Raw genomic sequence first — 44,166 nt, 5'->3', positions numbered from 1 at the left:
CTTCCCACTTCGTTTTCCACTTAGCACGTCATTTGGGACCTTAGCTGTCGGTCTGGGTTGTTTCCCTCTTGACCACGGACGTTAGCACCCATGGTCTGTCTCCCGTAATTGCATTTCTCAGTATTCGGAGTTTGCAATGAGTTGGTAAGTTCTTATGAACCCTAGTCATAACAGTGCTCTACCCCGAGAATGATACGAGGCACTACCTAAATAGTTTTCGGAGAGAACCAGCTATTTCCAAGTTTGTTTAGCCTTTCACCCCTATCCACAGCTCATCCCCAAATTTTTCAACATTTGTGGGTTCGGACCTCCAGTACCTGTTACGGCACCTTCATCCTGGCCATGGATAGATCACTTGGTTTCGGGTCTACACCCAGCAACTAGACGCCCTATTCGGACTCGCTTTCGCTACGCCTCCCCTATCGGTTAAGCTTGCTACTGAATGTAAGTCGCTGACCCATTATACAAAAGGTACGCAGTCACGGAACAAGTCCGCTCCCACTGTTTGTATGCATACGGTTTCAGGATCTATTTCACTCCCCTCCCGGGTTCTTTTCGCCTTTCCCTCACGGTACTGGTTCACTATCGGTCGATTACGAGTATTTAGCCTTGGAGGATGGTCCCCCCATGTTCAGACAAGGTTTCTCGTGCCCGCCCTACTTGTCGTTACCCTAGTTCCACACACGGGATTTCGTATAAGGGGCTATCACCCTCTATGGCCGGACTTCCATTCCGTTCTACTATCGCATATGCTAAAAATAACAGGCTGTTCCATGTTCGCTCGCCACTACTTACGGAATCTCGGTTGATTTCTTTTCCTCGAGCTACTTAGATGTTTCAGTTCACTCGGTTCGCCACCATCTCCCTATATATTCAGGAGCGGTTACCCTTGCGGGTGGGTTTCCCCATTCGGACATTTCCGGATCAAAGCTTATTTGCCAGCTCCCCGAAACTTTACGCAGGCTATCACGTCCTTCATCGCCTGTAATCGCCAAGGCATCCACCATATGCACTTATTCACTTGATCCTATAACGTTAACACCTGAACCCTTTTTAAATCCAGATATCATCATGCATGAGAACATGCGTTATAGTTTTTTCTAAAGCTACTTCGTTAATGCTGCAAGGTTGTACAACATTAACTGGTTTTTTGTTTCATTTATTTCTTGGTTATTTCATGTTGTAACCGATATTACTATCAATTACGACACTATCTAACTGGAACTAAACGAAGCAAAATATTTCGATTTTGCAATCAATTACTACCCATTTTGAATACACACATATCATCACAATAATGTGCATTCACTTTACTTCTTCCATTTTGTTAAAGATCAGTCTAGTTAAAAACTAGAAGTAAACACTCATTGTTAAATGCTTGCTTCTAATTTCTTAGCTTACTTACAACATCAAAATTGTTTGGTGGAGGATAACGGGATCGAACCGTTGACCCCCTGCTTGCAAAGCAGGTGCTCTCCCAGCTGAGCTAATCCCCCATTTGAGGTTTAATCTGGTGGGTCTGGATGGACTCGAACCATCGACCCCCGCCTTATCAAGACGGTGCTCTAACCAGCTGAGCTACAGACCCTGTTAAGGTAGCAATCACATTGCTGCTTTTGCTATGTTGGCCAATCTTTTTTGATGTTGCTACTGCCGAACGACTGATAAGTGTGAATGTTTGCAACCAAGGTTTGTTCTCTAGAAAGGAGGTGATCCAGCCGCACCTTCCGATACGGCTACCTTGTTACGACTTCACCCCAGTCATGAATACTACCGTGGTAAGCGCCCCCCTTACGGTTAGACTACCTACTTCTGGTAAAACCCACTCCCATGGTGTGACGGGCGGTGTGTACAAGGCCCGGGAACGTATTCACCGCGACATGCTGATCCGCGATTACTAGCGATTCCGACTTCATGCAGGCGAGTTGCAGCCTGCAATCCGGACTACGATCGGCTTTCTGGGATTAGCTCCCCCTCGCGGGTTGGCGACCCTCTGTACCGACCATTGTATTACGTGTGAAGCCCTGGCCATAAGGGCCATGAGGACTTGACGTCATCCCCACCTTCCTCCGGTTTGTCACCGGCAGTCCCAATAAAGTGCCCAACTAAATGATGGCAATTATTGGCAAGGGTTGCGCTCGTTGCGGGACTTAACCCAACATCTCACGACACGAGCTGACGACAGCCATGCAGCACCTGTGTTACGGCTCTCTTTCGAGCACCCATCCATCTCTGGAAAGTTCCGTACATGTCAAGGCCAGGTAAGGTTTTTCGCGTTGCATCGAATTAATCCACATAATCCACCGCTTGTGCGGGCCCCCGTCAATTCATTTGAGTTTTAATCTTGCGATCGTACTCCCCAGGCGGTCTACTTCACGCGTTAGCTGCGTTACTCATGGATTTTACTCCACCAACAACTAGTAGACATCGTTTAGGGCGTGGACTACCAGGGTATCTAATCCTGTTTGCTCCCCACGCTTTCGTGCATGAGCGTCAATATTATCCCAGGGGGCTGCCTTCGCCATTGGTATTCCTCCACATCTCTACGCATTTCACTGCTACACGTGGAATTCTACCCCCCTCTGACATATTCTAGTCTTGTAGTTTCAAACGCAGTTCCTAAGTTGAGCTCAGGGATTTCACATCTGACTTACAAAACAGCCTGCGCACGCTTTACGCCCAGTAATTCCGATTAACGCTCGCACCCTACGTATTACCGCGGCTGCTGGCACGTAGTTAGCCGGTGCTTCTTATCAAGGTACCGTCATAATCATCCTATGTTAGAGGATAATCTTTCTTCCCTTGCGAAAGAGCTTTACAACCCGAAGGCCTTCTTCACTCACGCGGAATGGCTGGATCAGGCTTGCGCCCATTGTCCAAAATTCCCCACTGCTGCCTCCCGTAGGAGTCTGGACCGTGTCTCAGTTCCAGTGTGGCTGGTCGTCCTCTCAGACCAGCTACTGATCGTCGCCTTGGTGAGCTTTTACCTCACCAACTAGCTAATCAGATATCGGCCGCTCCATTAACGCCAGGCCCGAAGGTCCCTAGCTTTCCCCCGTAGGGCGTATGCGGTATTAGCCAACCTTTCGATTAGTTATCCCCCATTATTGGATACGTTCCGATATATTACTCACCCGTTCGCCACTCGCCACCAGGAGCAAGCTCCCGTGCTGCCGTTCGACTTGCATGTGTAAAGCATTCCGCCAGCGTTCAATCTGAGCCATGATCAAACTCTTCAGTTTAATGTATGACTATTACTTTTTCCTCTTTCGAGGTGGTATTCGCTTTTTGCTTTGCAACCCAATCATGTCTTAGAGAAATTCTAAGTATGTGTTGAGCTGTTTTTCTCAAATTCATTGTCAAGGTTTGTGTACTGCTTATTTATTGCTAAATAAGCCTTATTACATACTTGTCATAAATTTAAGTGTAAGCATTTGTTATCTTGAGTATTGACTTAAACCAAACAACAAAACATTCAAGGCCGAAGCCAAGCATTCGTTGCGTCTAAGTCAATGTGTCTTGACCACAAACACCCACACTTATCAGTCGTTCAGTTTGTTAAAGAGCTTTTTATCCACTACAAAAAGTGAGTCACTTTTGAGCTTTTCGTTTCACGCTTTGCGTTAACGAGGTGCGCATTATACAGAGCATTTATGCCACGTCAACACTAATTTTAAAGATTGCCAATTAATATTAACGGTGTATTTTAGTGCGGCTTTAATTCTTTGGTTGCGGGAACAGGATTTGAACCTGTGACCTTCGGGTTATGAGCCCGACGAGCTGCCAGACTGCTCCATCCCGCGTCCGATTCAGCGTACATACCGCCGAGAAATGAGACTATAGCAAGCCAAGACCCTTGTGTCAAACGGTATTGAGCGTTTCATCTAAGATTCATACGTATAGACAATCGCCAAACCATTTCAAACTATATGAAAATCCATATAGAACAAGGGCTAAGCTTACTGATTAATTCTGTTTAATTTAATTACCAATTGCACCGAATACTTTTTTAATCAAACTGCTGGCTTGACCAAGCGGGTTTTTGCGAATAGCAGCCTCTTCTTGCGCCATCATTAAATACACACCATCCAATGTTTTTTGGGTAACGTATTGCTCTAAATTGGCATCTTCTTTTTTAACCAAGCCGTATTTACTGCCCATTTCGGCAAACTTATTATATTGCTGGGCGAGTTGAACATTTTCAGTGGCTTTTTTCACAATGGGTAAAAATTTCTCACCCATCGGCAATGCTGTGGTTTTTTTAAAATATTGCGTGGCCGAATCTTCAGAACCGGTCAATATTGTCTTTGCATCGGCTAAAGACATTTTCTTAACGGAATCAATTAACAGCGCTTTGGCTTCCGGAACCGCAGCTTCGGCGGCGCGATTCATTTTTAGCACTAACTCATCTGCCTGTTTACCCATGCCAAACATGCGCATGGCTTTTTCGGCTTTTTGCATGGATTCCGGCAAAGGTATTTTGACTTGCTTGTTAGCAAAAAAACCATCTGTTGCTCCAAGTTTACTCACGGCTTGTCCTGCACCTTGTATGAGTGCCGCCTTTAAGCCACTACTGGCTTCATCGTTACTTAAATCACTTACTTCCAGTGCATTAACTTGTGAAACAAACAACGTTAACAATGTTGTTAGGATGATTTTTTTCATGACTTCCCTCAGCGTTGTAATTTTGTGGCTAAATCATACAACGAAACAGTTACATTGGGGTTTACTTTACCGCTGCATGGTTGAGATGATTTACTGAATTAAATTTAATGGCTAGATTTCAAGGCCTCATTTATTTTCGTATAACGTCCATGCTTACTTTAATGACTGCACTTGCCATATATTATTAGCATATTCGCCGATCGTTCTATCGCTAGAAAATTTTGCCATGCGCGCGACATTTAAAATGGCGCGACGCGACCACTCCTCTTGATCCTTATACACTTTTGCCACTTCATCCTGGCAAGCAATATAATCAGCATAATCGGCAAGCAATAAGTAATTGTCATTATTGAGTAAGTTATCGACAATTGCCTGATAGCGGCTTGGCTCTTCCAGCGAAAAGAATCCGCTACCAATCATATCAAGCACTTCTTTTAAAGCGGCGTTTTGATGGTAATAATCGCGTGGGTTATAACCGCTTGCCTTAGTTTCGGCCACTTGCGGCGTAGTTAATCCAAAGATGAAGATATTGTCGTCGCCGACCTCTTCTTTAATTTCCACATTAGCGCCATCCAAGGTACCAATCGTCAACGCACCATTCAACGCCATTTTCATATTACCAGTACCACTTGCCTCCGTGCCTGCCGTGGATATTTGCTCAGACAAATCGCTACCTGGGAATAAAATCTCAGCGGCAGAAACTTCATAGTTGGGATAAAACACCACTTTAAGTTTATCGCCCACTACTGGATCGTCATTGACAATGGCGGCGACATCATTGATAAGTCGAATAATAAGTTTGGCCATCCAATAACCAGGCGCTGCTTTACCTCCGAAAATTACCGTGCGCGGCGTAATATCTTTTGCGCCATGTCGAATGCGGTTATACAGTGTAATCACATGCAACACATTTAGTAGCTGACGTTTATATTCGTGAATACGCTTAATCTGCACATCAAATAGAGAGTTCGGATTCAACTTAACATCTATTAAGCTTTCAATTTTGCGGGCCAAACGTAATTTATTATCATGTTTTACGGCACGAAATGCTTTGCGGAAGTCTTTATCATTGGCCAAAGGGGTTAACTTAGCCAGCTGTGTTAAATCTTTTTGAAAACCATCGCCAATTGCTCTTGTAATCAAACTAGCGAGCTGCGGATTGGCCTGATTCAGCCAACGGCGCGGCGTGATGCCATTGGTCACATTAGTGAATTTGTTCGGGTAAATCTTATTAAAGTCGGCAAATAGAGTGGTTTTCAATAGTTCACTGTGTAAAGCCGCCACACCATTGACTGTATGACTACCAACCACGGCCAAATGTGCCATGCGCACGCGACGGCCATGCGTTTCATCAATGATTGAAACGCGCTGAATCAGCTCAGTATCGCCGGGGAAGTGATGATTCACCATGGTAATAAACTGCTGATTAATTTCGTAGATAATCTCTAAATGACGTGGCAATAAAGTACCAAAAAGTTCTACAGACCAAGTTTCAAGGGCTTCTGGCATTAAGGTATGATTGGTGTAAGCAAATATCTTAACCACTAAACTCCAGGCAAAATTCCACGCCAAACCGTGAATATCGACTAACTGATGCATCATTTCAGCCACACCTATCGCCGGGTGCGTATCATTCAATTGAATGGCGATTTTATTGGGTAAATCCGCCCAATCTTTTTCAGCTTTCACATCACGTGTCGTGATAAACCGGCGCAAAATATCTTGAATCGAAGCCGATACAAAGAAGTATTGCTGTTTTAAACGTAACTCGCGCCCCGATGCAGACGCATCATTTGGATATAGGACTTTTGAAATCGTCTCTGAATCGGTACGCTCTTCTACTGATTGCTCATAATTACCATCGTTAAACTGACGCAAATCAAAATCTTTAGTTGCTTTTGCGCTCCAAAGCCTTAGATTATTAACCGTATCGGTACCATAACCTGGCACAGGAACATCGTAAGCCATTGCCACAACATGTTGAGGATTACACCAATGGTGGTGTTTAACACCATGCTCATCGGTGACTGGCACCACATGCCCATAAAACTTAACATCGTAAGCCGCTTCTGGCCGTTGAAACTCCCACACATTGCCGTAGCGCAACCAGTTATCTGGGTTCTCCACTTGTTGTCCGTGCTCAATCGCTTGTTTAAACATGCCATATTCATAACGAATACCGTAGCCAGTTGCCGGTATATCCATTGTCGCCATTGAATCTAAAAAGCAAGCAGCCAAACGCCCCAAACCACCATTACCTAAAGCAGCATCGTTTTCCATTTCAGCTGCAGATTCCATGTTGCGGCCTAATGCCTCTAAACCGTCACTTAACTCATCTTTAATGCCCAAATTTAGTGCAGCGTTCGTCAGCATGCGGCCAATTAAAAATTCTAATGAGAGGTAATAAACGCGTTTGGGATCTTGATCATTATAAGATGCTGCCGTCCTAACCCAACGCTCAACCACATGATCGCGTACCGTATAAGCAGCGGTGTGATACCAGTCTCTTGGCGTGGAAGCCCTGTCTGTCTTGAAACATGAGAAGATTAAATGATTCTGCAAAGCCTGTTTAACAGGTGTGAGCTTTGGCAAAACAATGGCTTGTTTTTTTGCGGGTTTAGTCGTGTTTTTCATTCGAATGTAGCTTTCTAAAGAATACTTAACAGTTACCGATAAATATATTTTAGCAAATACCAAGCCAATCATTTGTGAAGAATTGTTTACTTGGCAAAAAGCCTGCTTTTTACACCAGGCTTTTTGCTTTTAATCTAAATAAAAATAAATTAAGACTACACCAGCAGGCTATTCATGCGGCGTACAAAACTTGCTGGATCCTCTAACTGGCCGCCCTCCGCTAGCAAGGCCTGATCAAATACCAAGTATGCTAAATCCTTAAATTTAGACTCGTCGGTTTCTGCTTCTAATCGTTTCACCAATTTATGCGCTGGGTTCACCTCTAATACCGGTTTGCTATCTGGTGCGTTTTGGCCTGCCGCTTTTAAAATACGCGCCAGATTTCCCGAAAGGTCATGCTCACCTGCCACCAGACAAGCAGGCGAATCAGTTAAGCGATGCGTCACACGCACTTCTTTTACTGTGTCGCCTAATGAAGTCTTAATGCGTTCAATCAAGCTTTTCGCCTCTTCCTCAATTTTTGCTTTAGCCTCTTTTTCAGACTCATCTTCCAACTTACCTAAATCCAAATCACCTTTGGCAATTGATTGCAGTTTTTTACCTTCAAACTCAGTTAAGCTACTCAACAACCATTCATCCACCTTGTCGCTCATCAGCAATACTTCAATGCCTTTTTTGCGGAAAATTTCTAAATGAGGGCTATGTTGCGCCGCTGCAAAAGTATCAGCAGTAATAAAGTAAATCGCTTCTTGTTCAGGCTTCATACGGCCAATGTAATCGGCAAATGAAACGTTCTGTGTATCATTATCAGCATTGGTGCTGGCGAATCTTAGTAAGCCAGCGATTTTATCTTTATTGGCAAAATCCTCACCTGGCCCCTCTTTTAATACGCGGCCAAATTCCGACCAGAATTTAGCATAATCCTCTGGCCTATCTCTTGCTAAATCTTCCAGCAAACCGAGCACTTTTTTAACCGAGCCATTTTTAATCGCATCCACATCGCGACTATCCTGCAGGATTTCACGCGATACGTTCAAAGGCAAATCGGCTGAATCGATTACACCGCGCACAAAACGCAGGTATTGCGGCATTAACTTTTCCGCATCTTCCATAATAAACACACGTTTCACATACAACTTAATGCCGTGACGACGCTCTCTGTCGTATAAATCAAATGGCGCTTTGCCTGGAATATATAGCAAAGAAATATACTCTTGCTTACCTTCGACACGGCTGTGCGTATAGCCTAGCGGGTCTTGATGATCATGCGAAACGTGCTTGTAGAATTCGTTATACTCATCGGCCGTAATATCATTTTTGCTACGCGCCCAAAGTGCGGAAGCCTTATTAATTGTTTCCAGTTCGTCGGTAGTGACCATCTCACCACCTTTACCGTCCTCACCTTCTTTCCATTCCGATTTGTGCATCACAATCGGCAAGGTGATATGGTCTGAATATTTGCGCACAATCGACTTCAATTGCCAATCGTTTAAAAATTCATCTTCATCTTTACGCAGATGCAGGGTGATTTCCGTACCGCGCGATTCCTTCTTAACCGCATCCAGCGTGTAGTCGCCTTCGCCTGTACTTGTCCACTTAACCGCATCAGCGCTGCCGGCACGGCGTGTGGTTAATGTCACTTTATCTGCAATAATAAAAGCGGAATAAAAACCAACACCAAATTGACCAATCAAATTCGCATCTTTGGCCTGATCACCCGTTAAAGCATTAAAGAACTCTTTTGTGCCAGATTTTGCAATCGTACCGATATTGGCGATGACTTCATCGCGACTCATACCGATACCATTATCTGAAATAGTCACAGTACGTTTGGCTTTATCAAAGCCAATTTGAATTTTCAGCTCACTATCATTTTCATACAGCGTGCCGTCCGCAAGCGCTTCAAAACGCAATTTATCAGCAGCATCCGATGCGTTAGAAATGAGTTCTCGCAGCACAATCTCTTTGTTGCTGTACAAGGAATGAATCATCAACTGCAATAATTGCTTTACTTCTGCCTGAAAGGCTAATTTTTCTGATACGGGCTTTTCTGCTGCCATCTTAATATCCTTAATTTTTTAGTTTTAAATTGGTCTGTTGTTTTAATTATCGATAATTAGATATTGGGTTGCAGTCAATTATTTCAAGCATAAGCATTTAAATTGAAATCGCTTTTGACTTAATAATTTTTGTTAATTCATATTTAATTAAGCGTTTCTGTCATCTTATTAACGAATAAATATGCTATAAAAGCATTATGAAAAACGATAATATTGTTTCTAACGAAACGCTACTAGCCGCCGTAGATTTGGGCTCCAACAGTTTCCGGCTGGAAATTGGCCGTTATGAAAATGGTCACATTCAACGTGTCGATTATTTAAAAGAAACCGTACGCCAAGGTGGTGATTTAGATGAAGAGCGCAACTTAAAGCCAGAAGCAATCGAGCGCGGGCTTAAATGTTTGGCGCGTTTTGGTGAAACGTTAAAAGACTTCCCTAAACATCATGTCCGTGCGGTTGCCACACAAACCTTACGCGAAGCCAAAAACCGCGATGAATTTATTCAGTTGGCCAAAAAAGCCTTGGGGTTTGATATAGAAGTTATTTCTGGCGTAGAAGAAGCTCGCCTGATTTATCAAGGCGTCAGCCGTTTACTGCCACAATCGAACGAAAAGCGCCTGGTGATTGATATTGGCGGCCGCTCAACCGAGTTTATCTTAGGCCAGCATTTAGATGCAGAAACCACGGATTCACTTCGTGTCGGCTCAGTTGCATGGTCGCTCAAATACTTTGCTGATGGTCAACTGACCGATAAAAATCTGCAACGCGCAGAAATAGCTGCAGAATCCTTTTTGGACGCCGTAGCGTCAACTTATCAACGCAGCCAATGGGATGTCGCTTATGGCGCATCCGGCACGGTGGGTGCAGTGGCAGAAGTTTTAGGTTATGCCGGATTTGATGAAAATAAAATTACACGTGAAGGTTTGGCGTGGCTTCGCAGCCAACTGGTTAAAGCGAAAACGGCTGATAAACTAGACTTAATGGGATTAAAAGAAGATCGAAAAGCAGTTATTGGCGGCGGTTTAAGCATTTTAATCGGCATATTCGATTTACTGAAACTCGATTCATTAGTCGTGGCAAAAGGTGCACTGCGCCACGGCCTGCTATATGACATGATGAATGAAGAAAGCGATACGCCCATAGATTTGTGTGGCGCCTCTATCGCGCGTTTAACGACACGTTTTGGCGTCAATATGAAGCACGCACAAAACGTCGAAAAAGTAGCGCTGGGATTTTTTGATGCAGTGTCACCTGCATTACAAAAATCCGCCCACCAGCCACATGAATTAAGCAGACTGGAGCAGACCAAACCAAGACAGATATTAGGCTGGGCTGCGCTATGTCATGAAATTGGCACCTCTATTTCTCATAATGAATCACAAAAACATGGCGCGTACATTTTAGACAATACGGAACTGATGGGCTTTTCACAAAGCGAACTGCATGCCTTAAGCTTATTGGTTTTAGGTCATTACGGCAAACTTAAAAAGCTGGAAGCGGACTTTAATGACGAGCACTTTATTACCAAATTGCTGGCATTAAGATTAGCCGTTATTTTCTGCCACTCGCGCAATATGCCTGTACTCAAGAATATCCGCCTTGAACGCGCCGGAAATACATTCTTTTTAAGCCTGCCAAGCTCATGGCAACAAGCTTTTCCGCAAACTTGCTATTTATTGGAAGAAGAAGTTCTGGCATGGCAAAAAACCAATTGGAGCCTGGTTGTTTCTACGCCAGATTAATGGCCACACAAACCAACTGCCTTTAACTACATGATTTAACGCAATTAAAATTATTTGACATGCAAAATAAACAGTATAAACTGTTTACACTGTTTTTTAAAATACATAGCCATACTGATTTTAAAAAGCACCATCAACTTAATGCTTATTAAAGGAGTCTGTATATGTCTAAAATCTCACCAATGCAAGCGCAAGCACTAGGCCTAAAACCTGCACCACCCAAAGCGCCATTAACAAGCCCAGCCATTGAAAAAACCGTAGCCTCAACTGCTGCGCCAAAAGTTACCGCTAAGCCACAGGCAAAAGCGACAGTCGCTGCCGCTACCAAACCAAAAACTGCGCCACTAAATACAAGTACAAAACCAGCTGCATCAGCAAAAACAGATGCAGGCAAAAAGGACAGTAAAAAAGACGACAAAAAACCGAAATCGGATAAAGTAAAAATGGAGCGTGATAGCTTCACGATGCCTAAAGATGAATACGCGCAAATCGCTTTACTTAAAGCACGCTTAACTTCTTTAGGTCAACCGGCTAAGAAAAGTGAATTATTACGTGCTGGCATTAAACTATTGGCTGCAATGTCTGACAATACGCTTAAAACCACTTTGGCTAAAATTCCTGTGATTAAAACTGGTAGACCGAATAAAAAAGATTGAAAGAGGACGCTTACCTATTAACATTCTAAATTAACGATTTATCTGTAATCGTTATAGCAAACTCGGCGTTTGCACAGTGAGTAATCTATATTGCTGATGTACAGTAATTGTATGTTCAGTTGAATGAAGGCGTAGCCACCATACTGCGCCTTTTTTTATGCTGATATTAATTTCAGGATTCATTTTTTGTGCATCATTTATGGATTGGTCAAATAAATAAGCGACCAGTTGTCCCATCCAAGGCTGATGACCAACGATTAATACATTTTTTTGCTGATTTTTTGGACTTTGCTGATTTAATTGGTTTTGAATTTTCACTAAAGCAGCCAAAACATCCGCCAGACTAGCACTAGGTTTTAAGCTATCCTGTAATTGAATTTTATAATCCAATGTCTCAGCAGTTTGTAATGCACGTAAAGCCGGGCTGCAAATCAATATCGTATCGTCGGGCAAATGTTTTTTTAGCCAACGCGCTATACGTTTGGCGTGTCCGTGTCCTTTGTGGGTTAATTGCCTTATTTCATCATTTTCACCCAGGTCAAAATTAGCTATTTCGGCCTCTGCGTGGCGCCAGACAAGAATGTTATCAAATTGAAGTCTAGGTAGTTTTTTAATCATTTTTCATTTGTTGCAACATTTACTATTGCAATATTCAATTAGTATAAGTTTGTATTAATTTTTTCTGCGTACTTAAGCGTTTACTATGGCTAATATTTTGCATATCCAGTTGCTGATATGCGCCATTTTCAGCAAGTACCCAAGCATCTTCTGTATCGTCCAAATAAGGCAATAAGCATTCCTGCATCACGCGTGATTGCAACTCACCATCGAGAATTGGCCATGCAATCTCCACACGGCGAATCATGTTACGACTCATCCAGTCAGCACTGGATAACCACATGCGTTTTATTGGGTTGCCTTTTAACGGATTAATCTCAAAATAGAAAATACGTGAATGCTCTAAAAACCGCCCGACAATTGAACGCACATGAATACGACCATTTACGCCGGGCGCATCAATCGGCAAAATACAAGCGCCACGAATAATTAAATCAATCGTAACACCCTGTTGCGCAGCGCTAATTAAGGCTTTAACAAGCACTTCATCCGTTAAGGAATTCATTTTTGCGATGATTTTTGCTTGCCCGCCCAACATACAAGCACGTTTTGCAGCAGAAATTCGCCGCAACATGGTCGCTTGTAAATTAAACGGCGCTACCAATAACTGGCGCATGCGCGGCAAAGCAACTTGGCTGGTCAAATGCCTGAACACATACTCTATCTCGCGCGTGAGCGTTAAGTTGCTAGTGAGCATGCAAATATCCGTGTACAGTTTTGCGGTATTTGCGTTGTAATTACCGGTTGAAACATGTGCATAGCGCTTAATCCGTTTACCTTCCTGGCGCATCACCAACAACATTTTTCCATGTGTTTTTAAGCCAACCATGCCGTAAACAATCTGCGCACCAATCGCTTCCAATGACTCCGCCCAGTTAATATTGGTTTCCTCATCAAAACGCGCTTTGATTTCGACTACCACCAACACCTCTTTGCCGCGTCGCACGGCCTCTTGCAGCAAATTAAGCATGCGCGGATCGCTACCTATGCGGTAAATCGTCTGGTGAATCGCTAGTACTTTTGGATCATGCACCGCCTCATGTAAAAACTTGATTACCGCTTCAAAGCTTTCATAAGGCCGATGAATCAGCACATTTTTTTGTTTAAGTTGGGTAAAAAATGATTCTTCCGGGTTTAAGTCTTTAGGCCAAACAGGTTGAAAAGGTACAAAAGCCAAATCTCGACCATCTGAATCAACGCCATGCGCTAAACCAGTGAGTTGAATGAGTCGCCCTAAATTGACAGGACCTTGTACAGGGTAAAGTGATGCAGTGGTTAAATTGAATTCGGTGAGTAAAAATTCAGACAAATGCGCCACGCAACTTTGCGAAACCTCTAAACGCACGGCTTCACCAAATGGCCGCTGCGCTAGTTCTTGACGCAATGCCTTTGGCAAATCATGAATATCATCTTCATCCAAATCTAAATCTGAATGACGTGTCACTCTAAACTGGGAGTAACTTAATAGCGGTTTCTGCCCAAATAAATCAGGTAAATGTGCTGCAATAATACTGGTCAAAGTCACAAAGTGCTGCTGTGTTCCGCCATCATTTGGCAATTGCATCACTCTTGGCAAAATACGCGGCACTCGGATAATATTAATGCTCGATGCGCTATCAGGCTTGTCTGGTGCTAGTTCTACAATAAAATGCAATGCTTTACTGGCAACCAAGGGAAATGGATGTGCGCGATCCAAGGCAATCGGCAGCAATAATGGCTTTACATTATCCTCAAAATACTTGGCGACCCATTTTTTTTGCTCTTCTGTGCGCTCATGCCCCGCCACAATATTTACACCAGCCTGCTTTAAAGCAGGCATCAACTCATCGTTAAAAATTGCATATTGATGCGCAATTAATGCATGTGCCTGCTCCGATACTGCATTAAAACTACTCACCGTCACCACACCTTTTTTAATGTGACGCTGCATGGCATCTAATTGTGCTTCCATGCGCACCTCAAAAAATTCATCCAAATTGGAAGCAACAATGCATAAAAATTTCAAACGTTCCAATAAGGGATAATCCTGACGTTGCGCTAAACATAATACGCGTCGGTTAAAACTGAGGATACTTAAATCGCGATCAAGTAGCTTGGGAGTTGGCATTATCATAGGTGAATATCTTATGACAGATTTCCTGCTTTATTATGACAGTTTTGTGAAACCTGCACGTTTGGCCGATAAGCTATGTTTATTTTTAGGCAATTGTCAGCGCAATATTTAACGCCTGCATTGCACAGAGATATTAGTCACTATTAAGTGACTATTTTTTACACAACGACATTTAAATCAAAGTAGATTAAAGCAGGACTTTTTTGATTGCTGATTGTGCAGCGGCAAATCCAAATGGTGCGGTAACGCAAACGCTTGAACCATAACCCGCACAATTTAATCCGGTGATTGAAGTAGAGTCGATTTCACACACACCTTCTATTCCAGATGTATTTGCTTTGCTTGAATCGGGCTTAATGACTTGTTCATCAGAAAAAACACAATCAATGCCAAATTTTGCAGATTTTTTAGTATTAGTTGCTTTAGGAAAACCATGATCACGTCGCAATTGATTACGCACTTTGGATAAAAGCCTATCGCCTGTTACCTGCGCTAAATCTGCCACCTGAATACGTGTTGGGTCAAGTCGCCCGCCTGCGCTTCCGGCCATGATAAGTGGTGTTTGCTTGCGCTTACAAAAATCTGCCAAAGCGACTTTAGCCTGCGCGTCGTCAATACAATCCACTATTACGTCACATTCAAAGCTCAATATTGTTGTAATATTTTGAGGCGTAATAAAATCTTCAATTTCGCGTACAACACAAAGTGGACTGATCGTTAAAATACGTTCCCGCATCGCGCTGACTTTCGCTTTACCAAATGCGCCGTCCACTGCATGTAATTGGCGATTCACGTTACTCTCCGCGATATTATCCAAGTCAATCAGTGTAATTGCCCCCACCGCATTGCGTGCCAGCGCTTCGGCGGCCCAACTTCCTACGCCGCCAATACCAACCACAACAACATGCGCGGCATTGAGTTTTTTTAACCCTGTTTCGCCATACAGTCGCTTTACGCCACCAAAACGGCGCTCAAAATCCAATTCGTCTGTCATGTTTCCAGTATGACGAAAGCTGCCGCCAGGTTCTTTTCATCACTGATACTGATATGCGTTTGCGTGATATTTTTGGCTAACAACAGTGCCTCTAACTCTGCCGCTAAAACCAATATTGGTTTACCTAAAGCATCATGCGAAACCGCGATATTCTGAAAAGTGGCTGGTGCACGTAAACCTGTGCCAAGCGCTTTTGAAAAAGCCTCTTTTGCTGCAAATCGTTTAGCCAGAAAGCGCGGCTTTATTTGCGATTTCTGATAACTCGAAAACTCACTATCCGCCAGTATTCTTTTGGCAAAATCATCACCAAATTGTGCAATAGAAGCTTCGATTCGACTCACTTCTACAATGTCAGTACCGATTCCAAAAATCATCATCAACTACGCTGGCGCAGACTCTTTCATTAGCGATTTCATCTCAGCTACCGCATTATCCCAGCCCACGAAGATCGCATGCGCGACAATTGCATGACCAATATTAAGCTCTTCCAGCCCTTGTATTTCGGCAATCTCATGCACATTGTGATAGTGCAAACCATGACCTGCATTGACTACTAAACCCAGCTTTTTAGCATGTGCAACGGCCTGTTGAATGCGATTCAATTCCACTGCCTTTTCTGAATCGGTTTCTGCGTCTGCAAAAGTACCTGTATGTAACTCAATCACTGGCGCGCCCATTCTTTTAGCGGCGTCAATCTGTGCGATATCTGGACCAATAAAAAGCGAAACGCGAATGCCATGCGCGGCTAATTTTTCACAGGCGGCTTTTACTTTATCAAAATGCATCACCACATCCAGCCCACCTTCTGTGGTGCGCTCTTCACGACGCTCTGGTACCAGACAAACATCTTGCGGTTTCACTTGGCACGCGATACCGATCATTTCATCGGTCACGGCTACTTCTAAATTCATCTTGGTTTGCAGCAAAGGTCGTAGCGCAAAGATATCGGCATCTTGCATATGGCGACGATCTTCACGCAAATGTAGCGTAATGCTATCTGCCCCAGCTTGCTCTGCCCGCAATGCCGCTTGCACCACGCTGGGATATTTAGTGCCACGCGCCTGGCGAATCGTTGCGACGTGGTCGATGTTGACACCTAATTTAATCATTTTTTAATTTCTATTATCAAATCACAAAAAGTAACTTATAAACCTTGTAAATCAATCAGCAATTGTCTGGTGTGCAAGGGCTTGTCGCCTAAATAATGCGCCAACAAGTAGCGCATCAATTGTTTGCTCTGATTTTGCGTTTGGCTATCGGTGTAATCGTCATTGGCCATATTCAGCAACGTTGACCCGCTCAATTGTACGCCATTTTTGGTGGTACCAAGTTCACATGCGCCGTACTCTGCCTCATAGCGATAGCTTTTATCGACAGAAATCTCAACATCATTTTCATCAGTCAGCAAAGGTACGGCATAACCCATTTCCTGTAACAGTTTAAGCTCAAAGCGGCGCAAGGTAATGGCTAAGTTTTTACTATTATTCAGGCTTTGATTACTCACTGAATCTTGTTCACTGGCCAGCGTTTTAAGCGTGGCATCATAGTATTCAAACAAACTTTCATGTGCATCTTCGCGCGGCAACAGGCGCAACAAAAGCTCATTCATATAAAAGCCGCACATCAGCGCTTCGCCTTTAATCAACGTTAAACCAGCGTGCCAGTCTAAGCTATGTAAAGTTTTAAGCTCATTTTTACCAGACCATGCGCCTGAAAGCATTTGAAAGGATTGCAACATGCCACGCATGGCGGAATGTGGCCTGCGTGCACCTTTAGCGACTGCTGCAGTACGCCCAAACTGCTGGCTGAATAACTCCACCACCAAGCTGGTTTCTTTAAAAGGATAGGTATGCAGAACATACACCGGCTGATTTGCTACCCGATGATCGCTTAATTTTTGATTGTTTGATCCGACAGCCAAAGTTAACGTTCTAACTGACTCAAACTTTGTAAGACTTCATCTTCGGCTTTTTTAATCAATAGCGGCATTAGCATGTCGGTACCTGAGAATAGAATCATGGCGTATTGGATCGCGTCTTCTGCATGAATCGGCGTAAACTTACCAAATCCATAGCGAGAATTACGCATTAACTGCCAGCCACCTTTGGGTTCGGCGTATTCTGGCTTATCAAAGTAATGCTTAATGTCTTCTGTCGCCAAGCTTTTGAGCGGGTAATCACCATTATCGGCCAATATCACCCAACCCATTTCACCATCCTTGCCTGTATTTTTTAGCTGATATAAATACCAGTCATCATCTTCATACAGCAAATGAAAGACATTATTAATACTGCCGGTTTTGCGATTAATCGCGTAATAAATACCGGCGTCATCCAACTCAATCGGCTTGCCATAAATCGGCAGATTAAAAACATTGTGTTCAGACATCGTTTACAACCCAAATCTTATCGTTAACATTCAGTATTTTAATCAATATACTTTAAAGCTGTGTCAGCTAATAGCCTAGACTTTTTAGTGCCCTTTCGTCATCTGCCCAGCCACCTTTAACTTTCACCCAAGTTTCCAGATACACTTTGCTGCCAAATAATTTTTCCATATCCTGACGGGCTTCAGTGGAAATTTGTTTCATTTTCTCACCACTCTTACCGATTAACATCGGTTTTTGGCTATCTTTATCCACAATAATCGCGGCAAAAATACGGCGCAGATTTTTAACCGTTTCAAACTTTTCAATTTCCACTGTCACTGAATATGGAATCTCATCGCCTAATAATCTGAATATCTTCTCGCGAATGAGTTCCGCCGCCAAAAAGCGTTCGTTTTTATCGGTTAACTCATCCTCGCCATAAATCGCAGGCTGTTCAGGCAAGTATTGGCGCGTCGTTTCCAACAACTCATCTAAGTGTAGTGATTTCTTTGCGCTTACAGGAATAATGCCGACAAACGGATGCAACAAATCAAAGTCCTGAATCAACGGCAACAAATTATTTTTATCGCCCATCAAATCGGATTTATTCACGACCAATAGCACTGGCTTATCTTTTGGCAATAAACTCAATACCTTTTCGTCTGCCTCGCCGAGTTTCATTGGTTCAATGACAAACAGCACCACATCCACCTCGGTCAGCACTTGTGTCACGGTTTTATTCAAACCTTTATTGAGCGCATTTAAATGTTTCTGCTGAAAGCCAGGCGTGTCCACAAATAAAAACTGCGTATCGTCGGTGGTATGAATCCCCAATAAACGATGACGCGTGGTTTGAGCCTTGCGCGAGGTAATCGCTAATTTCATGCCTAAAATATGGTTAAGTAATGTCGATTTCCCAACATTAGGACGACCAACAATCGCGACTGTGCCGCATCTAAAGTTTTTGCCGGCTTCCTGTGTCATTGAGCGTCCAGTTTCATGTGTTTCATTTAGTGTTATCCAGTATTTTGTCTAGTGCAAGTTGGGCTGCTTGTTGTTCAGCATTGCGGCGGCTAGTGCCCTCACCCACGGTGTTAATATTTAATGCCTGTATATTGCAGGCAATTTTAAACGTTTGTGCATGCGCTTCGCCTTCAATTAACACCACATTGTAATCAGGCAAAGCTATTTTTTTTGCCTGTAGATACTCCTGCAACTGTGATTTAGCATCTTTATCAATTATTTTGGGATCAATCTGACTTATTTTTTCGCTAAACAGCTGCAATACCAGCGCCTCTGCGGCAAGATGACCACCATCTATATAGACAGCTCCCACAATCGCTTCCAGTGCATCAGCCAGTATAGAGGGTCGCTTCCAGCCCGCGCTTTTCATTTCCCCTTCGCCCAGCTTAAGTGACTCACCAACATTCAGGCTAATGGCAATTTCGCAAAGAGTTGATTCTTTAACCAACTGCGCGCGTAAACGGCTTAAATCGCCTTCTGGCAGCTTGTTAAAACGATTATAGAGTTGATTAGCGATAATGAAATTAAGTGCGCCATCACCCAGAAACTCTAAACGCTCATTATTATTTGCCGAAAAACTGCGGTGCGTAAGCGCTTGCGCAAGCAAGGCTGCATTTTTAAACTGATAGCCCAAACGGCTGGCGAGACTATCCAATATCATAAATCGTATTTACAATAATAGTATTACTTAGCAGATGTCGCATGAAAATCCAGTAATGCACTCGCATTAGCCACAATAGGAACAACTACTTGATATTCAACAGAAACAACGCCATTGTTTACGACTAAATCAGAGCCTTTAACGACAGTAATATTATCTACTCGCGCTGATTTCTCGAACGCATCTGCAACTGCTTTTTTACTGGTTACATCTGCCGAACTAGCAGCTCTTTTAAGCGCATTCTTAACATTCATAAACTCTAAATATGCAGGCCCTACTTTCAAACCTAGCATACCTAGAAAAACAATGGCCGCAATCACGATGATCATGCCAATAAACGATCCGCCTTTTTGATTGTTATACATATTCACTCCTGCTTAAATTTGATGACGATTAATTGCAAGTTAATTAATAGAAGTTACTTAATTGAAGTACCAATTCTGCCAAACTGATCAAAATTAAACCAGATAAAAAAAGCTTTACCAACTAAATTATGTTCCGGCACAAAACCCCAAACACGGCTATCGGCACTATTATCACGGTTATCGCCCATTGCAAAATAATGGCCGGCTGGTACAGTCACGGCCTCGCCATTTTGTAGTTTTTCACCAAGTGAATCGGATGGGTATTGATTTGGAATATCATGAATCAAAATATCATGTTTCACGTCACCCAGTTGCTCTGATGATTGTTGTGCTGTCATGCTGTTTTCTTGCTCGCGGCCATCTGCCTCTTTAAAAGACATTTTATAATTGTAATTATCCGTAAACTTAACGTCTAATTTTTGCCCATTTATCGTCAGATGTTTGTCTTGATATTGAATCACATCCCCGGGCAAACCGACAACGCGCTTAATGTAGTCAATCGTCGGCTCTGGCGGATAATGGAAAACGAATACATCACCGCGCTTGGGCTGACTCATATTAATAAATGTATTATTCAGCACGGGCACACGCAAACCATAGGTAAATTTATTCACCAAAATGTAATCGCCCGCAAGCAAGGTGGGCATCATTGAGCCAGATGGAATTTTAAATGGCTCGACCAAGAATGAACGCAGTGTAAATACCAACAAAATAACCGGGAAAAAGCTTTTGCTGTATTCCACGTACCAAGGTTCAGCTTGATTGCCACGATTTTTACGCAACACCCAAATATCCAGTAGCCAGATCAATCCTGTCACCACCAAAATTGCAATCATAAACAAAGCAAAATACATGTGTTAATACCCTTTTTTATTTATCTTAAATTTTTACTTATCTTCGACTCTTAATATCGCTAAAAACGCCTCTTGTGGAATCTCTACGTTACCCACTTGTTTCATGCGTTTTTTGCCTTCTTTTTGCTTGTCTAGCAATTTACGCTTACGTGACACATCGCCGCCGTAACATTTTGCAATCACGTTTTTACGCATGGCTTTCACCGTTTCACGCGCAATAATATTAGCACCTATTGAAGCCTGAATCGCCACATCAAACATTTGGCGTGGGATCAGTTCGCGCATTTTCGCCGCTACTTCACGCCCTCTGTGGACACTGGTTGCACGATGAACAATCATGCTGAGCGCATCCACACGCTCGCTATTCACCATAATATCCAGTTTGACTAAATCAGCTGCACGGAACTCTAAAAACTCATAATCCATGGAGGCATAACCACGCGACACAGATTTCAATTTGTCAAAAAAGTCTAGAACCACTTCATTCAGCGGCATTTCATAACTGAGCATGACCTGTCTGCCCATATATTGCATATTTTTCTGTATGCCGCGCTTATTGTTGCAAAGCGTCATCACTGGCCCTACATAATCTTGCGGCATCAGCAAATTCACGTTAATCACTGGTTCGCGTGTTTCTTCTATGCGTGAAGGCTCAGGCAAACGTGATGGATTTTCAATTTGCATCACTGTGCCGTCTTTTAACAATAGCTCATACACCACGGTAGGCGCGGTGGTAATCAAATCCATATCGTACTCACGCTCTAAACGTTCTTGTACGATCTCCATATGCAGCAAGCCTAAAAAGCCGCATCTAAAACCAAAACCTAGCGCAGTAGAGTTTTCAGGTTCGAATAGCAAACTAGCATCATTCAAACTCAACTTCTCAAGCGCCGTTCTTAATGCTTCAAATTGATTCGATTCTACTGGATACAAACCGGCAAACACCTGCGGCTTTACTTCTTTAAAGCCAGCCAATGGCTCTGCCGCTGGCTTGGCTGCTAAGGTAACGGTATCGCCCACTTTGGCGCTGGCAAGTTCTTTAATACCAGCGATAATAAAGCCCACCTCGCCCGCAGACAGCGATGTTTTTTGCAAGGATTTTGGCGTAAAAACACCCACTTGTTCACACAGAAAATCGGCATGTGTCGCCATCAAGCGAATTTTATCTTTAGGTTTAAGCACGCCATCGATAACGCGCACCAACATCACCACGCCAACGTAGTTATCAAACCACGCATCAATCACCAGCGCTTTAAGTGGCTTAGTCACATCGCCTACCGGTGGCGGCACTTTTGCAACCACCGCCTCCAACACATCGCGCACACCCAAACCTGTTTTAGCTGAACACAGTACAGCGTCACTGGCATCAACGCCGATGACGTCTTCGATTTCCTGTTTCACACGTTCAGGATCAGCTGAGGGCAAATCAATTTTATTTAAAACTGCTGTGACTTCCACACCTAAATCTAACGCGGTATAACAGTTTGCAACACTTTGCGCCTCAACACCCTGGCTGGCATCAACCACCAACAATGCGCCTTCACAAGCAGAAAGCGAGCGTGATACTTCATAACTAAAATCCACATGGCCTGGCGTATCAATCAAATTAAGTTGATAAACCTCTCCGTCATCCGCCTTGTAGTGCAAAGCTGCAGTTTGCGCCTTAATGGTAATGCCACGTTCGCGCTCAATATCCATGCTGTCCAGCACTTGCGCTTCCATTTCACGGTCGGCCAAACCACCACAAAGATGGATAATTCGGTCGGCAAGCGTTGATTTGCCGTGATCAATATGGGCAATAATAGAGAAATTACGGATATTTTTCATGTTAACTTATGGATTTTACAAACAAATGGTCTTTGTAAAAAAAGACCCGCTTCAGAAACAAATTAAGACGCCTTAAGCGCCTTATTTCAACAAGCGTGATTTTACAGCAAATGCTTGATTAGGTTGTAATTAATTAAATACATTTTCATGCGCGTTATTAGCAAAAACTATGCAAGTCATAAAAAAACCCGCTATAAAACGGGTTTTTTTATGACTCTATTTCAAATTAAGTAAACGATTATTTTGTCACCTTAATCGGCACATATAAGGTGTTTTCACCGCGCAACACTAGCACGGCTACTGTTTTACCTGCTGCCACACTATTAATCTGTTTATTAAACTGCTCCACACTTTGACTTTCTGAGTTGTTTAAACCCAGAATGACGTCACCACGGCGAATACCTGCCTGTGCAGCCGCACCAATACTATCAACAACGACTAAGCCATTTTTACCATTTAGTTTTCTTTTTTGTTGTGGCGTTAACTCTTTTACGGTTAAGCCAATCTTGTTGGACTCCGCTTTTGCTGGTGCCTTACTTGGGGCAATAATCTCATTTGGATCCGTTGGCATTTCACCCACAGCAACATTCAAACTCCTCACTGTGCCTTTACGTAAAATTTCAACCGCTACTGCTTTACCTGGCTTGGCGGCACCGACAACACGTGGCAAGTCACTAGAAGTGACAATCGACTTACCATCGAACTTAGTAATCACATCGCCCGGCTCCAATCCGCCTTTTTCTGCCGGACCACCTTTTTCTACACCGGCAATCAATGCACCATTCGTATTCTTCATACCAAATGATTCTGACAGCTCTTTCGTTAACTCTTGTATGGCGACGCCCAACCAGCCACGCGTAATTTTGCCTGTAGATTTGAGCTGGTTGGAAATATCAATCGCCACGTCAATCGGAATACTAAAAGACAACCCAACAGAACCGCCAGAGCGGCTATAAATCTGAGAGTTAATACCAACCACTTCACCAGCCAGGTTAAACAAAGGTCCACCAGAGTTACCAGGATTAATCGCTACGTCAGTTTGGATGAACGGCACAAAATTCTCTTGCGGCAAAGCACGACCTTTGGCGCTGACAATACCTGCAGTCATGGTGTTTTCCAACCCAAAAGGTGAACCAATTGCCGCGACCCATTGCCCCACTTTAAGTGCAGAAGGATCACCGATAGTTACTTTTGGTAAGTTAGTTGCCTCAATTTTAATCAAAGCCACATCAGTTCGTTTATCGGCACCAATAATTTTGGCTTTAAATTCACGCTTATCGGACAACTTCACCAGCACTTCATCTGCCGCATTCACTACATGCGCATTGGTTAGAATATAGCCATCGCTGCTGATAATAAAGCCAGAACCTAACGAAGATGATTTATAGTCTTGTCCGCCAGGCGCGCCTTGGCCAGGAGGCATACCTGGAATACCGAATCGTTTAAAAAATTCCTGTATATTTTCGTCATCCGGCATGCCCGGAAAAGGCATACCAACATTACCACCGCCCTGCAGTACTTGTGTCACACTAATATTCACCACCTCCGCGCCATGTTTCTCGGCTAACTCGGTAAAATCCGGCAAATCTTTAGCCATCACTGCCTGACTCACACCACTGAACATAAGCGCACTTGCCAGCATTGTGATCGTTAAAGCTGTTGTAGAAATCCATTTTTTCAACATCTATTCTTCCTTACTTGACATCAATTGTTATGAAAATTTTACTTCTGTTTAAATAGCAAAAAACTGCTCATCTTAACCCCACACCAAAACCAGTCTGATTTAGCAAACTCTAGTGAATTAAATGACAGTTAAGATTACCTATTTGAAGCGGTCTGTTTTTTAAAGCTGACCGCTTTAGAAATCATTTGTACCGTTGCAAGAGGCACTTCGCCTACCACCACCACTTGATATCCATTAATAACATTAGCGCAGATATTGGTTGAACCAACCAATTTGTGGCCCGTTTTAGTTCGCGTACCTTTAACAATCGGTTCAATAAACAGCGAGACCGAAGCAATACCATCTGAGAAAATCATTTGATTAATTGGGGAAGCTTTACCGTTTACCATTAATTCAATATGGTCCACCTTGATATAACCAGGCGGTAGCTCGGCTACAATCCAATTGGTATGTACACGATTAAGTGATGCTGCATCCTCCATCACATAATTTTTGCTGGCATCGATTCTAGGTTGAAACCAGTTTAAATCGTGCGAATTAAGCATGTTCACTTCTTGAAAGGCAATTTGCTCCAGAGTTTCTGTCTTATCGTTCAGCAAAGTCATCTTAACCAGCAAGCCATATTCGGTATCTGTCCAGATTTTATAACTGTAGCGATAGGCATCTTTGGGAATTAATTCGATAATTTGCGCTTGGCGGCCCGCTACGTAATCCAACATACCAACACGGGCGATATAACTTAATTTAAGTGGTTGCAGATTGACTGGCAACATTGCAGGAAACAGATTTTGCCCGCGACGCTTTTCAATAATAATCTTGTCATTTTGGGGGTGAAAAATAACAATATCACTGCCCTGACTGAATACCTCTCGAGCCTGGCCGCTTTGTAGCCCGTTATCCAGCACCAGATTACGAGTTAACTCCTGTCCATTGTCATTCATATGGGTAATTTGAACAGAGCGCGCCTGATTACCGTTCTGGTAAATAAAAACACCCTGGTAATTAAGCTCGCGTGCGGCTAAAGCAGCTTTTTGTAAAACTAACCAAGCATCGTCTTCGGCTGCAAATGAATTTAAACTAAAACTGGCAAGTGTAAAACCGGAAAGTGTTAGTGCAAACGCAAGTCGAAACATAGTTACTACTGTCCTGCACTGTTAATATTAGCATTCACATTCTGGATATAATAAGCAGCCCCACTTGGCGCCGCAGCTTGATGCGCCGCGATATATTCAAGTGGTACGATTTGCGCCATCTCAACAGGCGCCATATCCTCAGAGCTGGTTAACTGTTGTTGTAACACCATCATTCCGACAAACATGACAGCAGCGACTGACGCTGCAATTGACCAGAACTGATTCGATTGAAATAGGGATTTTTTGCGTTCGATTTGATTATCTAGTGCTGCTTTAGGTGCCAAAACGGTAGGTTCCGCCTCTAATGCGCTCATCACGCGCGCACTAAAATCCGAACTTAAATAGCGATCACCTCGCATAGCATCACCAATCAAATGATAGTGTTGCCAACAGCTTTCCATTTCGCCGCCAGACTGAATGGATGTAATCAGATGTTCGGCACTCGCCACATCAAACTCGCCATCGATAAGCGCAGATAATTGATCTTTCATTTTTATAACCTCTAATACTTAAATATCTGAATAATTTAATTAAAGTAGTGTTTTTTCAATATCACTTAACCGTTAACTGCTTTACGCTTACATAATTACTTAAACTTAAAACTGATTATTTATTAACAATTACCAACGCTTGCCGTCCGGCGTATCTAACAAGGGCTTAAGCTTAACGGCGATTGTTTCACGCGCTCTAAATATGCGTGAGCGCACAGTACCGATTGGACACTGCATTAAGGTAGCAATCTCTTCATAGCTTAAGCCTTCTAACTCACGCAAAGTGATTGCGGTGCGCAACTCTTCTGGCAAGCTGGCCACTGTATCATTCACGGTTTGCGCAATCTCTTTGGTCATCAAAGCTGTTTCTGGTGTCTCCATGGTGCGCATTTCGTTGCCGTCTTCAAAGTTTTCCACATCTTCGATTTCAACATCTTGCAATACTTGCGGCCTGCGCCCCATTGAGACTAGGTAATTTTTAGCGGTATTAATACCGATACGATACAGCCAGGTATAAAAAGCACTATCGCCTCTAAAATTATGCAAAGCACGATACGCTTTAATAAACGACTCCTGCACGACATCCTCTACTTCAGCCTGATCGCGAATCATACGCGAAAGCAAACGACCGAGTTTGCGATGGTATTTTTCCACCAACAGTCCAAACGCTTTTTTATCGCCTTGCTGCGCACGCTCAACCAAGGCTTGGTCAAGCTCACGGTTACCCGCGCCAGCACTCGATATTGAGGCATTGCCGTTTGGCTTATCAGCCATTGATTGTCCACTCCCACTTTGATTCGTCTTGTAGGCGCTATTATACGCCTGCGGAGCGGGTTCGACGAAACTCGAACGGGACAATGCTTCAATTTTACTCGTTTGTAACATTTCTATCCTCCAGAATATCTAGTCACTTTATATTGTGTATATATTGCATGTTATATCGCTTTAAATCCTGCCATTCAGCACATTTTTTATATTGCTAGCTTATGATTAAAGACACAGATAAACTGCTATTAGTTCATTCGTTCACATGAGTTTTATGTATCAACATTTATATTTTACGAATTCGTTTTATGCCTCAACAATTTGATGTACTGATTATTGGTAGCGGCTTGGCTGGCCTTACCATGGCTTTGCAAGTAGCAGACCACAAACGCGTCTGCTTAGTCAGCAAGAGAGAAATGTCAGACAGCGCCAGCAGTTGGGCGCAAGGCGGCATTGCAGCAGTGCTTAATAGTGACGACACCATTGAAGAGCATATTCAGGACACATTGATTGCTGGCGCCGGATTATGCGACGCTGAAGTGACGCGCATGGTTGCAACGCAAGGCTTTGCCGCAATTGAATGGTTGATTAACCAAGGCGTTGAGTTCACGCGTGAGGCCGACAATAGCCATTTCCATCTAACGCGTGAAGGTGGGCACAGCCACAGGCGTGTGGTGCATGTGGCGGATGCGACCGGTCAAGCGGTACAAAAAACACTGACACAAAAAATTCGAGAGCACGCCAATATCACGCTATTCGAAAATCATATCGCTATTGATTTAATAACAGAAAAAAAGCTCAATAAGAACACAAAAAAAGATTCCGGCAAAGGCGATTCCTGTAAAGGCGCTTACGTGCTGGACAACAGTACTGGCAAGGTAATGACGATTGCGGCCCAGCAAACTGTTTTAGCAACAGGCGGTGCAGGCAAGGTTTACTTATATACCACTAACCCGGATGTCAGCACGGGTGACGGCATCGCTATGGCATGGCGCGCCGGCTGTCGTATTGCCAATATGGAATTCATTCAGTTTCACCCCACGTGTCTTTATCACCCGCATGCCAAATCTTTCTTGATCAGCGAAGTAGTGCGTGGCGAAGGCGGCTTGCTTAAATTACCGGATGGCACACGCTTTATGCCAGAGCACGACTCGCGCGAAGAGCTTGCGCCGCGAGATGTGGTGGCGCGCGCGATTGACTTTGAAATGAAAAAACGCGGTATAGATTGCGTGTATTTAGACATCTCACACAAACCTGCAGACTTTATTCAAGAGCACTTTCCTAACATTTATGCGCGCTGTCTAGAACTGGGCATTGACATTACCAAACAAGCTATTCCAGTGGTTCCTGCTGCACATTACAGCTGTGGGGGCGTGATGACTGACTCAACCGGTTCAACAGATATCGCTTGCCTGTACGCCATCGGCGAAACTGCCTGCACAGGCTTGCATGGTGCAAATCGGCTGGCAAGCAACTCATTATTAGAATGTTTGGTATTTGGTCAAGCCGCTGCGAAAGCTATATTAAACGCGCCAAAACAAGCAATTAGCTATTTGCCACATTGGGATGAAAGTCGTGTAACCGATGCGGATGAAGAGGTTCTAATTACGCATACTTGGAATGAGCTACGCCGTTTTATGTGGAATTACGTTGGCATAGTGCGCACCAATAAACGCTTAAGCCGTGCGCTCCACCGCATCCACATGCTGCGCGATGAAGTGCATGAGTTTTACAGCAATTTCAGAGTGAGCAACGATTTAATCGAGCTACGTAACTTATTACAAGTGGCTGAATTGATTGTAAAAAGTGCAATCGAACGACATGAAAGCCGTGGCCTGCATTACAGCAAAGACTATCCAGAGCTACTTGATGAAGCGATTCCTACCGTGCTGGAGCCCTCAAAATATTACAGCCTGCTAGACAGTAAACACGGTCATTAAGTTTTTTGCGTTTTCATCGATTTTTTATTTTTTGCCTAATTTTAGGTGTTAAGTTTAGCGCCCATGCTGCTGACTTAACGCCTAAAATCACTTACTTTTACGATGGCGACACCGTTAAGATAAAAGGCAATCTAAGCGAGTATAAGCTGCGATTAACCGATATTGACGCGCCAGAACGTAATCAAAGCTATGGCAAAACTGCGCGGCGAGCACTTATGCAATTGTGTAAAAATGCCGATGTACAGGTTTATATAACAGGTACAGACAAATATCAGCGCAACTTGGGAAAACTCATGTGTAACAATCAAGATGCCAGTATTTACATGCTTAAAAATGGCCATGCATGGTTTAACAGGCGCTACTCAATGGACTACACACTGGATGTCATTGAGCAAGAATCCCGTCGGCAAAAACTAGGATTATGGAAACGAGCAAACCCAATACCACCTTGGCAATGGCGCCAAAAACACCACTACTAAGCATTGATTACTAAGCAATTTAATCAAACAACTGTCACATTTTTAGATTAAAATACTAAACTTAGATAAATTTAAATCATTCAGGAAATAAACATGCAAGTCGCCATGAACACCGTTGTTACCATGACTTATGAACTTAAAAATGCCGATGGTCAAGTGCTGGAATCCAGCACTGAACCAGTTGCCTACTTACATGGCGGATATGACAATATATTCCCGAAAGTAGAAGAAGCCATGCACGGTAAAAACGTGGGCGATGTAGTGGAAGTCAGCCTGGAGCCTGTTGATGGCTTTGGTGAATACGATGAGGAGTTAGTACAAATCGAGCCAGCAAGCGCTTTCCCAGCTGCAGAACTTAAAGTAGGTATGCAATTTGAAGGTGAAGACGACACTGGTGAAGTGATTTTATACACGGTAACTGAAATCGCCGATGGCAAAGTAGTGGTTGATGGCAACCATCCTTGGGCTGGCGAACGTTTATTATTTACGGCCACAATTGCCGATGTGCGTACCGCTAATAAAGAAGAAGTAACGCATCAGCACGTACATGGTGCCGGTGGACATCATCACTAAAAACAGAGCCTATATTTAATTACCAGCATTGATGATGCGTAAATTGCACATCATCAATGCTGGCTCCCTGCTTCAGTCTTTTGTAAAAGAACCGTAGCTACAGCCCGCCTCAATTTCATCTGTATTCACCGATTGACTTAAAAATCGCATTAACAATCTTTAAGTTAACTCTTTCAGTTTATACAATAGTTCCAATGCCATTTTAGGCGTTAAATCATCCGGCTGAATTGAATCCATCGCTTCAATCAAAGGATGTGCCGGTAGAGGTTCTGGTTCTATAGCCGCTGTAAACATATCGGGCTGATGACTGTTTTGGGCAATTTGATTATTCTCTAACTGCGCAAGTTTACGCTTGGCTATCGACACGGCACTTTTAGGAATTCCCGCCAACTGCGCCACTTGTATGCCGTAACTCATGTGGGCCGCGCCCTCTTCAACTTTATGCATAAACACAATATTGTTACCGTGTTCCACTGCATCTAAATGCACATTCGCAGCCTGTTTTGCCTCATCTACAATGCGGGTTAACTCAAAATAATGCGTTGCAAATAAAGTATAGCTTTTATTTTTTTCTAATATCTGCTTCGCCACCGCCCACGCCAAGCTTAAACCATCAAACGTGCTGGTACCGCGACCTATTTCATCCAGCAACACCAAGCTTTTATCTGTCGCATGATGCAAAATATTAGCGGTTTCTGTCATTTCCACCATGAATGTCGACCTGCCGCCAGCCAAATCATCCGACGCACCAATTCTGGTGAAGATACGATCTATTTCGCCGATTTTAGCTGCATTTGCCGGCACAAAACTGCCACAATGCGCCAGTAAAACAATCAGTGCGGTTTGGCGCATAAATGTCGATTTACCACCCATATTTGGGCCAGTAATCAATAATAATTGCCGATAAGGATTCAACTGCACATCGTTACTAATAAACGGCTGGCTGTTATTGGCAACAGAAATACTTTCAACTACCGGATGTCGCCCCGCTTGGATATTAATACCTGGCTCTTGGGTAAATTGTGGCTGCACATAATTTAAAGCCAGCGCGCGTTCGGCAAAACAACACAAAACATCCAAGCTGGCAACTGCGCCACTATTGGTTTGCAAAGCAGGTATAAATTCACCCAGCTTTTCAATGACTTGCTCATAAAGCATTTTTTCGCGTGCCAGCGCCCTGTCATTGGCACTTAACACTTTATCTTCGAAGGTTTTTAGTTCAGGCGTAATAAAGCGCTCTACGTTCTTCAGCGTTTGCCGACGGCGATATTCTGGTGGTGCGTTTTCGGCCTGCGCACGGCTTATCTCAATATAAAAGCCATGTACGCTGTTGTATTCTACTTTTAAATTGGTTAGACCAGTACGCGCTTTTTCAGCCGCTTCAAACTGCAGTAAAAAATCGCCATGATTCGTTTGGATGCTGCGCAATTCATCTAAATCCGCATCAAATCCGTCCGCAATTACGCCGCCTTCGCGCAGCAAAGATGAAGGCTCTGTTTTAATGGCTTGGTTTAACAGGTTAACTACCGCAATTGGTGCTTGTAGATTGGCGCCCAGCGTTTCCAAAAGCACCGCTTTGCTGGAAACTAATTGCTTTTGCAGCAAAGGCAATTGCAGCAAACTGACGCTTAAGCCAGATAAGTCGCGCGGGCGGGCAGTTTTTAGCGCAATGCGCGCGGTAATGCGTTCAATATCGCCAATGACTTTTAAATGATTTTGCAGCGGTTGATAGCTGGATGTATGAATCAACTCAGCCACAGCATCGTGCCGTTTAAGCACTAAGTTTTGATTGCGCAAGGGATGATGCAGCCAGTGCCGCAACAAGCGCGCACCCATGGCAGTTTTTGTGGTGTTCAGCAAAGAATATAGCGTTGGCGACGCTTCACCACGTAAAGTTTGATCGATTTCTAAATTGCGGCGTGTGGCCGAATCCAGCTGAATCGTATCGCTAATAGATTCAACGCTGATTGAATTGATATGCGGTAACGCAGCGCGCTGCGTGTGCTTTACATAATCCAGTAACGCACCTGCGGCGCTAATCGCAGGCTTTAAATCAGCACAGCCAAAACCGTTTAAATCCAAGGTATTCAGCTGTTTAGTCAAACCTGCGATAGCCGCTGCAAAATCAAACTGCCAAGCGCTTAAACGTTTTTTAGGTGCTTTGTGCTGATTAATCACCTCACTTTGCGCACCTGCCGGCAAATGATCATCACATACAATTTCTGCTGGATTAATGCGTGCTAACTCTTGTGCTAATTGTCCGAGCGCTATTTCGCTTAATACAAAAGCGCCTGACGCTAGATTTAATTGCGCCAAGCCAATCAAACCTTCACCAAAACAAATACTTAATAGCACATTATTGCGTGTTTCATCTAACAGAGCACTATCAGTCAAAGTGCCGGGCGTGAGCAAGCGCGTCACTTTTCGCTCAACGGGGCCTTTAGATGTGGCTGGATCGCCAACCTGCTCACAAATAGCGACCGCTTCGCCCATCTTGGCCAGCTTCGCTAAATACTGCTCAGCCGCATGATACGGCACGCCAGCCATTTTAATCGGCTCACCATTACTGCTGCCGCGACTAGTCAGCGTAATACCTAATATACGTGACGCTTTTTCAGCATCCTCAAAAAACAGCTCATAAAAATCTCCCATGCGATAAAACAGCAGCATATCGGGGTGTTGCGCTTTTAAACCCAAGTATTGACGCATCATTGGCGTGTGATTGGATGTTTGAGTTTCTGTACTGTCTGGAGTTGTCACAAAGGTGTGTTCTGGGTAATTGGCTGAGGGCTATTTTATAAACATTTTCGATGATTTGTTCAATTTATCGACACTAATTGTAAATATTTCATCATCAGGAATATGCAGTTAAAAAAATATTCAACCAAATCAGTCTATTAGATAAGTGTGATGCCTAAAGAAATCTGGCATAAGTTGTGCAGTTAATAGCTTAAACAAGTAGGCAGTTATTTATTTTTTAATCTAAACCTAAAGGACATGACAAATGATTAATAACCAATATGAGATGTATGCTCAGTTTTTAATTCGCTGCCGTGAGGTGATGGGGCCATTTGATGTTGAAAAATTAGCCACAGACGAAAACTATAAAGCCGATTTTTTTCAACGTGTTGCGTTAAGCGCAGACGATGAGCTATTTAATATGGCTTTTATTATTAACTGTAGCTTAAACGAAACCGATTCAGTGCACTAAATGTTATTCGATCAACAACTTAAGAAAACTGAACCGATGAAAACTAAACTTGAAAAAATGATTCTTAGGCAAACTGGGTTTTTTGCGCTGGTGTTAAGTGTGGGCTTAACACTTGCAGCATTTGAGAGAATACTTTCGGATTTGCTGCCACAATATTTCCGGTAGTCAGCCAACTTTCATTGCCTTCAAAATCACCGACAATGCCGCCAGCTTCTTGCACCAGCAAGCCGCCAGCAGCGATGTCCCATGCCGATAGATTCAGCTCAAAGAAACCATCAGTGTAGCCAGCCGCCACATAGGCCAAATCCAGCGCAGCAGAACCCGGGCGACGGATGCCGCTTGTACTTTTAATCATGTCTTGCAGCATCGCCATATAAGTGTCTAAATGCGTAAAATCTTTAAAGGGGAATCCTGTAGAAATCAGTGCTGTTTGCAGTTTGCTGCGATTAGCAACACGAATGCGTTTATCGTTTAAAAATGCACCGCGGCCTTTTGTCGCAGTAAACAAATCATTGCGCACTGGGTCATAAATGACCGCTTGTGTCAGCACACCTTTTTGCTGCAAGGCAATCGATACGCAGTATTGCGGAAAGTTATGCAAGAAGTTAGTTGTGCCATCCAGCGGATCAATAATCCAGATATTTTCAGATTCCTGATTGGTGTTACCGCTTTCTTCACCCAAAAACCCGTGGTCTGGATAAGCATATTTCAGTGTATCAATGATGGCCTGCTCTGCCCCGCGATCGACCTCACTCACAAAATCGTTAAAATCTTTACTTTGAATGGTAAGCGCACCAACGTCATTGGAAGCTTTGTTGATAATACGGCCAGCTTCGCGAGCGGCTTTTACTGCATTGATTAGCATTGGATGCATAACGAAATAATCTTTAGAAGAGCTGTTAAAATGCTATTTTAGCATCAATAGGCCTATACCCAAATTGTCCCAATCAATTATTCCCGCTACCATCTTCAACAACATTCGTATCGTACTTTGCCAAACCAGCCACCCTGGCAATATCGGCTCAGCGGCGCGCGCCATGAAAACGATGGGCTTGCAGCATTTGTATTTGGTTAAGCCCGACAAATTCCCCGATGCGCACGCTACAGCGTTATCAACAGGTGCGGCCGATTTACTTGAGCGCGCGATTGTGACTGAAACTTTAAGCGAAGCGTTGACAGACTGTGCGTTTGCAATTGGCATGAGCGCCCGAAAACGTTATTTATCGCATGAAACGGTTGGCGCACGCGTTGCCGCCATAGAGGCTAGCAAAATAGCCACTAACCAGCCAATTGCTTTTGTATTCGGCACGGAAATGAGCGGCTTAAGCAATGCAGAGCTGGATTGCTGCCAAATGCTGGCAATGATTCCAGCCAATCCTGAATACTCATCTTTAAACCTGGCCTCAGCGGTGCAAGTGATGTGCTATGAGCTACGCATGGCAATCTTAGAAGGCAAGATTGATGCAACAGAAGCGAATGAACTTGCCACCAATGACGCATTAGAAGGCTTTTACGCGCATTTAGAACAAACTCTTCTACATATCGGTTATTTAAACCCCGCCGCGCCTAAAAAATTAAGCGAACGTTTGCGTAGAATTTATGCTCGTGCAAGACTTGAAAAAGAAGAAGTGAATTTATTAAGAGGCGTTTTAACGCTGACGCAAGAGCCAAGAAAACATAATAAATATTAAGCGACCGAAAGACGACTATGGATATTTTGGGTTCAGAGCTGATTTGGGAGATTTTAAAACATACAAAATCTTGGCTTTCGAATTTAGGCCGCGCAAGTAAATTAAGAAAAGAACAGTCAGTTAAAGCATTAAGAGGTGTGATTAAAGCCTCCAGAGAAACAGCGGTTTATATTCGCCAGTTGCAAGAGACGGGAATACAAAACCATGAAACCGAAGCGCGTTTAGCCCTTAGCTGGACAGATTTAGGTTTCGAATTGCAGGATATTGGTATCACTAAATTGGCAAAACGCTGCCAAATTAAAGGTAAACACTGGGCAAATCCCAATCAGTATGATGACGATTTTTTACAGAAAGCAGATGTCAGCCTTGATCGCATGGAAAAAATGGCAAATGAGATTTTGCTAAAAATATAGCATTCACTGATTTATATATTCAAATAAGCTCGTGTAAGATGCACTCGCTTGCAGTGCGCAGTATCTATTAAATTAACCTGTATACATTAAATCCTTCTCTATACCGCCTTTGCCATATGCCACGCTCTCGTCTTTGTTTACGCACCTCACTTCGATATTCGTTTTTGCTTATGCTTTTTGAAAACAACATTTTGATGAGGCGCCATCGCGTTGCAAAATCACTATCGCCTTCTGGTAATTCCATCACACAATGCATATGGTCAGGCAACACCACCCAAGCGTGTATTTTGAAAGGACGGGTCTTTTTTACTGTTGAGATTGCCCGTTTCAAAGTATCAATGTGTCGTATAAGTAAATCGTTGTTGCTGCGTTGCAGGCAATTGACGGTAAAGAAGTAACTCCCTCCTGGGTGCCATGCACGACGATAATCCATACGTTCGTTTAGCTCACATTATTCATTCGGCGCACTGCAAGCGAGTGCGCCCTACGCGGGCTAAAGAAGCATTCCCAATTTCCTCTTTGTGGAGATATAAATCATCAAAAGTCGTTGTAATTTTTGCCATTTTATAACCCTTTACTTAGATGTAAACCTATTGCAAAAACATATCCAATCCCGCCGAACGCCACCACTTTAAGTAGCGTATAAAGATATCCAAATAACTTCTTACTTTTACTAATGTCGCTATTAATTTTTGTATAAAAATAATTGTCTGTAGCCGGAATACCAACCCTAACTCGATTATCTAAAAACTGTTTATCCTCTTTTGAATAAAAAATATTTTTACACCAACTAACTAAAAATACAGATGGAAATATTACATACCAGCTAATCCCTGAATATATGAAATATGTTTTATCACTTTTGTGAATGGGATGTAAGTAAAAGAAAACTGTCCAAAAAATAAAGAAAATAAAGAAATACCATCCCCAATGTATTTTTAGCACCATCGCGCAAGTTCTATTAATTCTATCTATCATAGCTTCATACCCCATTCACTATCATTCATGTATTTCACTCTTTAACTACGCTTTTAACTTCAGTTGAGTTATGATTTTTTGTTTCAATACCTTCAGATTTCCCCAACACCACCGCCTCATCCACCTGCAATCCCTTGGGCAGTTGATGCGTGATGAATAGAATAGTGACCTTACCTTTCAGCTTATTCACTGTCTGTGCAAAATGCTCTGCGGTTTGTTGATCAAGGTTGGATACCGCTTCATCAAATATCAATACTTTAGGCTGTTTGAGTAATGCTCTGGCAATGGCAATGCGTTGTTTCTGTCCGCCACTTAAGCCTGTGCCGTGTTCACCGACTGTGGTTTGGTAGCCTTGTGGTAGTTTCTCAATGGTTTGGTGTATCTCTGCCAGTTGGCAGGCTTGAATGATTTGTTCAAAGCTGGCGTGTGGGTTGGCTAAGATTAGGTTATCGTAAATGGTGCCGGAAAAGATGACGGTTTCTTGTGGTACTACACCAAAGTGGTTTCTGAGTTCATTCGCAGCGAGATAACGGATATCTTGACCGTTGAGTTTGATATTGCCTTGCTGTGGCTGATAGAAACCCAGTAACAGTTTAGCCAGCGTGCTTTTACCGCAGCCACTTGGGCCCATCACTAATACGCAATGCCCTGCCTGAATATTGAAGCTGAGGTTTTGATACAGCCAGGGTAAGTCATCGGCGTATTTAAAGCCGAGACTATCGACGGTGATATTGGTGGCTTGGTTGACGTTGGCTCTGGTGGGGATGAGTGTCATTGGTTCTGCTGGTGCATTCATGACATCACCTAGGCGTTTCACGGCGATATCGGCTTGTTGGAACTCTTGCCATAAACCGACTAAGCGTAATACAGGACCAGATAATCGACCTGAGAACATCTGGAAGGCGACTAGCATGCCAATGGTAAAGTTAGTGTTATGCATCACCAACCATGCATAAGCAAAAAGAAGGGCTATAGGCTTGTTGAATCTGAGATTTTATTTGCAGTAAAAAGCACATGATCATTATTATTTGTTTTATTAACCTAACTTAAGATAATAGGTTTGACTTTAAAAACAAGCAATATTTAGTTAACGTTAAATTAGCCATATATTCTATAAAAATTAAACCTACTAAATTAGTCAACAATTAACTTTTATGGCATAATACCGCTTTTAAAGTTCAGTCAAAAAAAATCGATGTTTAACCATCTTAAAGAAGACATTTCAATTGTTTTTGACCGCGACCCTGCGGCACGTACACATTTTGAAATTCTCACTACCTACCCTGGCGTGCATGCGTTAATTCTGCATCGCTTTAGCCACTGGCTTTGGAAAACTCGTCTTTATTGGCTTGGTCGCGCTTTTTCTCATATTGGGCGCTTTTTAACTGGCATTGAGATTCACCCAGGCGCAACCATTGGTAATCGCGTATTTATCGACCATGGCATGGGTGTAGTAATTGGCGAAACCGCCGTGATTGGTGATGACTGTACTTTGTATCATGGCGTAACATTGGGCGGCACCTCCTGGAACAAAGGCAAACGCCACCCAACATTAGAGCAAGGCGTGGTGATTGGGGCTGGTGCAAAGGTACTTGGCCCGATTACGATTGGTAAAAACGCTAAGATCGGCAGCAATGCAGTTGTTGTAAAAGATGTGCCAGAAAACGCCACTGCTGTGGGCATTCCTGCGCGTATTCTAGAAGAAGAAAAAGCCAAGAAACGTGATGAAACTGCGCAAAAAATTGGCTTTAGTGCATACGCCGTGGGCGATGTTAATAACGATACATTTAATCCTGAAGCTTTGACAAAGGCAATTCACAGCCTGCTTGACCACGCCGGCAAGCAAGATGCAGAGCTTGTAAGCCTTAAAAAGCAATTGGCCGCATTGTTGGATGCGAATGCCGATACTGAGTTAGGCGAAGCTTTTGCGTCCAAAAAACATTAAAAGTCCAGCAAAAATCGGCCTAATCTAAGCTGTGAACTTTAACGATTAATAATTGACTAAATTAGTAGGTTATTATACAATTCAGGCCACATTATCATGTTTAATCACGTTGCTTTAATACATAATTTATGAGACTCACTACTAAAGGTCGTTTTGCAGTGACCGCGATGTTAGACCTCGCTTTGAATGAATCCATTAACGGTAACGCGAAGCCTGTAACGTTAGCTGGCATTAGCGAGCGGCAAGCGATTTCACTTTCTTATTTAGAACAGTTATTTAGTCGCTTACGCCGCCAAGGCTTGGTAACAAGCGTGCGCGGCCCTGGCGGTGGATATCGCGTGGCTAAGGCACATAGCGATATTTCAGTCTCTAATATTATTACGGCGGTGGATGAGTTAATCGATGCAACGCAATGCGGCGGGCAAGAAAACTGCCGCGACACTGGTCGTTGCATGACGCATGATTTATGGGCGACCCTTAACGACAAGATATTAGATTACCTGTCAGGCGTAAGTTTAGCGGACATGGTAGAAACCCAGCGTCAAAATGACGAAGGTTCAGCAAGCAGCGAAGTACATTTTTCACCGCGTCATTTGCCGTCTAAATCATGCAATGGAACTGCGCGGATTGAACCCAAGTATGAAGAAACTTCTGCTTAACATCGGCATTTAAAACAATGGCGCACATTTTCTTTGATCATAACAGCACCACTGCTCTCAAGCCGGAAGTGCTTGAGAGCATGTTGCCGTTTTTGGTTGAGCAACACGGCAATGCGACTAGCCGCCATGCTTATGGCCGTACAGCGCGCGCAGCAATTGAGCATGCGCGTGAGCAAGTGGCAGACGCAGTAAACGCACACCCTAGCCAGGTAATATTTACGGCAAGTGGAACTGAAGCCAACAACTTTGCAGTACATGGCATCACGAGCAACTTATGTCATGGGCAAATATTAACCAGCGCAGTGGAGCATCCGTGCGTATCGCGCCCTGCACTTGCGATGCAATCACGCGGGTGGCGAGCAATTGATATCGCTGTCAATATCGATTGCAAACTAGACATGCATCACTTGCATAACTTGTTATTAACCCCCACTAATTTAGTATCGGTGATGCTGGCGAATAACGAAACCGGCGTGATACAAGATTTGGCTGCAGTCGCAGATTTGGCCATTCAGCACAAAGCTTTTGTACACACAGATGCAGTGCAAGGCTTAGGCAAAATTCCGGTTGATTTTGCCGGTTTAAATGTACATGCGATGACAGTATCCAGCCATAAAATTGGCGGGCCACTTGGTGCTGGCGCATTGATTTTGGATAAACGCCTGGATATTCAGCCTTTACTATATGGCGGAGGGCAAGAAAGAGGCTTGCGTAGCGGTACAGAAAATTTGGCAGCGATTGTTGGTTTTGGTGTTGCATGTGAATTAGCCATTAAGAATTTAAATGCGTTTGCAGCGCATACGCAAAGCCTGCGTGACTTTTGTGAAGCTGGGTTATTAAAACTGGGTGCTCATTTATTTGCTAACCATGCAAATCGTATTCCTAACACCAGCTTTTTCGCCTTCCCTAATATTGATGGCGAAACCTTGGTAATGGCACTAGATCGCAAAGGTTTTGCAGTCGCCAGCGGCTCCGCCTGCTCTAGCGACACTAAAGAACCCAGCCATGTATTACTGGCGATGGGCATAGATGCAGATTTGGCGCGTGGCGCTGTACGCGTGAGTTTTGGTCTAAGCAACACCATGGAGCAGATACAGCAATTTTTAGCTGCTCTTGGAAATGAATTGGCGCGATTAAGAAACTTGACCGCAATGTCCGCTTAAATTCTAGTAAATAATGACTTAAGTATTTAAAGAGTTAAGCGTTTAAAAAGTATTTAGATAATTTTTGAGAAAGTAACTAAATGTCAGAAAGACAACCGATTTACCTAGATTATTCTGCAACCACCCCGGTTGACCCGCGTGTGGCAGAAAAAATGATTCCGTTCATTACGGAACATTTTGGCAACCCTGCGTCCCGCAGCCATCCGTTTGGCTGGACTGCTGAAAAAGCAGTTGAGATCGCGCGCGAGGAAGTCGCCAAACTGGTCGGGGCAGACCCGCGCGAAATCGTCTGGACATCCGGCGCGACAGAGTCCAACAATCTAGCCATTAAAGGCGCAGCTAATTTTTATGCAGCAACTAAAGGCAAGCACATTCTGACCATTGCTACGGAACATAAAGCGGTAATTGACACGGTGCGCGAGTTGGAACGCGTTGGCTTTACTGCCACTTATTTACAACCTGAACCAAACGGTTTGGTGGATTTAGCTAAATTCAAAGCGGCGATTCAGCCTGACACGGTTTTAGCCAGCGTGATGTTGGTGAATAACGAAATTGGCGTGATTCAGGATATCGAAGCACTGGGCAACATCTGCCGTGAGAACAATGTAGTTTTCCATGTGGACGCTGCACAGGCAACAGGCAAAGTAGCCATTAATTTGGAAAAACTACCCGTAGACTTAATGAGCTTTAGTGCGCATAAAACTTATGGCCCAAAAGGCGTAGGTGCTTTATATGTACGTCGTAAACCACGTATCCGTATCGAAGCGCAAATGCACGGTGGCGGCCATGAGCGCGGCATGCGCTCCGGTACATTAGCCACGCACCAAATTGTGGGCATGGGCGAAGCGTTCCGTATCGCACGTGAAGAAATGGAGTTTGAAAACGCTCGCATTCGCAAATTGCGCGATAAGTTATTGCATGGCTTGCAAACCATTGAAGAAACTTATGTGAATGGTGATTTAGAACATCGCATTCCACATAATTTAAATATCAGCTTTAACTATGTTGAAGGTGAGTCACTCATTATGGCGGTTAAAGACATTGCCGTATCCAGTGGCTCGGCTTGTACTTCAGCAAGTTTGGAACCCAGTTATGTATTGCGCGCGTTAGGTCGCAATGACGAATTGGCACATAGCTCAATCCGCTTTTCAATTGGTCGATTTACTACGGAGGCCGATGTGGATTACACGATTGAGTTAATGAAAAGTAAAATTGGTAAATTAAGAGAACTATCCCCACTATGGGAAATGTTTAAAGATGGCATTGATCTGTCTAAGGTTCAATGGGCGGCGCATTAGATAATTTATTAGAATTTAATTAAAAATTAAACATAAATTAAGTTTTAACATTTGAAATTACTTCAAATGTATAAAGGAGATACACCATGGCATATTCAGACAAAGTTTTAGACCACTATGAAAACCCGCGTAATGTGGGCAGTTTAGATAAAAACGACCCCAATGTCGGTACCGGCATGGTCGGCGCGCCTGCTTGTGGCGACGTGATGAAGTTGATGATTAAGGTGAACGACAGCGGCATTATTGAAGATGCTAAATTCAAAACCTATGGTTGCGGCTCAGCGATTGCCTCTAGCTCATTGGTAACAGAATGGTTAAAAGGCAAAACCATTGATGAAGCTTATGCGATTAAAAACTCTGCCATTGCAGAAGAATTGGCTTTGCCTCCAGTAAAAATCCATTGCTCAGTATTAGCCGAAGATGCGATTAAAGCTGCTGTGGCAGATATTAAAGCTAAACAATTAGCTAAAGAGACTGCGTAACCAACCTTTTTCTGCAATGCAGAAGTGATTATTTTGAAAGGCTGATAATTTTAATGGCAATTACTCTTACTGAAACCGCAGCAAACCGTGTGGAAAAATTCCTTGCCAATCGCGGCAAAGGCATTGGCCTTCGCTTGGGCGTTAAAACCACAGGCTGTTCTGGCATGGCTTACACTTTAGAGTTTGTGGATGACTTAAATGATGAAGACACTTCATTTGAAAGCCATGGCGTTAAAATTATTGTCGATCCAAAAAGCCTTGTCTATATTGATGGCACGGAATTAGATTTCACCAAAGAAGGTTTGAATGAGGGATTCAAGTTCAATAATCCAAACGTGAAAGATGAGTGTGGTTGCGGCGAAAGTTTTACGGTGTGACGCAAAGCTATTTTGAGTTATTTGGGATAAAACCAGCGTTTAATATTGATTTAGCTATATTAGAAAGCCATTACCGCAAGATACAATCAGAATCGCATCCTGATCGCTTTGTAAATGCAATGTCAGCTGAGAAACTGAAATCCATGCAAATGGCTACGCTGGCAAACGAAGCGTATCAAACACTCAAAAAGCCTGCTTCACGCGCCCGTTATTTATTAGAACTGCAAGGCATTACCGCAATTAGCGAAACCAACACTGCGATGCCTGCTGATTTTTTAATGCAACAGATGGAGTGGCGTGAGGCTTTAGAAGATGCAAAAGCGACTAAAGATATTGCCGCAGTGGATAACTTGCTCAACGAAATTAAGCAAGAGGCAAAGTCGTTAAATTCAGACTTGATTTCTTTGATTGATGAGAAGCAGGATTATGGTTCTGCAACTGACGCAACACGCAAACTGATCTTTATCGACAAAGTTTGTGCCGATATTAATAAAGTAATTGAACAGATAGAGAACTAGTTAGATGGCATTGTTGCAAATCTCCGAACCTGGCATGAGTGCCGCACCGCATCAGCATAGATTGGCTGTTGGTATTGATTTAGGTACAACCAACTCACTGGTTGCCACCGTACGCAGCGGCCTAAGTAGTGTGTTACCAGACGAACATGGTCACACCCTCTTACCTTCCGTCGTGCACTATGCTGCTGACCATATGATAGAAGTCGGTTTTGACGCACAGAAAAAGCAAAATCTGGACCCACATAACACCATCGTTTCTGCTAAACGCTTTATGGGGCGCGGTTTAAAAGATATTGATGCATCTGAGTTGCCTTACAAATTTATAGAAGCAACTGGTGCGCCTCAAACGACCATGCTGCAAATTGAAACGCGTGCAGGCGTTAAAAGTCCTGTAGAGATTTCTGCTGAAATCTTAAAAGTGTTAAAAGCACGTGCAGAAACAGCTTTAGGTGGTGAACTAGTCGGCGCGGTGATTACCGTGCCCGCCTATTTTGATGATGCGCAGCGCCAAGCGACTAAAGATGCGGCACGGCTAGCAGGTTTGAATGTATTACGTTTGCTGAACGAGCCAACTGCCGCTGCAGTTGCTTACGGTTTAGATAATGCAAGTGAAGGCACATATGTCATCTACGATTTAGGCGGCGGCACATTTGATATTTCCATACTCAAGCTGACCAAAGGCGTATTTGAAGTACTAGCCACCAATGGCGACTCTGCATTAGGTGGCGATGACTTTGATCAACGCATCTTCTGTTGGATCTTAGAAACAGCCAAACTTTCCCCACGCAATGCAAAGGATACGCGGCTTTTATTAACCAAAGCGCGTGAAGCCAAAGAGTGGCTGACAGAACATGCAGAAGCCAATATCAGTTGCATGTTAAGCGATGGTGAGTTCGTCGACTTAACCCTCAGCACAAACGAATTTATTGCGCTAACTTGTAATTTAGTGCAAAAAACATTAAGCCCTATTCGTAAAGCAATGAGAGATGCAAGCTTAACGATTGAAGACATCAATGGCATTGTGATGGTTGGCGGCGCGACCAGAATGCCGCAAATACGCAAAACCGTGGCTGAATATTTTAAACAAGCACCGTTAACCAATTTGGACCCGGATAAAGTGGTGGCACTAGGCGCGGCGATTCAAGCCAATATTTTGGCCGGCAATAAAAGCGATGCAGACTTATTACTGCTGGATGTGATTCCACTCTCTTTAGGCTTGGAAACTTTTGGTGGACTGGCTGAAAAAGTTATTCATCGCAATAGCACTTTGCCAGTGGCACGCGCGCAAGAATTTACGACTTATAAAGACGGTCAAACTGCGATGAGTATTCATGTGGTGCAAGGTGAGCGTGAATTAGTCAGCGACTGTCGTTCATTAGCGCGTTTTGAGCTGCGCGGCATTCCGCCCATGGTGGCTGGCGCAGCCAGAATTCGTGTGACTTTTACTGTAGATGCGGATGGCTTATTATCAGTTTCAGCACGCGAAACCACCAGCAATATAGAGGCCAATATCACGGTTAAGCCGTCTTATGGTTTAAGTGAAGACGAAATAACCAACATGCTTAAAGCCTCATTTAACAGTGCAGAAGCCGACAAAAAAGCCCGTATGCTGACTGAAGCACGCGTTGATGCAGGAGCGATTATTGAAGCGGTTACTGCCGCATTAACTGCAGATGCTGCACTAATTAGCTTAAAAGAAAAACAGGCAATTGAAGCTGAAATGCAACGCCTGCAAGCAATCGCATCCGCTGATAATGCCGATGCGATTAATCAAGCCGTTGAAGCA

40 protein-coding genes, 3 tRNA genes and 2 rRNA genes (1 of these 45 cut by a window edge) are annotated in these 44,166 nt (G+C 43.4%); 16 read left to right on the top strand and 29 right to left on the bottom strand.

The features are described 5' to 3' along the window. From K370_RS11230 to htpG, 8 genes are all read right to left on the bottom strand, one after another. Window positions 1-1,027: ribosomal RNA gene (locus K370_RS11230) — 23S ribosomal RNA — on the bottom strand; the annotation flags it as partial. Between the two features lie 393 nt (window positions 1,028-1,420). Continuing rightward, window positions 1,421-1,496, bottom strand: a tRNA-Ala gene (locus tag K370_RS11225). A gap of 15 nt (window positions 1,497-1,511) precedes the next feature. Next, window positions 1,512-1,588, bottom strand: a tRNA-Ile gene (locus K370_RS11220). A 114-nt stretch (window positions 1,589-1,702) separates the two neighbouring features. Further along, a 16S ribosomal RNA gene (locus K370_RS11215) occupies window positions 1,703-3,242 on the bottom strand. A 484-nt stretch (window positions 3,243-3,726) separates the two neighbouring features. Further along, window positions 3,727-3,803: transfer RNA gene (locus tag K370_RS11210), tRNA-Met, on the bottom strand. A gap of 178 nt (window positions 3,804-3,981) precedes the next feature. Further along, complete coding sequence (locus K370_RS11205) at window positions 3,982-4,665, bottom strand: DUF4197 domain-containing protein (protein WP_047541598.1); 684 nt, start codon at window positions 4,663-4,665, stop codon at window positions 3,982-3,984. A 153-nt stretch (window positions 4,666-4,818) separates the two neighbouring features. Further along, window positions 4,819-7,299 carry a glycogen/starch/alpha-glucan phosphorylase gene (locus K370_RS11200; protein ID WP_047541999.1) on the bottom strand — a complete coding sequence of 827 codons (2,481 nt, stop codon included), beginning with the start codon at window positions 7,297-7,299 and terminating at the stop codon, window positions 4,819-4,821. Window positions 7,300-7,454: 155 nt separating this feature from the next. Beyond that, entirely contained in the window at window positions 7,455-9,359 is a 1,905-nt protein-coding gene (htpG, locus tag K370_RS11195) for a molecular chaperone HtpG (protein WP_047541596.1), read from the bottom strand. 197 nt (window positions 9,360-9,556) lie between these two features. Between htpG and ppx the strand changes: the two genes are divergently transcribed. Then, a complete protein-coding gene (gene ppx, locus K370_RS11190; protein ID WP_047541595.1) occupies window positions 9,557-11,101 on the top strand; it encodes an exopolyphosphatase in 1,545 nt (514 codons plus the stop codon). A 164-nt stretch (window positions 11,102-11,265) separates the two neighbouring features. After that, window positions 11,266-11,757 carry a hypothetical protein gene (locus tag K370_RS11185; RefSeq protein WP_047541594.1) on the top strand — a complete coding sequence of 164 codons (492 nt, stop codon included), beginning with the start codon at window positions 11,266-11,268 and terminating at the stop codon, window positions 11,755-11,757. A 51-nt stretch (window positions 11,758-11,808) separates the two neighbouring features. Here the strand turns inward: K370_RS11185 and K370_RS11180 are convergent, their stop codons facing one another. From K370_RS11180 to rpoE, 16 genes are all read right to left on the bottom strand, one after another. After that, entirely contained in the window at window positions 11,809-12,375 is a 567-nt protein-coding gene (locus K370_RS11180; protein ID WP_047541592.1) for a SixA phosphatase family protein, read from the bottom strand. Between the two features lie 34 nt (window positions 12,376-12,409). Continuing rightward, window positions 12,410-14,482, bottom strand: a complete 2,073-nt coding sequence (gene ppk1, locus K370_RS11175; protein ID WP_081977205.1) for a polyphosphate kinase 1 — start codon at window positions 14,480-14,482, stop codon at window positions 12,410-12,412. A 193-nt stretch (window positions 14,483-14,675) separates the two neighbouring features. After that, complete coding sequence (locus tag K370_RS11170) at window positions 14,676-15,482, bottom strand: tRNA threonylcarbamoyladenosine dehydratase (RefSeq protein WP_047541588.1); 807 nt, start codon at window positions 15,480-15,482, stop codon at window positions 14,676-14,678. Continuing rightward, the gene (gene acpS / locus K370_RS11165; RefSeq protein ID WP_047541586.1) at window positions 15,479-15,856 is read right to left on the bottom strand and encodes a holo-ACP synthase; all 378 of its coding nucleotides are present in this window, start codon (window positions 15,854-15,856) and stop codon (window positions 15,479-15,481) included. The genes K370_RS11170 and acpS overlap by 4 nt, the downstream gene beginning before the upstream one ends. 6 nt (window positions 15,857-15,862) lie before the next feature. After that, window positions 15,863-16,591, bottom strand: coding sequence for a pyridoxine 5'-phosphate synthase (gene pdxJ / locus K370_RS11160; RefSeq protein ID WP_047541584.1), 729 nt, complete (start codon window positions 16,589-16,591; stop codon window positions 15,863-15,865). 35 nt (window positions 16,592-16,626) lie between these two features. Beyond that, window positions 16,627-17,403 carry a DNA repair protein RecO gene (gene recO / locus K370_RS11155; protein WP_047541582.1) on the bottom strand — a complete coding sequence of 259 codons (777 nt, stop codon included), beginning with the start codon at window positions 17,401-17,403 and terminating at the stop codon, window positions 16,627-16,629. Window positions 17,404-17,405: 2 nt separating this feature from the next. Continuing rightward, complete coding sequence (locus K370_RS11150) at window positions 17,406-17,870, bottom strand: hypothetical protein (RefSeq protein WP_047541580.1); 465 nt, start codon at window positions 17,868-17,870, stop codon at window positions 17,406-17,408. 67 nt (window positions 17,871-17,937) lie between these two features. Beyond that, complete coding sequence (gene era / locus K370_RS11145) at window positions 17,938-18,834, bottom strand: GTPase Era (RefSeq protein ID WP_047541578.1); 897 nt, start codon at window positions 18,832-18,834, stop codon at window positions 17,938-17,940. 22 nt (window positions 18,835-18,856) lie between these two features. Next, a complete protein-coding gene (gene rnc, locus K370_RS11140; protein ID WP_047541576.1) occupies window positions 18,857-19,534 on the bottom strand; it encodes a ribonuclease III in 678 nt (225 codons plus the stop codon). A 23-nt stretch (window positions 19,535-19,557) separates the two neighbouring features. Then, window positions 19,558-19,899 carry a DUF4845 domain-containing protein gene (locus K370_RS11135; RefSeq protein WP_047541574.1) on the bottom strand — a complete coding sequence of 114 codons (342 nt, stop codon included), beginning with the start codon at window positions 19,897-19,899 and terminating at the stop codon, window positions 19,558-19,560. Window positions 19,900-19,952: 53 nt separating this feature from the next. Beyond that, a complete protein-coding gene (gene lepB / locus K370_RS11130) occupies window positions 19,953-20,753 on the bottom strand; it encodes a signal peptidase I (RefSeq protein WP_047541572.1) in 801 nt (266 codons plus the stop codon). A gap of 33 nt (window positions 20,754-20,786) precedes the next feature. Next, window positions 20,787-22,580 carry a translation elongation factor 4 gene (gene lepA / locus K370_RS11125; RefSeq protein ID WP_047541570.1) on the bottom strand — a complete coding sequence of 598 codons (1,794 nt, stop codon included), beginning with the start codon at window positions 22,578-22,580 and terminating at the stop codon, window positions 20,787-20,789. Between the two features lie 238 nt (window positions 22,581-22,818). Then, window positions 22,819-24,264: a DegQ family serine endoprotease gene (locus K370_RS11120; RefSeq protein ID WP_047541568.1), complete on the bottom strand. Its 1,446-nt coding sequence runs from the start codon at window positions 24,262-24,264 to the stop codon at window positions 22,819-22,821. A 134-nt stretch (window positions 24,265-24,398) separates the two neighbouring features. Further along, a complete protein-coding gene (locus tag K370_RS11115; protein ID WP_047541567.1) occupies window positions 24,399-25,397 on the bottom strand; it encodes a MucB/RseB C-terminal domain-containing protein in 999 nt (332 codons plus the stop codon). Window positions 25,398-25,402: 5 nt separating this feature from the next. Further along, entirely contained in the window at window positions 25,403-25,888 is a 486-nt protein-coding gene (locus K370_RS11110) for a sigma-E factor negative regulatory protein (RefSeq protein ID WP_047541565.1), read from the bottom strand. A 129-nt stretch (window positions 25,889-26,017) separates the two neighbouring features. Further along, complete coding sequence (gene rpoE / locus K370_RS11105) at window positions 26,018-26,773, bottom strand: RNA polymerase sigma factor RpoE (RefSeq protein ID WP_047541564.1); 756 nt, start codon at window positions 26,771-26,773, stop codon at window positions 26,018-26,020. Window positions 26,774-26,961: 188 nt separating this feature from the next. On the opposite strand from rpoE, the gene nadB reads away from it, so the two are divergent. The 3 genes from nadB (at window position 26,962) to K370_RS11090 (ending at window position 29,645) form a co-directional block, all read left to right on the top strand. Beyond that, window positions 26,962-28,593: an L-aspartate oxidase gene (nadB, locus tag K370_RS11100; protein ID WP_047541562.1), complete on the top strand. Its 1,632-nt coding sequence runs from the start codon at window positions 26,962-26,964 to the stop codon at window positions 28,591-28,593. A gap of 5 nt (window positions 28,594-28,598) precedes the next feature. Then, window positions 28,599-29,072: a thermonuclease family protein gene (locus K370_RS11095; protein WP_047541560.1), complete on the top strand. Its 474-nt coding sequence runs from the start codon at window positions 28,599-28,601 to the stop codon at window positions 29,070-29,072. Between the two features lie 93 nt (window positions 29,073-29,165). Continuing rightward, complete coding sequence (locus tag K370_RS11090) at window positions 29,166-29,645, top strand: FKBP-type peptidyl-prolyl cis-trans isomerase (protein ID WP_047541559.1); 480 nt, start codon at window positions 29,166-29,168, stop codon at window positions 29,643-29,645. Window positions 29,646-29,804: 159 nt separating this feature from the next. Here K370_RS11090 and mutS read toward each other — a convergent pair whose 3' ends face one another. After that, entirely contained in the window at window positions 29,805-32,357 is a 2,553-nt protein-coding gene (mutS, locus tag K370_RS11085) for a DNA mismatch repair protein MutS (protein ID WP_052185244.1), read from the bottom strand. 292 nt (window positions 32,358-32,649) lie between these two features. Between mutS and K370_RS11080 the strand changes: the two genes are divergently transcribed. Beyond that, window positions 32,650-32,856: a hypothetical protein gene (locus tag K370_RS11080; protein ID WP_047541556.1), complete on the top strand. Its 207-nt coding sequence runs from the start codon at window positions 32,650-32,652 to the stop codon at window positions 32,854-32,856. A 64-nt stretch (window positions 32,857-32,920) separates the two neighbouring features. Here K370_RS11080 and K370_RS11075 read toward each other — a convergent pair whose 3' ends face one another. Beyond that, window positions 32,921-33,730: an inositol monophosphatase family protein gene (locus tag K370_RS11075; RefSeq protein WP_047541554.1), complete on the bottom strand. Its 810-nt coding sequence runs from the start codon at window positions 33,728-33,730 to the stop codon at window positions 32,921-32,923. 76 nt (window positions 33,731-33,806) lie between these two features. Between K370_RS11075 and K370_RS11070 the strand changes: the two genes are divergently transcribed. Then, window positions 33,807-34,547, top strand: a complete 741-nt coding sequence (locus tag K370_RS11070) for an RNA methyltransferase (RefSeq protein ID WP_047541997.1) — start codon at window positions 33,807-33,809, stop codon at window positions 34,545-34,547. Between the two features lie 17 nt (window positions 34,548-34,564). Further along, window positions 34,565-34,960, top strand: coding sequence for a hypothetical protein (locus tag K370_RS11065; RefSeq protein ID WP_047541553.1), 396 nt, complete (start codon window positions 34,565-34,567; stop codon window positions 34,958-34,960). 67 nt (window positions 34,961-35,027) lie between these two features. On the opposite strand, the gene K370_RS12140 is transcribed toward K370_RS11065, so the two are convergent. The 3 genes from K370_RS12140 to K370_RS11055 all read right to left on the bottom strand — a co-directional run bounded on the left by K370_RS12140 (window position 35,028) and on the right by K370_RS11055 (window position 36,878). Then, entirely contained in the window at window positions 35,028-35,393 is a 366-nt protein-coding gene (locus K370_RS12140; protein ID WP_081977204.1) for an REP-associated tyrosine transposase, read from the bottom strand. 131 nt (window positions 35,394-35,524) lie between these two features. After that, window positions 35,525-35,938, bottom strand: a complete 414-nt coding sequence (locus tag K370_RS11060) for a hypothetical protein (RefSeq protein WP_160255844.1) — start codon at window positions 35,936-35,938, stop codon at window positions 35,525-35,527. A gap of 34 nt (window positions 35,939-35,972) precedes the next feature. After that, complete coding sequence (locus K370_RS11055; RefSeq protein WP_235272738.1) at window positions 35,973-36,878, bottom strand: peptidase domain-containing ABC transporter; 906 nt, start codon at window positions 36,876-36,878, stop codon at window positions 35,973-35,975. Between the two features lie 255 nt (window positions 36,879-37,133). On the opposite strand from K370_RS11055, the gene cysE reads away from it, so the two are divergent. From cysE to hscA, 8 genes are all read left to right on the top strand, one after another. Beyond that, window positions 37,134-37,883 carry a serine O-acetyltransferase gene (cysE, locus tag K370_RS11050; protein WP_047541548.1) on the top strand — a complete coding sequence of 250 codons (750 nt, stop codon included), beginning with the start codon at window positions 37,134-37,136 and terminating at the stop codon, window positions 37,881-37,883. A gap of 128 nt (window positions 37,884-38,011) precedes the next feature. Next, on the top strand, window positions 38,012-38,542 hold the full coding sequence (locus K370_RS11045) for a Fe-S cluster assembly transcription factor (protein ID WP_047541547.1): 531 nt from the start codon (window positions 38,012-38,014) through the stop codon (window positions 38,540-38,542). A 17-nt stretch (window positions 38,543-38,559) separates the two neighbouring features. Continuing rightward, window positions 38,560-39,705: a cysteine desulfurase family protein gene (locus tag K370_RS11040; protein WP_047541545.1), complete on the top strand. Its 1,146-nt coding sequence runs from the start codon at window positions 38,560-38,562 to the stop codon at window positions 39,703-39,705. 80 nt (window positions 39,706-39,785) lie between these two features. Further along, window positions 39,786-41,003 (top strand): IscS subfamily cysteine desulfurase, encoded by a 1,218-nt coding sequence (locus tag K370_RS11035; protein ID WP_047541543.1) that lies wholly within the window; start codon window positions 39,786-39,788, stop codon window positions 41,001-41,003. Between the two features lie 86 nt (window positions 41,004-41,089). Then, window positions 41,090-41,485, top strand: a complete 396-nt coding sequence (gene iscU / locus K370_RS11030) for a Fe-S cluster assembly scaffold IscU (RefSeq protein ID WP_047541541.1) — start codon at window positions 41,090-41,092, stop codon at window positions 41,483-41,485. 53 nt (window positions 41,486-41,538) lie between these two features. Continuing rightward, window positions 41,539-41,862, top strand: a complete 324-nt coding sequence (gene iscA, locus K370_RS11025) for an iron-sulfur cluster assembly protein IscA (RefSeq protein ID WP_047541539.1) — start codon at window positions 41,539-41,541, stop codon at window positions 41,860-41,862. Further along, window positions 41,859-42,380, top strand: coding sequence for a Fe-S protein assembly co-chaperone HscB (gene hscB, locus K370_RS11020; RefSeq protein ID WP_047541537.1), 522 nt, complete (start codon window positions 41,859-41,861; stop codon window positions 42,378-42,380). The genes iscA and hscB overlap by 4 nt, the downstream gene beginning before the upstream one ends. Window positions 42,381-42,384: 4 nt before the next feature. Then, on the top strand, window positions 42,385-44,166 hold the 5' portion of the coding sequence (gene hscA, locus K370_RS11015; RefSeq protein WP_047541535.1) for a Fe-S protein assembly chaperone HscA. 96 nt of this gene lie beyond the right edge of the window; the window shows 1,782 of its 1,878 coding nt (coding positions 1-1,782); its start codon is at window positions 42,385-42,387; its stop codon lies beyond the right edge, outside the window.

It is taken from the genome of Methylotenera versatilis 7 (assembly GCF_000799165.1).
Classification (GTDB): domain Bacteria; phylum Pseudomonadota; class Gammaproteobacteria; order Burkholderiales; family Methylophilaceae; genus Methylotenera_A; species Methylotenera_A versatilis_A.
The sequence above is the reverse complement of the archived record's forward strand: the minus strand, read 5'-3'. Positions and strand labels throughout refer to the sequence as shown.

Excerpts from the sequence above, each read along its gene's own strand:
- K370_RS11205 (WP_047541598.1), bottom strand. The coding sequence starts at position 4,665 with ATGAAAAAAATCATCCTAACAACATTGTTAACGTTGTTTGTTTCACAA.
- K370_RS11200 (WP_047541999.1), bottom strand. The coding sequence starts at position 7,299 with ATGAAAAACACGACTAAACCCGCAAAAAAACAAGCCATTGTTTTGCCA.
- htpG (WP_047541596.1), bottom strand. The coding sequence starts at position 9,359 with ATGGCAGCAGAAAAGCCCGTATCAGAAAAATTAGCCTTTCAGGCAGAA.
- ppx (WP_047541595.1), top strand. The coding sequence starts at position 9,557 with ATGAAAAACGATAATATTGTTTCTAACGAAACGCTACTAGCCGCCGTA.
- K370_RS11185 (WP_047541594.1), top strand. The coding sequence starts at position 11,266 with ATGTCTAAAATCTCACCAATGCAAGCGCAAGCACTAGGCCTAAAACCT.
- K370_RS11180 (WP_047541592.1), bottom strand. The coding sequence starts at position 12,375 with ATGATTAAAAAACTACCTAGACTTCAATTTGATAACATTCTTGTCTGG.
- ppk1 (WP_081977205.1), bottom strand. The coding sequence starts at position 14,482 with ATGCCAACTCCCAAGCTACTTGATCGCGATTTAAGTATCCTCAGTTTT.
- K370_RS11170 (WP_047541588.1), bottom strand. The coding sequence starts at position 15,482 with ATGACAGACGAATTGGATTTTGAGCGCCGTTTTGGTGGCGTAAAGCGA.
- acpS (WP_047541586.1), bottom strand. The coding sequence starts at position 15,856 with ATGATTTTTGGAATCGGTACTGACATTGTAGAAGTGAGTCGAATCGAA.
- pdxJ (WP_047541584.1), bottom strand. The coding sequence starts at position 16,591 with ATGATTAAATTAGGTGTCAACATCGACCACGTCGCAACGATTCGCCAG.
- K370_RS11150 (WP_047541580.1), bottom strand. The coding sequence starts at position 17,870 with ATGTCTGAACACAATGTTTTTAATCTGCCGATTTATGGCAAGCCGATT.
- era (WP_047541578.1), bottom strand. The coding sequence starts at position 18,834 with ATGACACAGGAAGCCGGCAAAAACTTTAGATGCGGCACAGTCGCGATT.
- rnc (WP_047541576.1), bottom strand. The coding sequence starts at position 19,534 with ATGATATTGGATAGTCTCGCCAGCCGTTTGGGCTATCAGTTTAAAAAT.
- K370_RS11135 (WP_047541574.1), bottom strand. The coding sequence starts at position 19,899 with ATGTATAACAATCAAAAAGGCGGATCGTTTATTGGCATGATCATCGTG.
- lepB (WP_047541572.1), bottom strand. The coding sequence starts at position 20,753 with ATGTATTTTGCTTTGTTTATGATTGCAATTTTGGTGGTGACAGGATTG.
- lepA (WP_047541570.1), bottom strand. The coding sequence starts at position 22,580 with ATGAAAAATATCCGTAATTTCTCTATTATTGCCCATATTGATCACGGC.
- K370_RS11120 (WP_047541568.1), bottom strand. The coding sequence starts at position 24,264 with ATGTTGAAAAAATGGATTTCTACAACAGCTTTAACGATCACAATGCTG.
- K370_RS11115 (WP_047541567.1), bottom strand. The coding sequence starts at position 25,397 with ATGTTTCGACTTGCGTTTGCACTAACACTTTCCGGTTTTACACTTGCC.
- K370_RS11110 (WP_047541565.1), bottom strand. The coding sequence starts at position 25,888 with ATGAAAGATCAATTATCTGCGCTTATCGATGGCGAGTTTGATGTGGCG.
- rpoE (WP_047541564.1), bottom strand. The coding sequence starts at position 26,773 with ATGTTACAAACGAGTAAAATTGAAGCATTGTCCCGTTCGAGTTTCGTC.
- nadB (WP_047541562.1), top strand. The coding sequence starts at position 26,962 with ATGCCTCAACAATTTGATGTACTGATTATTGGTAGCGGCTTGGCTGGC.
- K370_RS11090 (WP_047541559.1), top strand. The coding sequence starts at position 29,166 with ATGCAAGTCGCCATGAACACCGTTGTTACCATGACTTATGAACTTAAA.
- mutS (WP_052185244.1), bottom strand. The coding sequence starts at position 32,357 with ATGATGCGTCAATACTTGGGTTTAAAAGCGCAACACCCCGATATGCTG.
- K370_RS11080 (WP_047541556.1), top strand. The coding sequence starts at position 32,650 with ATGATTAATAACCAATATGAGATGTATGCTCAGTTTTTAATTCGCTGC.
- K370_RS11075 (WP_047541554.1), bottom strand. The coding sequence starts at position 33,730 with ATGCATCCAATGCTAATCAATGCAGTAAAAGCCGCTCGCGAAGCTGGC.
- K370_RS11065 (WP_047541553.1), top strand. The coding sequence starts at position 34,565 with ATGGATATTTTGGGTTCAGAGCTGATTTGGGAGATTTTAAAACATACA.
- K370_RS12140 (WP_081977204.1), bottom strand. The coding sequence starts at position 35,393 with ATGGATTATCGTCGTGCATGGCACCCAGGAGGGAGTTACTTCTTTACC.
- K370_RS11060 (WP_160255844.1), bottom strand. The coding sequence starts at position 35,938 with ATGATAGATAGAATTAATAGAACTTGCGCGATGGTGCTAAAAATACAT.
- K370_RS11055 (WP_235272738.1), bottom strand. The coding sequence starts at position 36,878 with ATGCATAACACTAACTTTACCATTGGCATGCTAGTCGCCTTCCAGATG.
- cysE (WP_047541548.1), top strand. The coding sequence starts at position 37,134 with ATGTTTAACCATCTTAAAGAAGACATTTCAATTGTTTTTGACCGCGAC.
- K370_RS11045 (WP_047541547.1), top strand. The coding sequence starts at position 38,012 with ATGAGACTCACTACTAAAGGTCGTTTTGCAGTGACCGCGATGTTAGAC.
- K370_RS11040 (WP_047541545.1), top strand. The coding sequence starts at position 38,560 with ATGGCGCACATTTTCTTTGATCATAACAGCACCACTGCTCTCAAGCCG.
- K370_RS11035 (WP_047541543.1), top strand. The coding sequence starts at position 39,786 with ATGTCAGAAAGACAACCGATTTACCTAGATTATTCTGCAACCACCCCG.
- iscU (WP_047541541.1), top strand. The coding sequence starts at position 41,090 with ATGGCATATTCAGACAAAGTTTTAGACCACTATGAAAACCCGCGTAAT.
- iscA (WP_047541539.1), top strand. The coding sequence starts at position 41,539 with ATGGCAATTACTCTTACTGAAACCGCAGCAAACCGTGTGGAAAAATTC.